Below are 54,750 nucleotides of genomic sequence, written 5' to 3' on the forward strand. Positions count from 1 at the left end.
AGGACGTCGTCGGCTGCGGGACGACCACCCGCATCCGGGACGGAGGGCGCAGGATCGGCGCGCGCGTCCGGCGCTGACGGGGCGTGACTCCGTGCGTGCCAAATCGATTCACCTGAGGCCACCCCCTCGGCGGTCGGTGGCGCTTTCTGCGCACTCTCCTGATCGTTTCCGTCCGCGTCCCCGGGTTCCTCCGGCGGAGCCGCGTCCGGCCCGGCAGCGCGACGGTTCTCGCTCAGGGCCTCCTCGACGGCGTCGCCAACCATGGCCCAGAGTTCGGCGAAGGCGTCGGGCCGGCCGGGCGATCCGGCCTCCCCGCCGGACGAACCCTCCGCGGCCCCGTCGCCGCCCGCGGGCCGGTCGGCGCCCGCGTCCTCCGCCTCGGCCTCGGCCTCCGCAGGCTCGCCATCCGTGAGCGCCTCGTCCGGCACGGTCGTCGTGGGAGGAGCGTCCGGGCCCTGGTCGGCGGTCGGCTCGGCGGGCGGCTCGGCGGTCGGTCCTGCGGTCGGCTCGGCGGGGGGTGCGGGGGCCGGCGCGTCCGCGAGCGCCTCGCCCGCGCGGGCCCACAGTTCGGCGAAGGTCGCGGACCCGGCAGCCGCGCCGGGGACGGCGGCGGGCTCGGGCGCGGTGGCCGGTGCCGTGTCGGCGGCGGCGGGCAGCGGGAGGTGCAGGGGGGCGATGTCTGCGGGGGTGGTGGGTCGCGGGGTCATCGGGGGTGCTCTCCGGTGAGCAGGGACGGGGCCAGGCGGGTCGGGGACCAGGACTCGGCGGGACTGGTGAAGGGCCGCGGCGCGCCGGCCGCGGACCACAGCGGTTCGCGCGGCACCGGGTGGTGGGCGACCACGTCGAGGTAGCTCTCGCGGAACGCGTCCACACACGTGGTGACCGTGAACAGGGCCAGTGCCCGCTCGCGCGCCGCCGCGCCGAGCCGCGCCGCCCGTTCGGGGCCGCGCAGCAGCGCCAGCGTCGCCTCGGCGAGCGCCTTGGGGTTGCGCGGCGCGACGACCAGGCCGGTGCCGCCGATGACCTCGCGGACCGCGCCCACGTCCGTGGAGACGGTGGGCCGGCCGCAGAGCATCGCCTCGACGAGGCTCAGCGGAAAGCCCTCCGAGCTGCTGGACAGCACGACGACGTCGCCCGCCGCGTAGGCGTCGGCGAGTTCGGGTGCCCCCGGCGAGCCGATCTCCTCGAAGCTGACCGGGCTCTCGCCGACCGCGTGCGCGTGTGCCGCCTCGTCGGGGAACAGCTGGGCCGCCAGGGTGCGGCAGTGCTCCAGGTAGGCGGCCGCGGCCTCGGTGGCGCTGCGGAGGTGGAAGACCCGCAGCCGTGCCTGCGGCTCCTCCTCGCGTATCGCGTGGAACGCGTGCAGCAGCGCGATCAGGTCCTTGGCGGGTTCGGCCCGGCCGACCCAGGCGACGGTGGGGTCGGCGTGCGCGGCGGGCGCCGCGGCCTCCGCCTCCGCCGCCTCGCCGGCCCGGGCGAACCGGGTGGCGTCGATCCCGGGGTGGACGGTGCGCATCCGCTCGCGCGGCGCGCCGCAGCGCTCCTGCCAGCGCCGCACGTGCGTGGAGCCGGGGGTGACGAGGGCGGCGGTGCGGTAGCCCTCGCCGGCCAGCAGGCGGTGGTAGGTGCCGAGCAGCGCGCGGACCGCGGGGGTGAACGCCGCCGCGCGGTGGGCCAGCAGGGCCTCGCGCAGCCGCACGGTGTACTCGGTGACCATCAGCGGGGTTCCGCAGAACCGTTTGGCCAGCAGGCCCGGCAGCATCGCGGGGCCGCCCGACACGGCGTGGCACACGTCCGCGGAGCCGAGGTGCTCCGGGCCGTACCAGGGCAGCGACAGGGGCCGCAGCTGCCGTTCCAGCAACGCGGTGGCGGTGAGGAGTTCGGAGACGGTGATGTCGCCGAGCAGCGGCCGCACGCCCGGAGCGCGGCACGCCGTCTCCAGGGTCAGCAGCGCGTCGTGGCCGGTCAGCAGCCGCGGCAGTCCGCCGTGTTCGGCGGCGGCCTCGGCCAGTCCGTAGAGTCCGGCGGCGAACCGTTCGGCGCGTTCCTCGGCCGGTGCGGCGTCCCGGCCGCCGGCGAGGGCGGCGGTGAACTCGCCGTAGTGCCACCGGAAGGCCGCGTCGCGGGCCCGGCGCGCGGCCCGGGAGCGGTCGCCCGCGTCGTCGGGCGGCGGGTCGCCCCACAGCCGTTCGGTGAGCACCCGCCGCACCTGCTCGGGCGGTGCGACCTGCCCGCCCGCTTCGGTGCGGGGCGAGCGGCTGAGCGCGTAGACGTCGAAGTCGTGGTGCGGCAGCCCGCGCACGAGCCGGTCGCACCACGCTCCCCCCTCACCACGCGCATACGGGTACCCACCCTCGGTGAGCAGTGCGATCCGCACGGGTACGCCTCCTTTCGCGCCGAGTGCCCGGTGTTGAGGTCATCTGCCGGGCGTTGCCCGGCGCGACGACGGTATGCCGGTACGGCAGTGGCGCGGCGGACGGTTGTCCGCCGCGCCACCAAAAGGGGTGAAGAGACGTAACTTCTCTCAGCCGAGCGCGTTCGCGTGACTTAAGGTGCGGTCACCATCACGCTCCGCAGTTCCCGCCGGTTCTCCCGGCGCTCGGCGGCCTCCGCCGGATCGAGCACCGGCACGGCCGCCAGCAGGCCCTTGGTGTACGGGTCGCGGGGGGCGTCGTACACCTGGTCCACGGTCCCGGACTCCACGATCCGGCCGCCGCGCATCACCGCGACCCGGTCGCTGACCTGCCGCACCACGGCCAGGTCGTGGGCGATGAAGACCAGCGCCAGTCCGAGGTCGCGCTGCAACTCGCCGAGCAGTGCGACGACTTGCGCCTGCGTGGTGACGTCGAGCGCGGACACCGGCTCGTCGCACACGATCAGCTTGGGCTCGGGGGCCAACGCCCTTGCGATGCCCACGCGTTGCCGCTGGCCGCCGCTGAACTCGTGCGGGTAGCGGTGGTACCAGTCCGGGTCGAGACCAACCCGCTCCAGCAGGTCCTTGACCCGGCTGACCACGGCCGCGTCGCTCAGCCTCCCCTCGGCGCGCAGCGGGTCGGCGATCGACTCGCCGATGCTGCGCCGGGGGTTGAGGGACGAGACCGGGTCCTGGAAGACCATCTGCAGCTCGCGCCGCAACGGCCGCAGTGCCCGGTCGCCGAGGGGGGCGATGTCGCGACCGCCGTAGTGGATGCGGCCCCGGGTCGGATCCAGCAGCCGGACGAGCATCCGGCCGAGGGTCGTCTTGCCGGAGCCCGACTCCCCCACCACGCCCAGGGTTTCGCCCGCGCGCACGGTGAGCGAGACGTCGTCGACCGCCGTGAACGCGTGCCGGCCGCGCTTGAACTCCCGCCGCAGGCCCTCCGCGACGAGCAGCGCGCCGTCCTCGGCGACCGGTCCGCCCTTGAGCAGCGCGGGAGTCGGCGTCGGCACCGGCCCGACCGCGAGGCCCGCCGCGTCCGCCGCGGGCTCCGCCGCGTCCACCGGCTTCGCCTGCGCGGGGACGTCCGCGCCCGCCGGGCCCTCGGGGCCCGCGGGCCCGTCGAGCCGCGGGACGGCGGCCAGCAGGGCACGGGTGTAGGCGGCGGACGGTGCGGACAGCACCGTGCCGACGGGGCCGCCCTCGACCGCGCGGCCGTCGCGCATGACCAGGATCCGGTCGACGCTGCCGGCGACCACGCCGAGGTCGTGGGTGACCAGGAGCAGTCCCATGCCCGTCTCGGCGCGCAACTCGTGGAGCAGGTCGAGGATCTGGGCCTGCACGGTGACGTCCAGCGCCGTCGTCGGCTCGTCCGCGATGAGCAGCCTCGGCTCGCACGCCAGCGCCATCGCGATCAGCGCGCGCTGCCGCATGCCGCCGCTGAACTCGTGCGGGCGGGAGCGGGAGCGGCGGGCCGCGTCGGCGATGCCGACCCGGTCCAGCACCTCGACGGCGCGGGCGCGGGCCGCGGACTTCGACACCCGGTGGTGCACCCGGTACACCTCGGCGATCTGGTCGCCGATCGCGAAGTACGGGTCGAGCGCCGACAGCGGGTCCTGGAAGACCATGGCGGCCGCACCGCCGCGCAGCCGCCGCAGTTCCGCGTCGGTGGCGGTCAGGACGTCGGTGCCGTCGACGCGCACGGTGCCGGAGACCCGCGCGCCGGTTCCCCGGTGCAGGCCGAGCAGCGCGTACGCGGTGGCGCTCTTGCCGGACCCCGACTCGCCCACGAGGCCGAGCGCCTGGCCGGCGCCGAGGCTGAAGTCCAGGCCGTCGACGGCGCGTACGGCGCCGCCGTCGGTCGGGAACTCGATGCGCAGGTCCGCGACCTCGACGAGGGCCGCGGTCGCGGCGCGGGATGCCGCCGTCATGCCAGTACCACCCTTCGGTCGGCGAACGCGTAGAGGACGTCGGCCACCGCGTTGGCCACGACGACGGCCAGGCCCATCACCAGGACGATCCCGACGACCACCGGCAGGTCCTTCATCTGCACGGACTGCACGAGCTGCTGGCCGAGGCCGGGGATGCCGAACAGGGTCTCGGTGAGCAGCGCGCCGCCGAACATGGTGCCGAGGTCCAGCGCGGACAGCGCGATCACCGGGGTGAGCGCGCCGCGCAGGGCGTGCCGCCGCACGACGGCGCCCTCGCCGACGCCGTAGGCGCGGAAGGTCCTGATGTGGTCCTCGGCGAGTGTCTCCAGCATCGAGGAGCGGGTCAGCCGCGCGTACTTGGCGGCCTCGACGAGTGCGAGGGCGAGCCACGGCAGCAGCAGGTTCCACGCCCACTGCTGCGGGTCGTCGGTGATCGGCACGTACGTGGGGTAGGGCAGCCACTGCAGCCAGGAGCAGAAGACGAGCAGCAGCAGGATGCCGGTGATGAACACCGGGGTGGCCACGCCGACCAGGGTGAACCCGGTGAGCAGCCGTTCGGTGATCCCGCCGCGCCGCAGCGCCGACACCAGGCCGGTGCCCACGCCGATGACCAGCCACAGCACCATCGCGCCCAGCGCGAGGGACGCGGTCGCCGGCAGCTTCTCCCCGATCAGGTGGGTGACCAGCTCGCCGGTCCGGTACGACTGGCCGAGGCACGGCGCGGGGCAGTGCAGCGAGCCGGTGCCGGTGCTGTAGGTGTGGCCGGTCACGATGCCCTGCAGGAAGTGCCAGAACTGCAGGTAGACGGGGTCGCCGAGACCCATCTGCCCGCGGATCTGGGCGACCTGGGCGGGCGAGCACTTGGGGCCGCAGGCGAGCCGGGCGGCGTCGCCGGGCGCGAGGTAGAACACCGCGTAGAGCACGGCGGCCAGCACCAGCAGCACCAGCACGGCCTGCAGGACGCGGCGGACGAGGAAGGCGGGCAGCCCGTTCACGCGGTGCCACCTCCGTTCGGGGTTCCGGTGGTGCGGGCGCTTCCGGCGGGTCCGTCCGCGGCGGGGGCCGTGGCGGGCTCGGCGGCCACCTCGCCGCCGCGGCGCCCGGCGCGGGTGCCGACCCGCAGCCGGCTGGCGGCGCGCGGGTCGAGCGCGGCGCGGACGCCCTCGGCGAAGACGGTGAACGCGAGCACGGTGACGAACAGCAGCGCCGCCGGCAGCAGCACGTACGCCGAGTCGGCCTGGTACCAGGTGGTCGCGCTGGACAGCATCTGGCCCCAGGACGGGGTGGGCGGGGTGACGCCGATGCCGAGGAAGGACAGGCCCGCCTCGGACACGATGTTGGTGGGCAGGGTGACCGCCGCGTAGGAGAGGACGGGCGCCACCAGCGCGGGCAGCAGCTCGCGCCGGGCGGTGCGCCAGGGCGAGGACCCGGCGAGCCGTGAGGCGGCCACGTAGTCCAGCGACTTCTGGGCCAGCACCTGGGCCCGGACGATCTTGGCGAAGCCGCCCCAGGCGAGCAGGCCGAGCACCAGCGTCAGCAGCACCGGGCGCGGGAACCCGCCGGGCACCACCGCGAGCAGCGCGATGGCCAGGATCAGGGCGGGCATCACGACGAAGATGTCGGTGATGCGGCTGAGCAGCCCGTCGACCCAGCGGTTGCCGAGGCCGGCGGCGAGCCCGAGGGTCACGCCGATCAGCACCTGGAGCACGCTGGCGCCGAACGCGACGCCCAGCGAGACCCGGGCGCCGTAGGCGAGCCGGGCGAACAGGTCGCGGCCGGTACCGGGTTCGACGCCGAGCCAGTGGGATCCGCTGACGCCGCCGAAGTGGCCCAGCGGCACGCCGCCGGACGCGGAGTCCACCAGGCCGGCGTGGTACGAGGTGGTGTCCTGGCCTTCGAGCGCGGCGAGCAGCGGGGCGCCCACCGCGACCAGGACCAGCAGCACGATGACCGCGCCGCCGGCCAGGGCCGCGGGCCGTCCGCGCAGCCGCCGCCAGACCTGCCGCGCCCCCGAGGGGGGAGCCGGCACGAGTGCGCCCGCTCCCCCCTCGAAGGACTGTGTCGCGATGTCCTCGACCGTCACGGCGTCACTTCACCGCGACCTGGGAGACGTCCAGCACACCGGTCCAGTCGCTGATGACGACGTTCTTGATGTCCTTGCCGTACAGCCGCTTGTAGACCGGGTGGTAGAGCGGCACGGTCAGCGCCTGCTCGCCGATCTTCTTGTCCAGCGCGCCCCAGCGGACTGCGGCGGCCTTGAGGTCGGTGATCTTGTTGATCGCGTCGATCTCGTTGTTGACCGAAGGGTCGTTCAGCTGGGCGTTGTTGAAGTTGTCGCCGCCGGTGACGATCTGCCGGCCGTCGAAGATCGGGCCGAGGAACGGGCCGCCGGACGGCCAGTCCGCGCCCCAGCCGGCCAGGAAGAAGCCGGGCTCGGACGACACGTTGTGGATCTTGTCGCTGTAGGCGTTGTGCTCCTGGCCGTCGAGCTTGACGGTGATGCCGGCGACCTTGAGCGCCTCCTGCAGCGCGGTGGCGACCTCGGGGCCCTGCTCGTCGCCCTTGGTGACGTCGTGCGTGAGGGTGACGGTCAGCCCGTTCGGGTAACCGGCCTCCGTCAGCAGCTCCTTGGCCTTCGCCGGGTTGCCGGTGGCGCCGGCCGGGAACGGGTCGTACGGCGTGTAGCCGAACGCCGCCTGCTGCGGCAGGAAGGTGGTGGCCGCCTCGTTGAGCGAGGAGCCGCCCTGCGCGTTGACGACCGTGGTGCGGTTGACCGCGTAGGCGATGGCCTCGCGCACCTTCGGGTTGTCGAACGGCTTCACCTTCGGGTTGAAGGCGATGTAGTCGGTGTAGCCGAAGTGGCCGGTGCCGACGCGGGAGGCCAGGGACTTGTCGCCGGTGACCTTGGCGAGCTCGGCCGGGCCGAGGTTGGTGTCGGTGGTGACCGCGTCCGCGTCCTTGCCGACGCCGGCGGACAGCCGCTGGTCGATCACGGCCTGGTCGATGCCGGACTGGACGTCGATGGTGTCCGGGAACGCCTTGCGCTGGTCGTCGGTGGCCGCCGACCAGTTGGGGTTGCGCTTGAGCACGATGTGCTCGCCGTTGTTCTCGTTGCTCACCACGCTGTACGGGCCGGAGGACACCGGGTGCTCGGCGTACTTGGTGCCGGTGTCCTTGGACTTGGGCACCGGGGCGAACGACGTCTGGGTGGCCAGCAGCGGGAACTCGCCCTCGGGCTTGTTCAGGTGGAAGACGATGGTCTTCGCGTCGGGCGTCTCGATCGCGGACAGGCCCTTGGGGTCCTTGTACGGGCCCTGGTAGGAGGCCGCGCCGACCAGCCAGTCGCGCAGGTACGGGGCGCCGCCGGACAGTTCGGGGGCGAACGACCGCTCGATGTCGTACTTGATGTCGGCGGTGGTGATCGGCGACCCGTCCTCGTACTTCAGGCCGTCCTTGAGGTGGTACGTCCACACCGTCGCGTCCTTGCTCGGCTGGCCGTTGTCGGTGGCCAGGTCCGGGACGACCTTGGTGCCCGCGGCGCCGTCGGCGCGGTTGCGGGTGGTCAGGGTGCGGTACACGAGCGAGGGGATGTTGCCGCCGCCGGAGGTGTACAGGCGGGCGGGGTCGAAGTCCTCCTGCGCCTGGTTGTTCAGCACGTACAGCGTGCCGCCCTTGTGTGGCTGGGCGTCGGCACCGGACTTCGCGTCGCTGCCGCTCTTCGGGCCGCAGGCGACGGCCCCTCCCGCAAGGGCCAGACCAATGGCTATCACGCCGATTCGGCGGGACGTGAGGGGCAGTTGACGCATCGTGGGACCTTTCACAGGCAGAGCGGAAGGAAGGAGGGGAGCGAGAGGGGGCGTCCGCGCGGCGGCAGCCCCTCCGCGGCACGGCACGGCACGGGGCCGCGCGGGCGCGAAGGGGAAGGGCGGAACGGTTCGCCGGGAGCGGCCTGGCGGCGGAGGCGGGCGGTGCGCTCCTCTACGCGGCGGGGCCGGGAATGATCACCGACAGTGCACGTCGGCGACGCAGTGCGCGGCCACGCCGATGAGCGCCAGCTCGATGCCGGCGTGGCGGGACGACAGTGCGTGGCGGAACGACATGGTCAGAAGGGTGCAGGGAAGCACCCCCGAATGTCAAAGTGACATCAAGAGAAGCGATAAGGATCACTTATGGACGCGGCCGCCGGACCCGCGCGCGGCGCTCCGGGGTGCCGTCCGGGCTAGGGGAACGGCCAGGCGTTGGGCTTGCAGGTGGGGCCGCCGTCGAGGGACAGGAACTTGGTCTGCTGCATCATCACGGGGGCGAGCGCGCCCTCCTTGGGGCAGCCCACGTGGCTGTGCCCGAGGCGGTGCCCGACCTCGTGGTTGATCAGCATCTGCCGGTACTCGTGCATCCGCGAAGGGCCGTACGTGGCGGCGCCCTGCGCCCACCGGTAGGCGTTGATCATCGTGCGCGGGGTCGACGCCGCGTCACAGGACACGTTCTCGACCGAGGTGTCCAGACCGGACTTCGCGCACCACCGCGCGGTGGTGCCCGGGCTCGCCAGCGTCACCACGATGTCCGCGTGGCCGGTCGACACCCGCTCGAAGGTCATCGACCCGCCGTGGCCCCAACTGCGCGGATCGTTCAGGGTCGTGAAGACCGTGTCGGAGAACAGCCGCGGGTCCAGCGGCAGCCCCTTCTCGACGTCCACCCGGAACGTCATGACCTTGCCCTTGCCAGGCGCGGCCTGGTGCCCGGGCACCGTCGAGAACGCGCCGGTCAGGCTCAGCTTCGGGTCCAGCGGGTACTGGCGGTCCATCAGCTGGTCGTACGTGGGCGCGGCGGTGACCGTCGCGCTCGGGGTGGCGGTGCGCACCGGCGCGCGGGACGCGTCGTCCGCGGTGGACCGCCCGGCATCGTCCTGACCCGAGCCGCTCCCGGTGTGGTGCTTGCCGGCCGCGGCCTGGCCGCCGACCACCACGGCGAGGACGGTGACCACCGCCGCGGCCGCGGCGCCGCCGAGGGCGCGGCCCTTGCCGCCGCTCCGGCCGCCGTCGGTCCTGCCGTCCGACGGGTCGTCCGGCCCGTCACCGGCGTCGTGCTGGAAGCCGCCGGGCCCCTGGGGCGGGGCGGCGACGCGCGGAGGCGCGGCCACGCCGCCGCGCGGGGGCGCGGGGGCGCGGTCCTCGGAAGCATCGAAGGCATCGAAGGCATCGAAGGCGTCGACGAACTCCTGCCGGGGGCGCGGCACCAGCCGGCCCGGGCCGGGCGTGTGCGGCGCGAGCCGGCCCGCGGCACCGGCCGGGGGTGCCGGCGGGTTCATCGCCGCGGCGGTGTCGTAGGGCGCCCAGTCCGCCGCCCACTCCTCGACGGGGTCGGGCAGCAGGTCGCGGCGGCGGCCACGGCCCGCGCCGGGCGCGGGCCAGTCGCCGGAGGAACCCCAGGCGGCGTGCTCGCGGTGCTCGGGGTGGGCCTGGGGCGGACCGCCGGCCTCGCGGGGCCTGACCACCGCGAACCCGCCGGTGTCACCGAGCGCGTCCCCGCGGCGGCGCCGGCCCGTGCCGGGCGCGCCGAACGCCGACGGCGGCCGGTACCCGCCGGGCCGCGGCACGCCGCCGCCCCCCGGGCCGCCGATGCCGCCGATGTCCTCGCTGCCCTCGCTGCCCTCGCTCGCGCTGTGCTTGCCCACGCCCTCGATCAGCTCCCGGTCGCCGCAGTGCTCGTCGGACTGTACTGCCGTCCGGCCTCGTCGCGGGCCGCGCGGTGGTCGATCTCGTGGAGCAGGTCGCGGAAGGCCCTGGCCACCAGGTCCGGGTGCTCCATCATCGCGACGTGGCCGCTCTCCGGAATGGTCAGCAGCCGGGAGTCGCGGAAGGTGCGGGCCGCGCGGCGCGCGGTCTTCACCGACACCAGCTGGTCCCGGCCGCCGTACACCAGCAGCGTCGGCGCGAGCACCCGCTCGGCCTGGCGCCACAGCGCGTACTGCCCGCCGAGGGTGTAGGCGTTCACGATGCCGCGGGTCGAGCGGATCATCACGTCCCAGAAGTACGGCAGGTCGAGCCGCCGCTGGTACTCCACGGCCGCCGCCTCGCGGGCGCGGGCGTCGACCACGCCCGGGTCGCCGTAGCAGAGGGAGAGCAGCGCCGCGGTGCGGCGCTCTATCGGCCAGTCGCGGGTGGCCCGCATGTACAGCTGCGGGAGGCCCGGGACCGAGGCGAGGCCGGTCGGCCACGCGGTGCGCTGCGGCGGCAGCTCGGGCAGGGCCGGCGAGACGAGCGTCAGCGTGCGCACCAGGTCGGGCCGGGCGGCGGCGACCTTCACGGCCACCGCGCCGCCCATCGAGTTGCCGAACAGGTGCACCGGGCCGCGCCGCTCGTGGTCCAGCAACCGCACCACGGCCCTGGCATGCCCGGCGATCGAGTAGTCGCCGTCGTCCGGCGGCGGGGAGTGCCCGAAGCCCGGCAGGTCCAGCGCCTCGGCCGCGACGGTTCCGCCGAGCCCGGCCATCAGCGCCGACCAGTTCTGCGAGGAGCCGCCCAGGCCGTGCACGCACAGGGCCGGCTCCAGGTCCGTTCCCCCGGGCCCGGAGCGGACCGTCAGTCCCAGGCCGGGCAGCGCGACCGTGCGGGCCGACTCCCCTGCGGCGAGCACCGGTCCCGCGGGCGGAGCGGTCGCCGGTGCGACGGCCGCGCGGGGGGAATCGGTCGTTGGCATGGGCCAATGTTACGAGACGATCACGTGGGGGGCCGTGTGTTCGGTGCCACAAGTGGTGAGAAGACAGAAGGGGCGCACCCTGGGATCAGGGGGAAGGAACGGAGACGCCATGTCCGACGGGATCGAGCACATCCGTGACGGCAGGGCCGGCGGGGCCGGCCGAGGCAGCGCGCTCGACGGCGCCGAGGGCGGCGGCGACTCGCGGGTCCCCGACCGGGAGGCCGGTGACCCCGACCGCCTCGACGACGACACCGCCCGGCAGGAGTCCGACGAGGTCCTGGGCCTGGAGGCACCGGAGGCCGACACCGCGGAGCAGCGCACCGAGGTGCAGCAGCGCCGCGACGATCCGGCCACCGCGCGGTCCTCCGACCGGGACGGCGAGGCCGACCCGGCCGACACCGCGGAACAGCGCCGGGTCGTCGTCGAGGACGAGGACGACTACCGGTGACCGGTGACCGGTTTCAGGGAGTGAGAATGTCCGGCCACACGGCGCACAGGATCGTTACCGAAAAGTACGATGGCCATCGCAGTGTCCCTGTGGTTCAGTCCATCGTTCACTTCTTTCACCACGTGCACTTCTTTCACCGGAACTGGGAGGCGGCGTGACAGCCATCGAGCAGACACAGGCGCGGCCGCGCGGCACCCGCCTGCCCCGCAGGGCGCGGCGTGAGCAGCTGCTGGGGGCGGCCCAGGAGGTCTTCGTCGCGCAGGGCTACCACGCTGCCGCGATGGACGACATCGCCGAGCGGGCGGGGGTCAGCAAGCCGGTCCTCTACCAGCACTTCCCGGGCAAACTCGAGCTGTACCTGGCGCTGCTCGACCAGCACTGCGAGGCGCTGCTGACCTCGGTGCGCGGGGCGCTGGCGTCCACCACGGACAACAAGAAGCGCGTCGAGGCGACCATGGACGCGTACTTCGCGTACGTCGAGGACGAGGGCGGCGCGTTCCGGCTCGTGTTCGAGTCCGACCTGACGAACGAGCCGGCGGTCCGCGAACGCGTGGACCGGGTGTCGCTGCAGTGCGCCGAGGCGATCAGCGAGGTCATCGCCGAGGACACCGGGCTGGCCCGCGAGCAGTCCATGCTGCTGGCGGTGGGCCTGGGCGGCGTCTCCCAGGTCGTGGCCCGCTACTGGCTGGCCAGCGAGAGCCAGGTCCCGCGCGACACCGCGGTGCAGCTGCTCACCTCCCTGGCCTGGCGCGGCATCGCCGGCTTCCCGCTCCACGGCTCGGAAGGCCACCACTAGACCGCCGCCGGGCCGCCGCCGGGCCGATGCCGGGCCGGGGCAGGCCCGCCGACGGCGACGGACGGCCCGTTCCCGCCGGGTCTGTTCGCTCACGGCGTTCCCGGGCGCCGATTTCCGCCGCCCGGGCGGGGCTAGTCTTTGCTGCGTACGGCGCGATCGACCGCGCACACCGCCCGACCATCGGAGGTACCCAGCCGTGGAGGTCAAGATCGGCGTGCAGCACGCGCCGCGCGAGATCAGCATCGAGAGCGCCCAGACCGCGGAAGAGGTGGAGAAGGCCGTCGCCGACGCCCTCTCCGGCACCGCGGCGCTGCTGACCCTGGAGGACGAGCACGGCCGCAAGGTGATCATCCCCGCGGACCGTCTCGCGTACATCGAGATCGGCGAGCCCGCCACCCGCCGGGTCGGCTTCGGCGCCGCGCTCTGAGGCGCTCCTGACATGACGGAGGGGCGGCAACCGGTGGTCACCGGTTGCCGCCCCTCCGTTTTGTTTCCTGGTCCGAGGGGGTAGGACCCGTGGTGAGCACGCCGGCCCGAACCGACCGGAGGGGATCACCATGTGGTGGGAAGCCGCGTTCTACGCCGTGATCGGACTGGCCGCCGCGCTCGCGGCGAGCCACCTGCTGCCCAGGCGGCTCCCCCGGTCCCCGCTCGTGCTGGCCACCGGCCCCGGCGGCGGGCTCGCCGGCGGCCTGGTCGCCCACACGATCTTCGGCGGCGGCCACCTGGAGGCCACCTTCCCGGCGGCCCTCGCGGTCGCCGCGGCCGTCCTCAGCCTGCTCGCCCGCCCCGACACCCGGACCGGCTGGGGCCTGGTCGAGGACTGACGCCCGCCCCCGGCCCGTCCGCACGGTTCCGGCAGGGGCCGGCCCGCGCGCACGCGGGCGGCACCCCGGAGGCCACCGCTTCGGTGGCGTTCGGGTGCGGCACGTCGCCCTCCCCGATGACGTGGATCGCCGAGGGCGGCGGGACGGGCCCGCCCGGCCACTGCCCCGGGTGCGCCACCACGCCGTCGGGCTCCCCCGAAGGGGTGGCCGGACCGGCCCTCCCCGCACGCGCGCGCCACGCGCCCCCCGCGCGGACCGCGGCGCCGAGGGTCAGGCGGCCAGACCGAGCGCCGCCATGCGCTTGGTGTGGGCCTCGGTGATGCGGGAGAACATGCGGCCGACCTCGGCGAGGTCGAACCCGTCGGCGACACCGCCGACCAGCATCGTGGAGAGCGCGTCGCGGTCGGCGACCACGCGCTGCGCCTGCGACAGCGCCTCGCCCATCAGACGGCGGGCCCACAGCGCGAGCCGGCCGCCGACCCGCGGCTCGGCCTCGATGGCCGCCCGCACCTTCTCGATCGCGAATCCGGCGTGCCCGGTGTCGTCGAGGACCGCCAGGACCAGCGTGCGGGTGTCGGAGTCGAGGCGGACGGCCACCTCGCGGTAGAAGTCGGACGCGATCGAGTCGCCGACGTACGCCTTGACCAGGCCCTCCAGCCAGTCCGAGGGAGCGGTCTGGCGGTGGAACTCGTCCAGTGCCGCGCCGAACGGCAGCATCGCCTGGTTCGCCGCCTCGCCGATCTCGGTGAGCCGGTCCCTGAGGCGCTCGAAGTGGTGGAACTCCGCCGCCGCCATGGCCGCCAGCTCCGCCTTGTCCTCCAGGGTCGGGGCGAGCTTGGCGTCCTCGGCGAGCCGCTCGAACGCGGCCAGCTCGCCGTAGGCCAGCGCACCGAGCAGGTCGACGACGGCGGCCCGGTAGTGCGGGTCCGCGGACGCGGCGGCCCAGTCCTGGGCGGCGATCCCGGTGGGGGCGGGGGCGGGGGTCCGGTCGGGCGTGTCAGGCGTCTCCATGCTGCGCACAATAGCCAAGTCCGGGCCCGGCGTAACCGCCCCCCGGCACCGCGGCGCCGCCGCGCCGCAGCAGGCCGTGCGCCGTTCCGGTGCGCCGGGCGGCGCCCGCGGCGGGGTGTCGCCGGGCGGTCACCGGGGCGTCATCGGCCCGGTGAAGTCCCGAACGAAACATTTGATCGGGTGCAGCTACGAGTTTCCGGGGTAGAGTGGTAATGCACCCGTCGGTATCGGCGCGTTTCCGATCACCCGGCGGGCGACGTGTGCAACACCTGGATGCCCGGTCGGTGGCCCGATCGGCTCCGAACCGACCGCCTTCCCGACATCGGGAGGGGCCCACTCGCGGCATGAGCGAGGGCAGCGGTCCCGCGCCTCGCAGCCACCTACGGCTGCACGACACCACCCCTGCGCGGTCAGTGCCCGTCGCCGTAGTCCTTACGGCGATCCGGTGCTCGACCCCCCTTGCCGCACAGTGCCGTCTCACAGAAGAGGCAACATCCTGACCACCACGACGTTCCGCAGCCTGGGAATCCTTCCCGAAACCGCCGAGGCCCTGGAGGCCGTCGGCATCATCACTCCCTTCCCGATCCAGGAGATGACGCTCCCGGTCGCCCTCGCGGGCAACGACGTCATCGGCCAGGCCAAGACCGGCACGGGCAAGACCCTCGGTTTCGGCCTGCCGCTCCTGGAGCGGGTCACCGTCACCGCCGACGTCGAGGCCGGCCGCGCGACGCCCGAGCAGCTCACGGACACGCCGCAGGCGCTCGTCGTCGTCCCCACCCGCGAGCTGTGCCAGCAGGTCACCAACGACCTGCTCACCGCGGGCAAGGTCCGTGACGTCCGGGTCCTCGCGATCTACGGCGGCCGCGCCTACGAGCCGCAGGTCGAGCAGCTGAAGAAGGGCGTCGACGTGGTCGTCGGCACCCCCGGCCGCCTGCTGGACCTCGCCGGCCAGAAGAAGCTCAGCCTCCGCCACGTGCGCAGCCTGGTGCTGGACGAGGCCGACGAGATGCTCGACCTCGGCTTCCTGCCGGACGTCGAGAAGATCATGAGCATGCTGCCGGTGAAGCGGCAGACCATGCTGTTCTCGGCGACCATGCCGGGCGCGGTCATCAGCCTGGCCCGCCGCTACATGTCGCAGCCCACGCACATCCGCGCGACCGCGCCGGACGACGAGGGCGCGACCGTCGCCAACATCACCCAGCACGTCTTCCGCGCCCACTCGATGGACAAGGCGGAGCTGGTCTCCCGCGTGCTGCAGGCCGACGGCCGCGGCCTGGCGATGATCTTCTGCCGCACCAAGCGGACCGCGGCCGACGTCGCCGAGCAGCTGGAGCGGCGCGGCTTCGCCTCCGGCGCCGTGCACGGCGACCTCGGGCAGGGCGCCCGTGAGCAGGCGCTGCGCGCGTTCCGCAACGGCAAGGTCGACGTGCTGGTCTGCACCGACGTCGCCGCCCGCGGCATCGACGTCGAGGGCGTCACGCACGTGATCAACTACCAGACGCCCGAGGACGAGAAGACGTACCTGCACCGGATCGGCCGCACCGGCCGCGCCGGCGCCTCGGGTACCGCGCTCACCCTCGTGGACTGGGACGACATCCCGCGCTGGCAGCTGATCAACAAGGCGCTGGACCTCCCGTTCAACGACCCGGAGGAGACGTACTCCACGTCCCCGCACCTGTATGAGCTGCTGGGCATCCCCGAGGGCACGAAGGGCATACTGCCGCGGGCCGAGCGGACCCGGGCCGGGCTGGACGCGGAGGAGGTCGAGGACCTCGGCGAGACCGGCGCCCGCGGGCCGCGCGGCCGCCGCGGCGGCCGTGGCCCGGCCGAGGCCGAGGAGCGCCCCGCGCGCACCCGCACCCCGCGCCAGCGGCGACGCACCCGTGGCGGTGCGGACGCCGCGGACACCGAGGGCACGCCGGCGACCGCCGAGGCGACCGCCGTCTCCAGCGACGAGGAGCAGGGGGCGCGGACCCCGCGCCGGCGCCGCAGGACCCGCTCCGGCGGGCAGAACGCGCCGGGCGCCCAGGCTCCGGCCGCCGAGTCCCAGGCCGCGCCGGTCACCCCGGTCGCCGACCCGGAGCCGGCCGCCGGTCAGGACGCCCCGAAGGCGCCCCGCCGCCGCAGCCGCAAGCGCACCGCCGAGGGCGACGCCGCGACCGGCGCCGTGAGCGTGGTGGACACCGTCGAGGCCGTCATCCCGGCGCCGGCGACCACTCCCGAGGCACCGGCCGAGGACGCCCCGAAGGCGCCGCGCCGCCGCACCCGCAAGGCCGCGGAGGCCCCCGCGGAGGCCCCCGTCGAGGCGCCCGTGACCCCGGTCGCCGAGCCGGCCGCGGAGGACGCGCCGAAGGCGCCGCGCCGCCGCACCCGCAAGACGGCGGAGGCGCCGGCCGAGGCGGTCGCCGCCGTGGAGACCGTGGCCCCGGCCGCGGACGTGCCGGCCGACGAGGCTCCCAAGGCCCCGCGCCGCCGCACCGCCCGCACGGCGGCCGCGACCGAGGTGCCGGCCCCGGCCACCGCCCCTGAGGCGGCTGCCGAGGACGCGCCGAAGGCCCCGCGCCGCCGCACCCGCAAGACGGCCGCCGCCGAGGTCCCGGCTCCGGCCGCCGCCGCCGAGGCTCCGGCCGAGGAGGCGCCGAAGGCGCCGCGCCGCCGCGCCGCCCGCAAGACGGCCGCGGCCCCGGTCGAGGCGGGCTGACCCCCTCCAGGACGCGCACGGCACCGGCAGCCCGGCCCTTCGGGGCCGGGCTGCCGCCGTTGCGGCGGGTCCCCCGGCGACCCGCGGGGCCGGAACCGCCGCGCCCGCGCCCGGCCACCGCCCGCCCGCCGAGCGGAAACCCGCTCGGAACGCCGCGCTCCGCCGCGGCCGCGACGTGCGACCCGATCACGCCCATAGGCAACCTCACGGACATACACGACGCGTAATCTCCCCTCATGAGCCGTCCTAGCGCCCTGGAACTGCCCGCCAACGTGATCGCCCGCCGGCTGGAGACCACCCGGGGGTCCTTCGCCGTGCTGGACGCCGCGCCCGACCCGCAGACGCCGTACCGCGGCGCCGCACTGCTGGTGCCCGGCTACACCGGCAGCAAGGAGGACTTCCTCGACCTGCTGCCGCCGCTGACGGCGGCCGGGTTCCGGGTGGTCGCGGTGGACGGCCGCGGCCAGCACGAGTCCGGCGGCCCGCGCGACGAAGCCGCCTACGCGCAGGCCGAGTTGGCGGCGGACGTCACCGCGCAGGGCGCCGCGGTCGCCGAGGCGCACGACACCGGCCGGCTGCACCTGCTGGGCCACTCGCTGGGCGGCCACCTGGTGCGCGCGTCGGTGCTGGCGGACGGCCCCGGGCCGTGGGCGTCGCTGACGCTGATGAGTTCGGGCCCGGCGGCCATCGCGCCGGACCAGCAGGTGCGCACGCAGATGGCGGTCGACTTCCTGCCGACCACCGACATGGAGACCGCCTGGCAGGCGCTGCGGGCGATGGACGCCGAGAACGCCCCCGAGGGCCCGGCGGACTCCGGTGCCACGGCCGGCACGCCCGGCGCCGAGGGCACGCCGGCCTGGCTCGACGAGTTCCTGCACCGCCGCTGGGTGAGCACGATCCCCGAGCAACTGATCGCCACCGGACGGCAGTTGATGACCGAACCCGACCGGGTCGGCGAACTCGCCTCCGTACCGCTGCCGAAGCTCGTACTCTCCGGCGAGGTGGACTACGCGTGGCCGCTGCCGTGGATGGACGAGATGGCCGTGCGGCTGGCGGCACGGCGCGTGGTCGTCAAGGGCGCCGAGCACTCCCCCAACGCCGAACGCCCGGCCGAGACCGCCGCCGCGCTGGTCGCCTTCTGGACGGACGCGGCCGGCGTTACCGACGAGTAGTCAGCCGGTCAAGGTTTTTCGTTAGCCAAGGGAATAGTTAGAAGGGGGTGTTCGTTGTCCGTACATGTAACGCGCGACGAAGGGAGAAGCTCCATGCGCTTCGAGATCATGCGCCTCGACGACGTGAACGGCAACGCCGTTGACAGCACCGTCGTGGACGCCTCCGCCGTCAACGAGGTCGTACAGCAGGCCGCAGCTCTGGGCCAGCGCATCTATATCCGCCCGGCGGACTGACACGACGCAGGCTTGACGCAACGGCGCCCCGTACCGATGGAGTACGGGGCGCTTTCGCGTGTCCGGGCGGGGCCGGACACCGGCGGGACCGGTGTGCGGTGCGGCGGCTCAGCCCTGGCCGTGGATGAAGCCGAAGACGCCGTTGGCCACCGACTGCACCGCGATCGCGGACAGCAGCATGCCGGACAGCCGGGTGACCAGCACGACGCCGCCCTCCTTGATCAGCCGGATGATTGCCAGCGAGTAGCGCATGGTCAGCCACAGCACGACGTGCATGGCGATGATGGCCAGCCACACCGAGGTCTGCTGCTCGAAGCCGTCGGCGTGCTGCACGGCGAGGATGACGGTGACGATCGCGCCCGGTCCGGCCAGCAGCGGCATGCCCAGCGGGACCAGCGCGACGTTGACGTCCTTGGTCTGCGTCGGCTCGTCGGCCTTGCCGGTGAGCAGGTCGAGCGCGATGAGCAGGAGCAGCAGCCCGCCGGCGACGCGCAGCGCCGGGACGGAGACGTGCAGGTAGTCCAGGATCTGCTGGCCGCAGATGCCGAAGACGGTGATGACGCCGAGCGCCACGGACGCCGCCTGCCAGGCCATCCGCCGCTGCACCTTGGTGGCGCGGCCGGAGGTCAGGGCCAGGAAGATCGGGGTGATCCCGGGTGGGTCCATGATCACGAACAGGGTGACGAAGACCGACCCGAACAGGGTGAAGTCGAACATGCCAGGGCTTTCGGGGTCGTACGCGGGCAGGCGGGCGGGCGAGCGGGCGCGGACGTCGTGGCGGGCACGACGCGGAGGCCCGGTCGGGTGGGCGGTGCGGAACGGGGTGCGGGGGGCTGAGCTTCGGGAGGGCCGGGGCGGGGGCCGGCGTCGGTGCCGACGCGGCTAGACGGCGCTGATGGGCTGGGCGCCGGTCGCCCTGCGGGCGATCTCCCGGTAGACCTCGGGGTCGGTGGTGCACGCGCCCAGGCGGACCGCCTTGCGGTCGCCGTGGTAGTCGCTGGAGCCGGTGACGAGCACGCCGAGGTCGGCGGCCAGGGCGCGCAGCCGGGCGCGGGTGGGGGCGTCGTGGTCGGTGTGGTCGACCTCCAGGCCGTCCAGGCCCGCCGCGGCCAGCTCGGCGATCACGGGGTCGGGGACCGTCTCGCCGCGCTTGTGGGCGCCGGGGTGGGCGAAGACGGTGACGCCGCCGGCGGCCTTCACCAGCCGGATCGCGTCGAAGGGGTCGAGTTCGTGCTTGGCGACGTACGCCCGGCCGTCGTTGGCCAGCCACTCGGCGGTGAAGGCGTCGGAGACGCTGTCCACCACGCCTGCCTCGACCATCGCGGCGGCGACGTGGGGCCGGCCGACCGAGACGCCGGGGGCGCCCGCCGCCGGGTCGGCACCCGCGTCCGCCGGTATCCCGGCGATCCGGGCCACCTGCTCCCAGGTGACCGGCACGCCCAGTTCCTGGAGCCTGGCGACCATGCCGCGGGCGCGCGGCACGCGGTCGTCGCGGACGAGCTCGCGCTCGCGGTGCAGCTCGGGCTCCGCGGGGTCGAACAGGTAGGCCAGCATGTGCATGCTGATGCCCTGGACCCGGCAGGACAGCTCGGCGCCGGTGACCAGCGTCAGACCGGCCTCCCGCACCTCCCCCGCCTCGGGGCCGGACAGCGCGCGGACGGCCTCGGCGTGGCCGGCCACGGTGTCGTGGTCGGTGAGCGCGACGACGTCCAGGCCCGCGGCGGCGGCGTTGCGCACCAGCTCGGCGGGGGTGTCCGTGCCGTCGGAGGCCGTGGAGTGGGTGTGCAGGTCGACGCGCACGGCACATGCTCCAGGGGGACGGGCGGACGGGGGCGAACACAAGGATAGCGCTCGCGCACACCTGCGATTCCCAGGGCACAGCCCGGCCCCGCGCTCACGATCCGCGGTGGTTCCGGAGAGGTCGGCCGGCTCAGGCCAGCAGGCGCGGCGAGAGCGCGCCGCACGGCAGCAGGTCCACCTCGGCGCCGGCGTCCCGCAGGTCGGTCAGCACCAGCTCGTCGTACATCAGCAGCCCGGTCTCCTCGGGCCAGACGATCGCCCACAGCCACAGCCCGCGGGCCTCGCCCGCGAAGACCACCCGGTCCTCGGGGGTGCCCTCGACGTGCCACAGCGGGGTGGGCCGGCCGGCGGCCAGCACCTTGGCGTGCGGCGGCTTGTCGACGCACATGTCGGGGCCGGGGTCGGGGCCCTTGATGCCGGCGTAGCGGGCGCCGAGCCCGACGCCCAGTTCCTCGGCGATCAGCATGAGCTCTCCCGGACCCCCGAGCGGCCCGGGACCCGAGCAGGCCACCGCGGTGGCGCGGCCTCCGCTGCGGTCGTCACCGGCCGCGGCGATGCCGGAGAACAGCCAGCCGACCGGCAGCGGCCAGGGCATCCACACCGGGACCTGGGAGCGGTGGACCACCACACCGAGCGCTTCGACACTGGGCGGCACGACGGGCTGCAGCGGGTGCACGGTCCCGTGTACGTCGCACTGCCAGGAATCGGCGAAGAGCCCGGGCGCACGGACCCTGCCACCGCACTTCGGGCAACTGGGTTCGCCCCTCATAACGCCCCACGGTCCTCCCGGTACGTGCCCGCGTCAAGGACGATCACCCGTCCGGGCCCAGGTGCCGCGGCACGAAGGGATCGATGCTGCTTGCATTAGTTGCTATAGCCAACCTATTGTGTGTATGACACAACTACTTCGTCGCCCGTCCCCACAGGCGAGAAGGGAATCCCCATGGAACACGCGGATCCCGCCACCCCCGCGGGTGACAAGGCGAGCCTCCTCCGCCAGCCCACCGCGGTGTGGGCCACCGCCGGCGCGGCGGTCGTCGCCTTCATGGGCATCGGGCTCGTCGACCCGATCCTGCCCTCCATCGCCAAGGGCCTGCAGGCCTCGCCGAGCCAGGTCTCGCTGCTGTTCACCAGCTACTTCCTGATCACCGCGGTGGCCATGCTGGTCACCGGCTTCGTCTCCAGCCGGATCGGCGGCAAGAAGACGCTGCTGGCCGGCCTGGCGCTGGTCGTCGTCTTCGCCGGGCTCGCCGGCACCTCGAACTCCGTCGGCGAGCTGGTCGGTTTCCGGGCCGGCTGGGGCCTGGGCAACGCCCTGTTCGTGTCGACCTCGCTGGCCGTCATCGTCGGCGCCGCCAGCGGCGGCGCGGCCGCGGCGATCCTGCTCTACGAGTCGGCGCTCGGCCTCGGCATGGCCTGCGGGCCGCTGCTGGGCGCGGTGCTCGGCGACATGAAGTGGCGCTACCCGTTCTTCGGCACGGCCGTGCTGATGCTGATCGGCTTCATCGCGATCTCGCTGTTCCTCAAGGAGCAGCCCAAGCCGGCGGCCCGCACCTCACTGCTCGACCCGATCAAGGCGCTCGGCCACGGCGGCCTCGCCTCCGCGGCCGCGTCCGCGTTCTTCTACAACTACGCGTTCTTCACGGTCCTGGCGTTCACGCCCTTCGTGCTGAACATGTCGCCCTACCGCTCCGGCGCCGTCTTCTTCGCCTGGGGCGTGCTGCTCGCGGTCTTCTCGGTGCTCGTCGCCCCGCGCCTGCAGTCCCGGTTCGGATCACTGAAGGTGCTCGGCGGCTCCCTGGTGCTGCTCGCCGCGGACCTCGCCGTGCTCGGCTACGGCAGCCACACCACCGCGATCGTCTGCACGATCCTGTCCGGCGCCCTGATCGGCGTGAACAACACCGTCTACACCGAGCTGGCGCTCGGCGTCTCGGACGCCCCGCGCCCGGTGGCCAGCGCCGGCTACAACTTCGTCCGCTGGTTCGCGGCCGCGGCGGCCCCGTACCTGGCGCCGAAGATCGAGGAGTGGACCGACATCCACATCCCGTTCGTGGTCGCGGCCCTGGCCGCCCTCGCCGGCGCGGGAGTCATCGCGGTGCGCCGCCGCCACCTGACCGTGGTGCACGCGGAGGACGTCGTCGCGCAGTCCCCGCACGCGCCCCACGCTCCGGCCGGCGCGGTCCGCTAGGGGCGCGCCGGAGATCCGGACGCCGGACCCTAGTCGAGGCGGGCGGGGGCGCGGCGGGGGTCGCGCAGGTCGGTGCCCTGCGCGAGCCAGCGCTCCTGGAGGGCGGACGCGCCGTGCACCCGCTTCCAGGCGGCCTCGTTGGCCGTCATCGGCAGCAGCGGCAGGAAGCGGACCGGGTCCATCGGCTCGTCGATGTCGAGATCCTCGACGAGCCCGCCGTTCTCGGCGACCAGCACCGCGGAGAACGGGGCGCCGGGCCACAGCGGCTCGCCGACGTCCATGGAGTTCCCCGGCGCCACCACCACGCCCTCGACCTGCGGGGACGCCGCCAGCACCGCCAGCGGCCGCAGCACCTTGTCGGTGTCGGCGAGCCCGGCCCGCACGGTCAGGACCAGTTCGGCGCGCGGCCCGCGCACCGGGTCGGTCACCGCGGCCACGGGGTCGTTCATCGGCTGGGCGGACATGCCCAGGGTGGCGTACCGCACCAGGTCGCCGTCACTGAAACGGAGCACCTCGACCCGCTCGGTTCCCAGGAACGTCACCGCCGCCCGGGCGTCGGGTTCTCCCAGTGCGGAACGCAGCCGCGCCTCCACGAGCACCGTTACGTCAGCCATGACCGGGAGCATACTCAGGCCAAGGACTGGCAAAGCGAGGCGTTGCCACCCTCGGAGCTTGATAAAGTGGAGCGTTCACGTACGTGGTCCCCCAGCGGGGAACGGCCGGAGGAGGTGGGACTGACATGGATCGAAGTCGACCGTGCAGTACCGGCAGCTCTTCCCCGCATCGCCGTTCCGCAGCCTGAACCCTCGCGTTCCATACCCGGCTGCAGCACCTCGAAACGCGTGACCTCATCGGCTCGCCCGCGGTTGCCCGTGCGGCGGAAGAGCGCCCTGAACTGCCAGTGATCAACCTGTCCTGATCAGCATTTCAGAGCGGCGTGAAGCCGTCGGCCAGTCCGTGAAGGAGCTTGCCATGTCGATGATCCGTGATCTGCGCGCTGTCGTCCGTCCCACCCTGCGCAAGTCCTCGGCGTCCTACGACTACGGCCCGGCCCACGACCCCGCCGCCACCAGCGCTGTCGTCGACTGCGCGGTGTACCGCGACGGCGTGCGCTGCAGCGACAGCATCAGCCTGCGCGACGCCCTGGACACCGTGCGCGAGGGACGTCCGGTGGAGAGCTGCGACGGCACCAACGGCTTCGTCTGGATCGGCCTCCACGAGCCCACCGAGCAGGAGTTCGCCGGCATCGCCGAGGAGTTCGGCCTGCACCCGCTGGCCGTCGAGGACGCCGTGCACGCCCACCAGCGGCCCAAGCTGGAGCGGTACGACGACTCGCTGTTCACCGTCTTCAAGACCATCCGCTACGTCGAGCACGCCGAGCTCACCGCGACCAGCGAGGTCGTGGAGAGCGGCGAGTTGATGGTCTTCACCGGCCGGTACTTCGTCATCACCGTGCGGCACGGCGGCCACGGCTCCCTGCGCGCCCTGCGCCACCGCCTCGAGGACGACCCCGAGCTGCTGGCCAAGGGCCCCTCCGCGGTGCTGCACGCGATCGCCGACCAGGTGGTCGACGACTACCTGGCGGTCACTGAGGCGGTGCAGGACGACATCGACGAGGTGGAGATCGACGTCTTCTCGGCCGGCAACGGCAAGGCCTCGCGCGGCGGCGACGCCGGGCGGATCTACCAGCTCAAGCGCGAGGTGCTGGAGTTCAAGCGCGCGGTGTCCCCGCTGCTGCGGCCGATGCAGATGCTCGGCGAGCGGCCCATGCGGCTGATCGACCCCGAGATCCAGAAGTACTTCCGCGACGTCGCGGACCACGTGGCCCGGGTCCACGAGCAGGTCACCGGCTTCGACGACCTGCTCAACTCGATCCTGCAGGCCAACCTGGCGCAGGCCACCGTGGTGCAGAACGAGGACATGCGCAAGATCACCGCGTGGGCGGCCATCCTGGCCGTGCCGACGATGATCACCGGCGTGTACGGGATGAACTTCGACACGATGCCGGAGCTGCGCTGGAAGTTCGGCTACCCCGCGGTGATCGTCGCGATCCTGGCCATCTGCTTCGCCATCCACCGCGGCTTCCGCCGCAACGGCTGGCTGTAGGCGCGGCCGCGGCCTCCGCCCGGCGGTCCGGCCTCAGCCCGCGTCCGGCGGGACGGCGGCGGGCTGTTCGGCGGCCGCCGCCTGCCGCGCCCGGCCCGGCTCGGCCCTGCGGTCCGCGAGGATCACCAGGGCCAGGCCCGCCAGGATGACGGCGAGCGCCGGGTAGGCGGCGGCCGGCGGCGTCTGCCCCAGCCACACCGCGGCGATCAGCGCCGCGCCGGGCGTCTCCAGCAGGATCGCGGTCGACACGGTGGACGGGCCGAGCCCGCGCACCACCCGGTTGAACAGCGAGTGGCCCAGCAGCTGGGCGACGACGGTGAGCGCGGCGATCTTCAGCCACGTCTCGCCGTCGTACCCGCCCAGCGAGGAACCGGCGACCAGGCAGGCGCCGAGCAGCGCCACGGCCGTCGTCGAGTAGCAGACGAAGGTGTACGCGGTGGTGCTGGCGGTGCGCCGCACCTCGGAGCCGAGCAGCATGTAGCCGGCCGCGGCCATGCCCGCGGCGAGCGCCAGCGCGTCGCCGGCCAGCGCACGGGTGTCGGTCGACAGGTCGATGCCGGTCAGGATGAGCACGCCGACGACCGCCAGTGAGGTGCCCGCCCACACCAGGCCCGGCGGGCGGTGGCCGCGCAGCCGCAGGATCACCGTCGTCCACATCGGGGTGGTGGTGACCAGCGCGGTCGAGGTGGCCACCGACGTCATGCCCAGGCTGGGCAGCCACAGGCCGAAGTGCAGGGCCAGCACCACGCCCGCCGCCACCGACAGCAGCAGGGCCCGGCGGCCCATCCCGCGCAGCTCGGCACGGTGCCGCCACAGGGCGACCGGGCTGAGCACGCCGACCGCCATGGCGTTCCGCCAGAACGCGATGGCCAGCGCGGGTGCGGCGGTCGCGGCGATGAGCGGCGCGGACATCGAGACGCCGGCGATGGCGACCGCGAGCAGCGTGAAGTCCAGGGTCCTGCCGGGGGCGGCGGGGGCCGGAGCGGGCGGGGCCACGGCCGCGGTGGGGCGGGCGGCGGCGCTGCGCGGGGCGGTCACGGTGCTCCTCGTCGTCGGGACCCGCGGACGCGGGCCGGCGTCACCAGGGTAAGGCGCATGAGGGCCCCGAGCGCCTGTCGTCCCAGGGTCCGGACGGGACGTTCTACGCTGGGCGCCATGAGTGACGAGCTGACCGCCCTCGTCGAGGAGGCGACCAAGAAGTCCGGCCTGGTCTGGGTGAACGGGCAGGCACTGTGGCACGCCTGGGTGGACGGGGCGATGGTGGTCGTCGGCGGCCCCGGGGAGCAGCCGCTGCCGGGCCTGCGGGACGGCGGGGCGGCCGAGGTGACGGTGCGCAGCAAGGACAAGGGCGGCCGCCTGGTGTCCTGGCCGGCCCGCGCCGGCCTGCTGGAGCCGGGCGGAGAGCCTTGGCGCGTGGCCGTCGCCGAGCTCAAGGGCAAGCGGCTCAACTCCCCCGACGGCGAGGCGATCACCGACCGCTGGGCGCGCGAGTGCACGGTGTTCCGGCTGGTGCCCGACGGCCCGCCCGGCGAGCACCCGGGCGCGATGCCGGACGGGTCCGGCGCGGCCACGCCGCCGCCGAGCGCCGCGGTCACCCGCCGCCCGGTCCCCGCGGGGCTGCCGCGGCTGCTGGCCCGCCGGGGCCGCCGCTGATCCGCGGGCTGGCCCCGGGCCGCTTGCTCCGGCCGCTTGCTCCGGCCGCCCGTCGGTCCCGGCCGCCGGGCGTCAACCACCCGACCGTGAGGGCTACTTCGACGGCTTGGGGGTGGCCGTGGCGCCCACCGCCGAGCCGTAGTCCACGACCGCGTCCTTCGCGGGGGCGGCCAGGGTGAAGTCCTGGCCCCAGTCGGACAGCGTCAGCGTGCCCGCGTTGCCGACGCGCTGGTACCGCAGCGGGTAGGGCGTGCCGCTCAGCGAGACGTCCAGGGCACCGCCCTTGGAGCCGTTGAGGGTGACCGTCTTCACGTCGCCGACCTTGCCGTGGCTGCCGACCGAGACCGATCCGTCGAGCAGGAACAGGTCGCCGAGCAGCAGCTTCTTGTCGGTCAGGCCGCTGAACTGCCGGTAGGCGGGGTCGCCGGTGGGCACCTTGACGAACTTGCCGTCGAGCTTGGCGGCCGCGCTCTGGCTGTCCTTGTCGCTGCCGCCGTAGAAGGAGCTGCCGGCCTTGAGGTAGAGGTCCTGACCGACCCTCAGCAGCTCGAAGGTGCTGCCCTTGGTGGTGACCTCGCCGATGCCGCCGCTGTCGCTGAGCCGCATGTCCAGCCGGTAGGTCTGGCCGACGCTGACCACCGTGCCGGACAGCCGCACGGTGTGCGCGGAGGTGGCGGCCGCCTTGGCGCGCGCCTCGATGGTCTGGGCGGGCAGCTTGCCGACGCCGTTGGTCCCCGCGTCCGGGTCGCCGCCACCGAGCCCCAGACAGCCGCTGAGCAGGGCGCCGGTGACCGGCACGGCGAGGGCGGCGGCGAGGGTCCTGCGGCCGGGTGTCACGGGGTGTCGTCCTCCTGCGGGGGCGGGTCGGGCCCTGGGAAGCTACCGCAGGCTACCCCGGCTGAGCACCCCGCGGGGCGGGCAAGATCGGCCCGGAGTAGCCTGGCCCACGGATGCGGAGTGGACCGGAGCAGCCCTCCGCGGACCCGGAGGAGGCACTCAGATGGCCGCAGGCGCCCCCCGGGTCTTCGTCTCGCACCTGTCCGGCATCGCCGTCTTCGATCCCAACGGCGACCAGGTGGGCCGGGTCCGCGACGTCGTGGTGATGCTCCGGGTCGGCGGGCGCCCGCCGCGCGTGCTGGGCATGGTCGTCGAGGTCGTCGGCCGGCGCCGGATCTTCCTGCCGATGACGCGGGTGACCGGCGTGGAGTCCGGCCAGGTGATCACCACCGGAGTCCTCAACATGCGGCGCTTCGAGCAGCGCCCGACCGAGACCCTCGTGCTGGGCGAGCTGCTGGACCGCCGGGTGCGGCTGGTGGACCCCGACGCGCAGGCCCGCCCCCCGGCGGACGCGAAGAACGGCGGGAGCGGCACGGGCGGCACCGACGGCACGCAGGGCGACCGGACCGGCGACGGCGAGCCCGAGGGCGAGGAGGTCACCGTCCTCGACGTGGCGATGGTGCAGCTTCCGGCCCGCCGGGACTGGGAGATCGACAAGGTCTTCGTGCGCCGCGGCAAGGCCGGCGCGCTGCGCCGCAAGGGCGAGACGCTGACCGTGGACTGGTCGGCGGTGACCGGGTTCCGGCTGGCCGAGGAGGGCCAGGGCGCGGAGAACCTGGTGGCCACGTTCGAGCAGCTGCGCGCCGCCGACCTGGCCAACGTGCTGCACCACCTGTCCCCCAAGCGCCGCGGCGAGGTCGCGGCAGCGCTGGACGACGACCGGCTCGCCGACGTGCTGGAGGAGCTGCCGGACGACGACCAGGTGGAGATCCTCAGCAAGCTCAAGGAGGAGCGGGCCGCGGACGTCCTGGAGGCGATGGACCCCGACGACGCGGCCGACCTGCTCGCCGAACTCCCGCAGGACGAACAGGAGCGGCTGCTCGCCCTGATGCAGCCGCAGGACGCCGCCGGCGTGCGGCGGCTGCTGTCGTACGAGGAGCGCACGGCCGGCGGCCTGATGACGACCGAGCCGATCGTGCTGCGCCCGGACGCGACGGTCGCCGACGCGCTGGCCAGGATCCGCAACCCGGACCTGTCGCCGGCGCTGGCCGCGCAGGTGTACGTGACGCGGCCGCCGGAGGAGACGCCGACCGGCAAGTACCTGGGCCTGGTGCACTTCCAGCGGCTGCTGCGCGACCCGCCGTTCACCCTGCTCGGCTCGATCGTGGACACCGATCTGCAACCTCTGACGCCCGAGACGGCTCTTCCTTCCGTGACGAGCTTTCTTGCCACGTACAACATGATCTCGGCGCCCGTCGTGGACGCGAGCGGCTCCCTGCTGGGCGCGGTCACCGTCGACGACGTGCTCGACCACCTGCTGCCCGAGGACTGGCGGGAGACGGACCTGCACGGCGCGATGGGCGGCCAGGGAGCCGAGTCGGCGGAGGACCGGGAGGACCGGGACGGCCGGGACGACGGGGACGACGGGGACGGCCGGGACGACGACGAGGCGGCCCGGGGCCCGATGGAGGCCGCAGATGGCAGCTGAGGAGCGCGACCGCGCCCGGCACCCCGCCGGGGCGACCGCCACGGAACGCCCGCGGACGCGGCTCGACCAGCCGCGGTCGCCGCGCCGCAGCCTGCTGCCCACGTACGACCCGGAGGCGTTCGGGAAGTTCTCCGAGCGCATCGCGCGGTTCCTGGGCACCGGGCGGTTCATCGTCTGGATGACCGCGGTCATCGTGGTGTGGGTGCTGTGGAACATCTTCGCGCCGCGCGCCGCGCGGTTCGACGAGTACCCGTTCATCTTCCTGACGCTGATGCTGTCGCTGCAGGCGTCGTACGCGGCGCCGCTGATCCTGCTCGCGCAGAACCGGCAGGACGACCGGGACCGGGTCAACCTCGAACAGGACCGCAAGCAGAACGAGCGCAGCATCGCCGACACCGAGTACCTCACGCGCGAGGTGGCCGCCCTGCGCGTCAACCTCGGCGAGGTCGCCACCCGCGACTGGATCCGCTCCGAACTGCAGGATCTGCTCAAGGAGATCGACGGGCGCGTCGACGGCCGGGCCGACGGCAAGAGCGGTGGCCACTACGCGGCACGCAGTGACGAAGGAGACGGACGGGGCCGCTGATCGGCCCCCCGGCACCGCCGTACCATCAACGTATGGCTACCTCCACGCCCGCAGGGCCCGCACGGGACGTGCCCCCGGGCAGCACCCCGACCGACGAGGCGGTGCGTGCCGCGCTCGCCACCGTGAACGACCCGGAGATCCACAAGCCGATCACCGATCTCGGCATGGTGAAGTCCGTGGACATCGCGGCGGACGGCACGGTCGCGGTGACCGTCTACCTCACGGTCTCCGGCTGTCCGATGCGGGACGAGATCACCGGCCGGGTCAGCACCGCGGTGGAGCAGGTCCCCGGTGTCACCGGCGTGACGGTCACGCTCGACGTGATGAGCGACGAGCAGCGGCGCGAGCTGACGTCCTCGCTGCGCGGCGGGCAGGCCGAGCGCGAGATCCCGTTCGCCCAGCCGGGCTCGCTGACCCGGGTGTACGCCGTCGCGTCCGGCAAGGGCGGCGTCGGCAAGTCCTCGGTGACCGTCAACCTGGCGGCCGCGATGGCCGCCGACGGGCTGAAGGTCGGCGTGGTCGACGCGGACATCTACGGCCACAGCGTGCCGCGGATGCTCGGTGTGGACGGCCGGCCCACCCAGGTCGAGAACATGATCATGCCGCCCGCGGCGAACGGCGTGAAGGTCATCTCCATCGGCATGTTCACGCCGGGCAACGAGCCCGTGGTGTGGCGCGGCCCGATGCTGCACCGCGCGCTGCAGCAGTTCCTGGCCGACGTGTACTGGGGCGACCTGGACGTGCTGCTGCTGGACCTGCCGCCCGGCACCGGCGACATCGCGATCTCGGTGGCGCAGCTGGTCCCGAACGCGGAGATCCTCGTGGTCACCACCCCGCAGCAGGCCGCCGCGGAGGTCGCCGAGCGCGCCGGTTCGATCGCGGTGCAGACGCACCAGAAGATCGTCGGCGTCGTGGAGAACATGTCGGGCATGCCCTGCCCGCACTGCGACGAGATCGTGGACGTCTTCGGCACCGGCGGCGGCGACCGGGTCGCCGAGGGCCTGACCCGCACGACCGGCGCGACGGTGCCGGTGCTCGGCCGCATCCCGATCGACGTACGGCTGCGCGAGGGCGGCGACGACGGCCGCCCGGTGGCGCTCTCGCACCCCGACTCCCCCGCCGGCGCCGCGCTGCGCACCATCGCGGGCAAGCTCGGAGGCCGCGCTCGCGGCCTCGCGGGCATGTCCCTGGGTATCACCCCCCGCAACAAGTTCTGAGCCGCCACAGGCGCGACAGTGCCCCCGCTCCCTCAGGGAGCGGGGGCACTGTGCTGTCACCGCGCGGTCCGTGCGCGTCCCGGCGCTGTCTCCGCCGGGGCCGTCCGGAGCGTCAGGCCGCGTACGAGGTCAGGTCGCGCACCACGCTCAGCGCGAGCCCGTACGCCGACATGCCGCGGCCGTACGCGCCGAGGTTGACGCCGCGGGCCGCGCCGGCCATCACCCAGCCGTACTCGGACTCGCGGTAGTGGAACGGCGTGGGCACGCCGTCCACGGGCAGGGTGAGCGTCGACCAGCCGGAGCCGCCGAGGTCGTCGGCGAGGTCCCAGGCGGTGGCGGTCTGCTGGTCCATCCAGTCCTGCCGCAGCGCCCGTTCCATGTGCGTGGGCCACGTGCACGACAGCAGCCCCGAGCCCGCCAGCCAGGCGGCCGTGGTGACCGAGGTCGCCTCCAGCACGCCGGTGCCGTCGGCGCTGCGCCGGCCGGGCCGCTGGGCGACGGTGACGACCACGGCGAACCGCTGCCCCTCCGGGTCCGCGGCCTCCACCTTGAGCGACGGCTCGTCCCCATGCCCTATCGAGCCGTGTTCGACGGTGCCGTCGGCGCTCACGCCCACCGCGCCGAGCCAGCGGCGTCCGGTGAACGCACCGTCCAGTCCGTACCACGGGAAGTCGGCCATCAAGTAGCCGTCGACCGCCCCCGGTGCAGCGTCGGTCCTCGTCTCCATACGGGTCGCGCCTCCTCCATGCCCTTCTGGGCGACTCGCCATCTTGCCCGACCCTGGGTGGGTTCGGGGGACGAAACGGCGTGGGGTGACGGCGAACACACGCCCATAGCTCACCCTATGGGGTGAAAAGAGGCCAACCGGTTGACGTCAGGTCGCGTCGGAGTCGAAGGGCGGAGCCTCGCCCGGGTCCAGCTTCTCGCGCTTGGTCAGCCGGTCCGGCGTGCCGGACGCGGGCGCCGCGGCGCCCGGCTCCACGCCGTTGACCGCGTCCGTGACCTCGGCCATCTCCTTGCGCATGTCGAAGGTGTTGCGGAGGTCCTTCAGCTCCTTGAGCCCGTACTCGTCCTCGTCGCTCATCAGGTTCTTCCTGATGAACGTCTTGGGGTTGAGGTCCTCGAACTCGAAGTCCTTGAACTCCGGGCCCAGTTCCCGGCGGATGTCCTCCTTGGCGCTGTCGGAGAACGCCCGCACCTTTCGGATGAAGGCCATGGTGTCCTGGATGACCTTCGGCAGCTTGTCCGGGCCGAAGACGAGGACGGCAAGGACCACGAGCGCGACCAGCTCCAGCGGGCCTATGTCGAAGAACACCTTGCACTCCTTGGTCGTCCGCAGCCGGTGGGGCAGGGTCCGGCGGACTTTACGGTACCTGCCCCCACGGGCGACGCGGGAGTGGGTGAGGCCAATCGTATGCCGACGAGTATGCAATGCCCGGGTTAAGACCAGGCGGCGACGTCCTCAGTGCAGGACGAGGGAGGAGTGCGAGGTCAGCGGCACCGAGGTGGCCGACGCCGCCGACACGTCCGCCGCTCGCGCCGCGTCGGAGGGTGCCGAGGCGGGCAGCACCGGGGCGTGCCGCCGTGGCGCGTCCCGCGCGTCCAGGACGCCGCGCGGGTTGACCCCGCGGGTGTCGCCGGCCGTGCTGGTGTCGGCGCTCAGCGGGCTGACCGCCGGTCCGTCGTCCGGACGGGCACCACCGTCGACGGCCGCCTCCATGGGGAGGGCGGTGCCGATGGCGATGGCCGCCAGCGAGAACGCGCCGGCCGCCGCGAAGGCGAACCTGCGTCCGCGGGATGCCGCCGCCGTACCCGAGCCGGACGGGGCAACACGCGCGTCCGGGTCCGGGACGACGGGGGCGACGGCCCTGGCCGGCTGGTGGATGCGGAAGCCGCGCGACCGTGAGCCGGGGGGCGCGGCCAGGTCGCGGCCGGGGCCGAGATAGGGGTACCCGCCGCGCCGCCCGGAGCCGAACACACCGGACCCCAGCAGACCGCCGTCGAACGGGCCGCGGCGCTCATGGCTGGAAGCCGAGGGCATGTCCTGGTCACCGGGCAGGCCACGTGGGCCGTCGCCGTCGCCCGGGCCGTCGCCACCCATGCCGGGAAGGCCCTGAAGACGGGCCATCAACCCGGCCGAGATGGCAGGCAGCTCCGATGCCGCGACGACGTTCTTGAGACGCCGCTGTTCGTCGGCGGCCGTCTTGCACTGCGGGCACGTCGCCAGGTGGGCGAGTACCCGGTCCCGGCTGTCATCGGTCAGTTCGCCGTCGACGAACGCCGACAGCCGGTCACCTAGGTGCTGCTCGGCGGGCGCGGAACGCTGGACGCGTTGGGGACGCTGCTCGCCGAAACCGCTGCTGGTCACGCTCTCCCGCCCTCCAGGCCAGGTTTGGGTGCGGTGGCAGCGAGCGCGGGGGCCTGCTGAGCGGCAGCGGGGGCCCGGTGCTCCAGAGCTTTGCGCAGGTGCGAGCGGCCGCGGTGGATGCGGCTGCGCACCGTGCCCAGCTTCACGCCGAGGGTCGCGGCGATCTCCTCGTACGACAGCCCCTCGATGTCGCAGAGCACCACGGCGGCACGGAACTCCGGCGCGAGGGTGTCCAGCGCCTGCTGGACGTCCGCGTCGAAATGCGTGTCGTTGAAGTGCTGCGCGGGGGACGGCTCGCGGCTGGGCAGCCGCTCCGCCGCGTCGTCGCCGAGGGCGTCGAACCGGATGCGCTGACGGCGCCGCACCATGTCCAGGAACAGGTTGGTGGTGATGCGGTGCAGCCAGCCCTCGAACGTGCCGGGCGTGTACGTGGACAGGGAGCGGAAGACCCGCACGAAGACCTCCTGGGTGAGGTCCTCCGCGTCGTGCTGGTTGCCGGTCAGCCGGTAGGCCAGCCGGTACACCCGGGCACTGTGCGTACTGACGATCTCCTCCCAGGAGGGAGGTGTCCACGTCGGGGCGTCCCCGTCGGCGAAGGTCGCGGTGGCGGGGTTCGCCTCGGGGTCGGTGTCGCGTGAACGTGCGTCATCAGCAGTGTTGGTCACGGATTCCGGCTGTCCGGCGGACCTGCGGAAGCGTGAGAACACTCCCCGGTCACCGGCCGCAGCCGCACCTCCCCTGTCGGCTCTGGTGGTGTCCAGTAGAGCCCCTACCATATCCACCTCGCCCGTTAGCTCCGGATAAATGCTCTGTTGCCTTGGGGGCGGGACCTGGCTCATGACCCGCCCTTGTGCCTACACCGTCACTAACGCACAGTCCCATCAGCGGGTTCCCCACCCCAACGGATACAGTCGCCCGGGCGGAGCACGACAGCGCCTGGACCCCGGACCTACCGGGGCGGCGCCCGGGTGACGGGGAGAGGGCCATTAGCGGGAACCGGCAGGCGGACTGGGCGTTCGCCGACGCGTTCGTCGCCGAGGACGATGCCCTCGTACGCGCCCGCGCCCGCTCGCACGTCGCGGGCCTGCGGCCGGTCTCCCCCGGCACCGGCGCCGCGCTGCGGCTGCTGGCCGCGGCCGGCGGCGCGAAGGCCGCGGTGGAGATCGGCACCGGCACCGGCGTCTCCGGCATCCACCTGCTGCGCGGGATGCGCCAGGACGGGCTGCTGACCACCGTGGACTCCGAGCCGGACCGCCAGCAGCTGGCCCGCGAGGCCTACCGCGAGGCCGGTTTCGCCGCCAACCGCTCCCGCTTCATATGCGGCCGCGCCCTGGACGTCCTGCCCCGCCTCACCGACGGCGGCTACGACCTGGTGTTCTGCGACGCGGACCGCCGGGAGTACCTGGACTACCTGGACGAGGCGCTGCGGCTGCTGCGGCCCGGCGGCGTGGTCTGCTTCGAGGGGGCCTTCGGGCGGGGCCGGGCTCTGGACGCCGCGCACCACGACGACGAGGCGCTGCGGCTGCGGGAGCTGATGCGCGTGGTCCGCGACAGCCCGGGGCTGGCGCCCGTCCTGCTCCCCACCGACGACGGCCTGCTGTGCGCCGTGCGCGCCTGACGGGGAACCCGGAAACAGAAAAACCGGAAAACCGGAAAACGCCGCGGCCACGCATCTCGGGGGTGCGTGGCCGCGGCAGGGTCTGGGACAGCTGGTCTCAGGCGATGGCCTTCTTCAGCGCATCGCCGAGGGCATCCGCCTCGTCCGGGGTCAGCTCGACGACAAGCCGCCCGCCGCCCTCCAGCGGAACGCGCATGATGATGCTCCGCCCCTCCTTGGTCACCTCGAGCGGGCCGTCACCCGTCCGCGGCTTCATGGCCGCCATGCTCGTTCCCCTTCCTGAAACCAGCTCGGACTCGAACACATTGGTTCTCGGCCATTATCCCGCATGTCCCGACCCGATGACCAATAGCGATGTGAGGACGTTCCTCTCCGTGCCTGCGCATATCCGGCCAATTCGCTGGGCGGACAAGGAACGCAGGTCGGCGGCCGGTGCCGGGTCTGCCCGGAATGTTTGACGTACGTCACATGTCCGCCCCCGGTGATGTCCGGCATTCTGTGCACGACCGCGACCGCGACGAAGGGGTATCCGCGATGGCCGACAGCGTGCTGTACGAGGTGGACGGCGGGCTCGCCACCGTCACGTTCAACCGTCCCGAGGCGATGAACGCGCTCGACACGGCGACCAAGGAGGCGCTGCGCGACGCCTTGCGGGAGGCGGGCGGCGACCCGGCCGTGCGCGCCGTGCTGCTCACCGGCACCGGCCGGGCGTTCTGCGTGGGACAGGACCTCAAGGAGCACGTCGAGGTGCTGGAGGCGGGCGGCGGCATGACCACGGTCGCCGATCACTACAACCCGATCGCCACCGCGATCGCGACCATGCCCAAGCCCGTCGTGGCGGGCGTGAACGGGGTCGCGGCCGGCGCCGGCGCGGGGTTCGCGTTCGCCGCGGACTACCGGGTGGCCGCCGACACGGCGTCCTTCACGACGGCTTTCACCGGCGTGGCATTGTCCGCCGACTCGGGCATGTCGTGGACGCTGCAGCGTCTGGTCGGCTACGGCCGCGCCGCCGACCTGCTGCTCTTCCCCCGCCCGGTACGGGCCGAGGAGGCGCTGGGGATGGGTCTGGTGCACCGGGTGGTGCCGGCCGCCGAGCTGGCGGCGGAGGCGCTGGCGGTGGCCCGGCGGCTGGCCGAGGGCCCGACGGTGGCCTACGCGGGCATCAAGGAGGCGCTGGCCTTCGGCTCCGGCCACGGGCTGGTCGAGACCCTGGCCCGCGAGGACGTGCTGCAGACCCGCTCGGGCGCGTCGGCCGACCACCGGACCGCGGTCGACGCGTTCCTGCGCAAGGAGACCCCGGTCTTCGAGGGCCGCTGAGCCGGCTACTCGCGCCCCGGAACACCCGATCGGGCCCGGGCGCGCCGCACGCGCGCGACGCGCCGGGCCCGGGCTCAGCGGGCCGAGCAGCCCACCAGGTGGTCGTTGACCAGGCCGCACGCCTGCATCAGCGCGTACGCCGTGGTGGGGCCGACGAAGCGGAAGCCGCGCTTCTTCAGGTCCTTGGCCAGTGCCGTGGACTCCGGCGACGTCGCCGGCACGTCCGCGGTGCTGCGCGGGGCGGGGCGGCTCGCGGGGTCCGGCGCGTAGGACCACAGCAGCGCGTCCAGACCGCCGTCGTACGTCTTGCGCACCTCCTGCGCGGCCGCCGCGTTCGTGATGGCGGCGTCGATCTTGGCGCGGTTCCTGATGATGCCCGGGTCGCCCAGCAGCCGCTCCCGGTCCGCGTCGGTGAACGCGGCGACCTCGTCGATCACGAAGCCGCCGAACGCGGCGCGGAAGCCCTCGCGGCGCCGCAGGATGGTGATCCAGGACAGACCGGACTGGAACGCCTCCAGGCAGATCCGCTCGAACAGCGCGTCGTCGCCGTGCACCGTGCGGCCCCACTCCGTGTCGTGGTAGGCCACGTAGTCCGGGGTGGACAGGCCCCACGGGCAGCGGGCGAGGCCGTCCTCGCCGACGACCGGGCCGGTGCCGGCGGGCTCACTCATCGGCGGAACCCTCCGCGGCGGGCGGCAGCCGGCCGTCGTCGGTCTTGAGCAGCGTGGCGCCGTGCGCGGCCTGCGCCCCGGCGAGCGACGCCTCCAGCTCCGCGATGCGCGCGTCGCGCTCGGCCAGTTCGGCGCCGAGGCGGTCCAGCACCTCGTCGACGTCCAGCATCCGGTAGCCGCGGACGGCGACGGGCAGCCGCACCGCGTCGATGTCGGTGCGCAGCAGGGCGCGGTCCGGGGGCAGCCGGTCGTCGATGCGGTCGGGTTCGGCTTCCTTCAGCGCACCACCGTCACCGAGGACGGCCATGGCCACGGCGGCGACCACTGCGACCAGCGCGATGAGCATGAACCACAACAAGTCGATCTCCCGGGTTCCGGCCGGCGACGGCAGGTCCAACATGTCAGGCACGATCGTGCCACGATCGCATGAGTCTGAGATGAGGAGCGGCAGTGGCACTTCGGCTGGGCACCCGGGAATTCGCCGATCGGGAGCCGGTGATCATGGCGATCGTCAACCGCACCCCCGACTCGTTCTACGACCAGGGCGCCACCTTCGGTGACGAACCTGCGCTGGAGCGGGTCGCGCGGGCGGTCGGCGAGGGCGCCGCCGTCATCGACGTCGGCGGGGTGAAGGCCGGTCCCGGCGAGGAGGTCTCGGCGCGCGAGGAGATCCGCCGCACCGTCGCGTTCGTCGCCGAGGTGCGGCGCCGCCACCCGGACGTGGTGATCAGCGTGGACACCTGGCGGCACGAGGTCGGGGAGGCGGCCTGCGAGGCCGGCGCCGACCTGCTCAACGACGCGTGGGGCGGTGTCGACCCGCGGCTCGCGGAGGTCGCCGCCCGGTACGGCGCGGGCCTGGTGTGCACGCACGCCGGCGGCGCGCAGCCGCGGACCCGGCCGCACCGGGTCGGGTACGACGACGTGATGGCGGACATCCTCGACGTCACCGTGGGACTGGCCGAGCGGGCGCTCGCACTGGGCGTGCGGCGGGACGGGATCCTCATCGACCCGGGCCACGACTTCGGCAAGAACACCCGGCACTCGCTGGAGGCGACGCGGCGGCTGCCGGAGATGACGGCCACCGGGTGGCCGGTGCTGGTGTCCCTGTCCAACAAGGACTTCGTCGGCGAGACGCTGGACCGCCCGGTCAAGGAGCGGCTGATCGGCACGCTCGCGGCGACCGCGGTGTCCGCGTGGCTGGGCGCACAGGTCTACCGCGTCCACGAGGTCGCGGAGACCCGGCAGGTGCTGGACATGGTCGCGTCCATCGCCGGCCACCGGCCGCCCGCCGTGGCCCGCCGCGGCCTGGCCTGACGGGCCAGACGGGCCTCACGGAGGGGTGCGGACGCGAGGGCCCGGGGGCCGGAGGCCGGCCCGCGGCCCCGGCCGGCCTAGGCGGATTCCTTGGTGACGCGGTCGACGGCCTCGTCCACGTCGTCGGTGACGTAGAAGAGCTCCAGGTCGGCGGCCGACGCCTTGCCCTCGGCGACGAGGGTGCGGCGGATCCAGGTGGCGAGGCCGCCCCAGTACTCGCTGCCGAACAGGACGATCGGGAACCGGGTGACCTTCTTGGTCTGGACGAGGGTGAGCGCCTCGAAGAGCTCGTCGAGGGTGCCGAACCCGCCGGGCAGCACCACGAAGCCGCGCGCGTACTTCACGAACATCGTCTTGCGGACGAAGAAGTAGCGGAAGTTCACGCCGATGTCGACGTAGGGGTTGAGGCCCTGCTCGAAGGGCAGCTCGATGCCGAGCCCGACGGAGACGCCGCCGGCCTCCAGCGCGCCCTTGTTGGCCGCCTCCATGGCGCCGGGGCCGCCGCCGGTGATCACGGCCAGGCCCGCCTCGGCCAGGGCGCGGCCGATGCGCACGCCCGACTCGTACTCGCGGGAGTCCACCGGCGTGCGGGCCGAGCCGAAGACGCTGACCGCGGGGCCCAGTTCGGCCAGCGCGCCGAAGCCCTCGACGAACTCCGACTGGATCCGCAGCACCCGCCACGGGTCGCTGTGCACCCAGTCCGTCTCGCCCCGGCTGTCGAGCAGCCGCTGGTCGGTGGTGCCGGGCTGGACCTGGCCGCGGCGCCTGATCACGGGGCCGGTGTGCCGCTCGGGCCAGCCCTTCCCCTCGGGCATCGTCTCGGCCGCGGCGTAGGCGGCGGCCGCCGCCTCCTGCCAGTCGGCAACCTCGCCGACCAGGGCGTCCGTGCCCGCGGCACCGCCGGTGCCGTCGGTGCCGTCGGTGCCGTCAGTGCTGTCGGTGGTGTCAGTGCCGTCACGGCCCGTCGCATCAGTCATACCGGCAGCGTACGCATCACGGTGCCGCGGACGGGGCCAAGGGGACGGCGCGCGGCGCCTCGATCCGGCCGCTGACCCAGGTGAACGCGTCGGGGAACATCCGCCCCCAGGTCTTCCAGTTGTGCCCCCCGTCCGCGATCCGCATCGTCGTGACCGTGGCCGGCGGCTGCACCGCGGCGGTGATCCAGTCCGCGAACTTCGGCGGGCTCTCGGGGTCCTGGAGGCTGGACTCGACCAGCAGCTGCACGTCGGGCCGGGTGTTGTGGGCCAGCCACAGCGGGCTGCGGACGCCGTCCGCGGGGTTGTCGGGGGCCAGCGCGGCACCGGCGGCGAACGTGTCGGGGTGTTCGAGGGCGAGGCGTGCCGCGCAGTAGCCGCCGGTCGATATGCCCATCACCGCCCAGCCCCGCGGCGCGGGCAGGGTACGGAAGTTGCGGTTGACCGTCCGGACGACGTCCTTGGTGAGCCAGGTGGCGACCCTGCTCTTGCCGGGCACGTCGGCGCAGCCGGTGTTCACCCGGTCCGGGGTGATGGTGGGCAGCACGAGGATCGCGGGCTCCGCGCGGCCGGCGCTGATCTGGTCCTCCAGGATCTGGCCCAGCCGCATGCCGCGCAGGAAGCTGTGCGGGGTCCCGGGTATGCCGTGCAGCACCTCGATGACCGGGAAGCGGGTGTGGGCGAACTCCTTCTTGGTGTACTGCGGCGGCAGCCACACGATCACGTCGCCCTTGGTGCCGGAGGCCCAGCCGCGGACGGTGGCCCCCTCGAAACCCTGCGAGTAGGGCGTGAACTTCACCACGTAGTCGGGGACGGCAGGGGTGGGACTGGCCGTCGGGGTGGCGGTGGGCCGGCCGCCGGAGTTGGCGTCACCCAGCAGGTCGTCCCACGAGGCGTAGAAGCCGTACTGGTTGTTGATGGCCACCATCACCACGACGACGGCGGTGACCTGGCAGAGCACGATCATGCCGATACGGCTGGCGACCCGGAGAGCGCGCGGGCCCCTGACCCGCGACCACAGCGCCACAGCCGCCGCCACCGCGCCCACGGTGACGACGATCAGGACGACCGCGAACCATATGCTCGTCAGACCCACGACGCGCCTTCTTCCCCCCTGCCGACCGAATGTGCCCGATCACACCATGCCGGGAAGAAAGACCGTTGCGCACCCCAGTTCGGTTGCTCGGCCCGCTCAACGCCTCACGCCGTGAGCCAGCTCCGCAGGGCGCGCTCCGCCTCCTCCACGGCCGCCACCGCGACGTTCTCCTCACGGGTGTGGGCGAGCGTCGGATCGCCCGGTCCGTAGTTCACCGCGGGCACGCCGAGCGCGGAGAAGCGCGCCACGTCCGTCCAGGACTCCTTGGCCGCGGGGGGAGTTCCGATCGCCTCGACGAACGCGGCGGCGGCCGGATGGGAGAGGCCCGGCAGGGCGCCGGGCGCGCTGTCGGTGAGGACGACCTCGAACCCGTCGAAGATCTCCTCGACCCGGGCGAGTGCCTCCGCTTCCGTCTGGTCCGGCGAGAAGCGGTAGTTCACGGTGACCGCGCACGTGTCCGGAATCACATTCCCGGCGTGGCCGCCCTCGATCATCACCGCGTTGAGGCCCTCCGGGTACACCAGCCCGTCGATCTCCACCTGGCGCGGCGCGTAGCCGGCGAGGCGGGCGAGGATCGGCGCGGCCTTGTGGATGGCGTTGTCGCCGAGCCAGCTGCGCGCGGAGTGCGCACGGCGGCCGCTGGTCTGCACCCGGACCCGCAGCGTGCCCTGGCAGCCCCCGTCGACGCGGCCGCCGGTGGGTTCGAGCAGCACCGCGAAGTCACCGGCCAGCCACTCCGGGTGGTGGGCCACCAGGCGGCCCAGGCCGTTGAACTCGGCGGCGATCTCCTCCGCGTCGTAGAACACGAACGTCAGGTCGCGGTTGGGCTCGGCGAGTTCCGCGGCGAGCTTGAGCTGCACCGCGACGCCCGCCTTCATGTCGGAGGTGCCGCACCCCCACAGCAGCCCGTCGCCGTCCAGCCGGGACGGCAGGTTGTCGGCGACCGGCACGGTGTCCAGGTGGCCGGCGAGGACGACGCGCTCCGCGCGGCCGAGGTCCGTCCTGGCCACGATCGCGTCGCCGTCGCGGTCCACCCGCAGATGGGGCACCGGGCGCAGCGCGGCCTCCACGAGGTCCGCGAGGACCTTCTCGTCCCGGCTCACCGAGGGCACGTCGACGAGGGCGGCCGTCAGGGCGGCGACGCCCATCCCCAGATCCAGTTCCATACCGGCACCCTAGTCCGGCTGCGGCCGCTCCCCGGCCGGGACGCGGGGCCCCCGCGGCCCTCGCGCCAGTACCGCGCGCCACCGGTGCGCCACACGCCCGGGCCGCCTCCGGAAGGTGGTTGCGCCCCTCGGGTCAACCCGCGTCCCAGGGGGACGGCGCCCCCGCCCGGAGAGGATGACGCCGGGACGGAACAGGCTCCGGATGTCGGTAGGGTTCGCCCGTGCCCCGCTCATCCAGCCCACCCGCCAAGGGAAAGACCGGCTGCGGACTGAAGTTCGTCGTCGGCGTCATCGTCCTGCTCGGCGTCGGCATCTTCCTGGCCCAGTACTACAGCCGCAAGGGCCCCGAGGCGGCCGGCTGCACGGTGCGGACCGACAGCGACGTGCTCTCGCTGACGCCCGAGCAGGCGTCCAACGCCGCCACCATCGCGGCGGTCGCCACCTCGCGCGGCCTGCCCGAGCGGGCGCTGGCGATAGCGCTGGCGACCTCCCTGCAGGAGTCGCGGCTGGAGAACATCGACCACGGCGACCGGGACTCGCTCGGCCTGTTCCAGCAGCGCCCGTCGCAAGGCTGGGGCACCGCCCGCCAGATCCTCGACCCCGTGTACGCCTCCAACTCCTTCTTCAGCAGGCTGGTGAAGATCGACGGCTACACCAAGCTGCCGCTGACCGTCGCGGCCCAGCGGGTGCAGAAGAGCGGCTACCCGGAGGCCTACGCCCAGCACGAGGCGGACGCGACGAACCTGTCCGGCGCGCTGTTCGGGCGCGACGGGGACGCGCTGAGCTGCACGACGGGCGGCACGGGTCCGGCCAGCGCCGGCGGCCCCCTGGGTCAGACGGCGAAGGTGACGGCGCTGCTGGCCCGGGAGTTCGGCACCCAGGTGCGGGCGCGGCAGGACGCGCTGGCGCGGACCGTCGCGGTCTCCGTCAAGCAGGCCGGCGGTGCCGCGGAGGGCGCGGTGGACGGCAGGGGCTGGCAGCTCGCGCAGTGGGCGGTCGCACAGGCGCACCAACTGAAGGTCGAGCAGGTCGCGTTCGGCACGATGCGCTGGCAGGCGGCCCACTCGGACCAGGGCTGGCAGAAGCAGAAGCCGGTCAGCGCCGCGGACTCCAAGGGCGACGCGTCGGCAGGTACCCCGGCCGACGGCCTGGTGCGGATCACCGTCGCGCGCTGAACGCCGCGCTCCCGTGCTCCCCCGGTAACACCGCGCCGCGGATTCACCCGGAAGAGCCCCATTCCCTGCCCGTCACTCGAACGGCCGCAACCTTCCGGCGAGTTGAGCGGTAGTCACGGCGACCCCGCGGGGGTCCCCCTGCATCACCTTCCGTTCACCCGCACAAGGAGCATCATGTCCCTCCCCCTTCCGCGCCGGATCGCCCAGGCCGCCCTGCTGCTCGGCGCCGCGGCCGCACCCCTCGTGGGCGCGGGCGCCGCGCACGCCGCCGCGCTGCCGCAGCCGGACCTGGGCGGGTTGAGCAACCTGGACAGCCCCGCCGTCGGCGACACCGTCGCGACCGCCACGCACGAGACCGCCGTGCTCGGCGCGCAGGCCGGGACGGACGCGATGAAGGCGACGCTGCCCACCGCCGACCACGTCGTCGGCACCACCGCGCAGACCGCCGTGCCGACCGCGCAACTGGCCGCGGGCAACGCGACGGACGCGGCCGGGCGGATCGTCGGGGCGTCCGCGGAGTCCGCGGGCGGCGTCGTGCCGCACACCGAGCTGCTGCCGGCCACCCCGCTGGGCGCGCTCGGCGCGATGCTGCCGAACACCGGCACGCTGCCGACCACCGACCACCTGCCCCTCAAGGGCCTGCCGGTCGTCTGACCGGGACGCACGTCCCGGCTGATCGGCCGGGGCCCGCCCCCGGCCGATCAGCCGGAAGCCGAGCCGGCCGGCGGCCCGGCGGGTCGGCCCGGGTCGGTTCGGCCCGGCCGGCCCGGCCGGTCAGGTCAGCCCGACGGGCCGGTCCAGTCGGCTCTGTCGGCTCGCCCCGGACGCCGACGCGACCGGACGGCCCGGCCCGGCCACGCCCGGCCGCTCGGCCCGCCCGGCTCGACTCGGCCCGTCAGCTCAGCCGTCGTACCGCGGCGTCGACCCGTTCGTCGGTCGCGGTGAACGCGATACGGACGAACCGGCTGCCCGCGGGCCCGTAGAACTCGCCGGGGGCCACCAGGATGCCCTGCTTGGACAGGTCGCCGACGGTCTCCCAGCAGTCCTCGTCGCGGGTCGCCCACAGATAGAGGCTGGCCTCGCTGTGCTCGATGCGGAACCCGGCGCCCTCGAACGCGGTGCGCAGCGCGCCGCGGCGCCGGGCGTACCGCTCCTTCTGCTCCACGGCGTGCGCCCGGTCGCCGAGCGCGGCGACCATCGCGGCCTGCACGGGCTGCGGCACGATCATGCCGGCGTGCTTGCGGATGCCGAGCAGTTCGGCGACCACCGCGGGGTCGCCGGCAAGGAACGCACCGCGGTAGCCGGCGAAGTTCGAGCGCTTGGACAGCGAGTGGACCGCGATCAGCCCGTCGTGACGGTCCCCGCACACGTCGGGGTGCAGCACCGAGACGGGCTCCGCGCCCTCCCAGCCCAGCTCGATGTAGCACTCGTCGGAGACGACGAGGATGCCGTGCGCCCGGGCCCACTCCACCACGCGCCGCAGCTCCGCGGCGGACAGCACCCGGCCGGTCGGGTTGGACGGGCTGTTCAGCCACAGCATCCGGGTGCGCGCCGGGTCGAGGTCCGTCACCGGGTCGCCGTAGGCGACGGGCTCCGCGCGGGCGATCAGCGCGCCGATCTCGTACGTCGGGTAGGCCAGGTCCGGGTAGCCGACCTGGTCGCCCTCGCGCAGGTCCAGCAGCGTCGGCAGCCACCCCACCAGTTCCTTGGACCCGATCAGCGGCAGCACGTGCCGGGGGTCCGCTCCACTCACCCCGTGCCAGCGGCTGAGGTAGCCGGCGGCCGCCTCGCGCAGCGCGGCCGTGCCGTACGTCAGCGGGTAGCCGGGGCTGTCCGACGCGGCGGCCAGCGCCTCGCGCACCACGTCGGGCACCGGGTCCACCGGGGTGCCGACGGACAGGTCGACGATGCCGTCGCCGTGCCCGGCGGCGGTGGCCTTGTACGGCTCCAGGCGGTCCCAGGGGAACACCGGAAGGCGGGCGGAGATGCTCAACGTGCTCACTCTCGCTTCGGAACGCCAGGGGGGAAGGACGCCGGGCCCCGTACGGCGGTGCGCCGTACGGGGCCCGGTGGAGTCAGCCGACGCAGGACGTCACTGGTTCTGCGGAGGCAACTCGGCGATGAAGGGGTGGTCGCGCTCGATGAGGCCGAGCTTGGAGGCGCCACCGGGCGAACCGAGCTCGTCGAAGAACTCGACGTTCGCCTTGTAGTAGTCCTTCCACTCCTCCGGGGTGTCGTCCTCGTAGAAGATGGCCTCGACCGGGCACACCGGCTCACAGGCGCCGCAGTCGACGCATTCGTCCGGGTGGATGTACAAGGACCGGGAGCCCTCGTAGATGCAGTCGACCGGGCACTCTTCGATGCACGCCTTGTCCTTGACGTCGACACAAGGCTGCGCGATGACGTAGGTCACGCTGTCGTTCCTCCTCGATTGGGCTCATCTCGCGCGGGAGCGCGGCGTCGTCGATGCCCGCACCTAGTATCTCCGTTCCTGAGCACGATCCGAACAGGAGGGGCACGCATGCCAGGGGATTTCTCGTCCGGAGCCAGGCTCGAAATCCGGATTACCCCCGCTGACGTGGGAAAACGCGTGTCGGTACGGCAACTGGTCGAGATCGCCGACGGGCATCCTACGTTCACCGACACGGTGGGTGTTCTCGTATCGTGGGACGGGGGCGTGGTGTGCGTCACGCGCCGGACAGGGGAGACGATCGCGATCGCGGAGACCTCCCTGGTGGCGGGGAAGGTGGTGCCACCTGCCCCGAAGCGGCGAACGAGGGGTGTGCCCGAGGTGACGGCCGATGAGCTGGAACGGGTCGCGTCACGCGCCTGGCCGTCATCCGAGACGGAACGTCTCGGGGACTGGACACTGCGCGCGTCCGGCGGGTTCACCCGGCGGGCGAACTCCGTCCTGACCGGCGGAGATCCGGGCGTGGCGCTGGACGAGGCGCTGGACCGGATCGCCGCGTGGTACGCCGAGCGCGGCCTCCCTCCGCTGGTCCAGCTGCCCGACTCCTCCCCGTACGCCGGGGAACTGGCCGGGCGCGGCTGGACGCGCGAGGGCGACACCCTGGTGCGTACCGCGCCACTGGCCCCGCTGACGCTGCTGCCGCCCGCCGCGCCGGGCGAGGACGTAACCCTGTCCCGCACGCCGGACGCGGCCTGGCTGGCCGCCTACCACCGCACCGGCGAACTCGCCGAAGCCGCCGTGAAGGTGGTGTCCGGCGGTCCCTCGGTGTGGTTCGCGACGATGCCCGGCGCGATCGGGAGGGCCGTGGTCGACGGGCGCTGGGCGCTGTTCGGCGCGGTCGAGGTCATACCGGAGCGGCGGCGCCGCGGGCTGGCCACCGCGGTGATGGGCGCGCTCGCCCGGCAGGCCGCGGCGGAGGGCGCCACCGCGGCCTGTCTGCAGGTCGAGGCGGACAACGCCGGGGCGCGGGCGCTGTACGACCGGATGGGCTTCACCGACCACCACGGCTACCACTACCGGCGCCGGTCGGCATGAGCGACATGACGGGGCCCTCGGTACGCGAACGCTTCGCCGCGGCGGCCCGCGAGGAACGCCCCGACCTGGCGGAGCTGTGCCTGCTGGTCGGGGCGGCCGCCGACCCCGCGCTGGACGGCGAGCCGTCGGACCTCGCGCAGATCGAACTGGACCGGCTGGCGGGGCTGCTGCCGTTCGGCCTGACCACGCCGCGGCAGTGGGCGGCGGCGCTCCACCGCCTGCTGGCCGCCGGCCACGGCTTCCAGGGCTCGGCCGCGGACTACCATCGGCTGGAGTCCTCGCTGCTGCAGGAGGTGCTGCGCCGCCGCAGGGGCCTGCCGATCCTGCTGTCCGTGGTGTGGATGGAGGTCGCCCGCCGGGCCGGCGCCCCCGTCTACGGCGTGGGGCTGCCGGGCCACTTCGTGGTCGGCCTCGGCGAGCCGGACGGCGACCACGTGCTCGTCGACCCGTTCGAGGGCGGCCGCGTGCTGTCCGAGGAGGACACCGGCCTGCTGGTCGCCGGCACCGCGGGCACCGCCCTCACCCCGTCGATGCTCGCACCGGCCGACCCGCTGGACATCGTGCGTCGCATCCTCAACAACATCAGGGCCTGGGCCTCCCCGCGGCCCGAGCGCCGCCCCGTGCAGTTGTGGACCCTGGACCTCACCCTGCTGCTCCCCCGCCACCCGGCGAAGCTCCGCTGCGAACGGGCCCGGCTCCTGGTGGCGATGGGCGACTTCCTCGGCGGCGCGCTGGAGCTGGAGGAGTACGCGCAGGTCATCGGCGCGTTCGACCCGGAATCGGCGGCCGGCCTCCGCGCCGAGGCCCGCGCGGCCCGCGCCATGCTCAACTGACCGCACGGCGGCCCGGCGAGAGCGGCCGCGACGGGCCGGGGACGACTGCCGCGGGCCTCCGCGGCCCGTCGCGGTCAGGCGCCGACCGCCCCGGTCAGGTGCGGGCCGCCGGTGTCAGGGAGTCGGCGCCGAGGGGTTCGGTGAGAAGGGTGACACCGGGGAGGGCGTGCCCGGCGGATCGACGTTCGGGCGGCCGGACACGGCCGTCCCCGGCTCCGGATGCGTACCGGGACCGGTGGCCTGGCCGGTGGGGCGCGGGCCGGGGTCCTCGCGGAGGCCGTCCTCGGCCGTGGGGGCGTGCCGGTGGGACACGGCGGGCGTGGGCGTCCGGCGCGGACGGACGGTGCCAGGTGCGGACGTGCGCGGGGCGGCCGTGTGCGGGCTCGGAGACCCTGACGGCGAGGCGGGCGAGGCGGCCGAGGGCGAGGCGGTGCCCGCCGTCGTGGGCGCCGGGGCCGCCGAGCGGGCGGCGGCCGGTCGCGGGCCGTGCGCCGGGGCGGAGCAGCCGCTCAGAGTGAGCACGGCCAGGGCGGCGGCGCCCCCGCCCGACAGCACGACCGTCCGCAGCACCCGCATGGCCCCTCGCTTCCCCCCTGGCGTGCACCGTGCCCGCGCGACGGATGCTCGCACATCGCCAACTGCCGTGCGCCGGCGGGTCGGTGAGATCGGCGCGGGGTCAGAGCCAGCCCTTCTCCCGGGCGATGCGGACGGCTTCCGCGCGGTTGCGGGCGCCGGTCTTCTGGATGGCGGTGGAGAGGTAGTTGCGGACGGTGCCCTCGGACAGGAGGAGGCGGCGGGCGATCTCGGCGTTGACGGCGCCGTCGGCGGCGGCGTGGAGCACGTCGCGCTCGCGGGCGGTCAGCGGGTCGGGGCCCTCGGCGAGCGCGGCCGCCGCGAGCGTGGGGTCGATGACCCGCCGGCCCGCCAGCACCTGCCGTACGGCCTCGGCGAGTTCGGCCGCCGGCGCGTCCTTGACCAGGAACGCCTCCGCGCCCGACTCCATCGCGCGGCGCAGGTACCCCGGCCGGCCGAAGGTCGTCACGATGACGACCTTGACGCGCGGGGTCTCGCGGCGCAGCGCGGCCGCGGCCTCGATCCCGGTCATGCCCGGCATCTCGATGTCCAGCAGCGCCACGTCGGGGGCGTGCGCGCGGGCCGCCGCGACCACCTCGTCGCCGCGTGCCACCTGCGCGACCACCTCGATGTCGTCCTCGAGCCCGAGCAGGGTCGCCAGCGCCTCCCTGACCATGGACTGGTCGTCGGCGAGCAGCACCCGGATGATCCCCGTCATTCCGGCAGGCTACCGGTGCAGGTGGGCCCCCGTCCCGCTCCAGGTCGCGGTGGGCGGCCCCCGCCAGCCGTCGATCTGCAGGTGCGCGACCAGGCCGTCCTCGACGGTGAAGGCGAGCGTCGCGTCGTGCGGGGCCACGTCGCGCGCCGGCGGCAGCACGCGCGCGCCGACCAGGGTCGTGTCCGCCTCCGTGCGGTCGCCCACGAGCCGCATCTTCACGTGCGGCCCGGCGCACTCCCCCGCGCACCAGTCACGCAGCTCCTCGCGGCCGTGCAGGGCCGGGCCCTCGCCGTCGTCGAGGATCGCGTCGCCGGTGACGGCAGCGGCGAAGTCCTCCGGGTGCCAGGCGTCCATCGCCTCCAGCGCGGCAGCCACGGCGACCGGCATCGAGTCGCGCCGGACGCTGTACTGCCCGCGCCCGTGCGCGGTCGCCGGCCCCTGCGCCTTGCGCCGCGGCAGGTGCGCGACGACGGCCGGGGAGACGTGGATGTGGACGGGCAGGTGGGCCGGGAGGTTCTGCATGCTCGTCCACTCCAGGTATCCGTGGAGCACGCCCCTCACCTCCCGCGGCCGCGGCGGTCCCACCGTCCGCTTTCCAGTGTCGCGCGGGCGGCGCGTCCCCGCCGGTCCGGCGGCCGCCGGACCTCCCGGCGGCCGGTCAGCCTCCGGCCGGCCGGTCGGCGGCGACCGCGGGGAAGACGGTCCAGCCGTCGACCTCGGTGACACCGTCGCCCACGATGAGGTCGCCGCGGGAGGTGACGGCGTCCAGCAGGGCGCGGACCGTGCCGGGCTCGTGGAGGTTCAGGCAGCGGCCGTCGGTGGTGCCGACCGTGCCGGAGGGGGTGTAGCCGTCGGGGACGAGGTGTCCGGGGCAGCTCGCGAAGACGACGCGGAAGCGGCCCAGCGCCCCCGGCCGGCGGACGGTGAGGACCTCGCAGCAGTCCTCGTAGTGCCCGGGCTCCCCATGGTGCTCATGCCGCACCGACCAGAGAAACGTGTCGCCGCCGATGACCAGCTGCCGCGGCGTTCTGCTGCTGCGCGTCATCTGTCGATGCTAGGGCCGCCGGCATCCACAGGCACCGCACAGAACCGGCCACGACGGAAACCCGCCACGCGCCGCCCCGCCGTACCCCCTCACGCCCCGCTTCGGACCCGCCCGGCCCGGTCGGACCCGTGCGCTGCGGGTGCCGGGCGGTGTGAGGTGGGGTACACGACGGGGTGGGCGGATTCCTGGCCGCGGGGACGGGTGGGCGGGGAGAATGGTCGCGTCGGGGTGGGCGGCGAGCCCGCCGCCGGCACGCTGTCCGGGTGGGAACGCCGCGACCGGAGGTCGATGTCGAATGGACGCACAGGCCTGGCGGGCGCACCCGCAACCGGGGCCGCGGATCGCGGCGGAGTGGCGCTGGCCGGGTGACGCGGCCGCGCTGTGGGCAGTGGTGACGGGCGTCGGCGTGCTGGTGCTGGCCGCCGTGCTGCCGATCGAGACCGTCGACAACGGGCACGCCGGGGTGCAGCCCCGGCACAGCCTGCTGCGGGTGCACGGCGCCGCGGTGCTGCTGCCGGCCGCCGTGCCGCTGCTCGTCGCGCTGCTGGTGGCCGCCCTGCTGTACGCGGGACGGCACGGCGGCCGCCGCTGGGCGCACGCGGCGGCCTGGGCCCTGTCGACGGCACTGCTGGCCGCGGCCCTCGTCGGCTTCGTGACGTTCCTGATCGGCGTGTTCGTGCTGCCGACCGGTGTGCTGCTGGTCGCGGCCACCGTCATGGCGCACTCCGCCCGCCGGGCCGCGGGCGCGCGTTAGGGCGGGTCTCCGCGGCCCGGATCAGGCGCGCCGCACCAGGAGTTCGGTGTTGCGGTCGGTGGCGGTGCCGGCCGACGACGTGCGCACGCCGCCCGACATGGCCTCCGGCAACCCGGGCGCGTTGTAGGACAACTCCCGGTAGAGGGAGGCGAGTCCGGTCTGGGAGAGGTCCGCGAGGTCGGTGCGGTAGGGCGCGCCGGACTCGATGAGGGTGGTGAACAGCGACAGCGTGCCGTCGTGGTTGTCGACCAGCTCGATGACGCGCGCGTGGTGCGGATAGTCCACGTGGGACGCGGTGTTGACCTCCCAGAAGGAGCGGGCCGCGGCGGCGTGGCGGTGCGGTGTGATCTTGTTGACGTGGCTGTGGCCGTTGATCCAGGCGACGACGTTGGGGAAGCGGCTCAGCAGGTCGATGACGTCCTGGCCGTCGTGCCGGTCCTCCTCCGGCCGCCCGGCGTCGCGGCGGCGCGTCATGCTCGGGCTGTGGTGGTGGCTGAACACGAGGACCAGCGCGTCGTCGGCGGCCGCGTTGCGCACCACGTGCCCGTCGGCGTCGTAGGACAGCGCGCTGTACGACGCGAGGGTCCGCTCCAGCCAGTCCATCTGCGCGCTGCCCACCGAGCCCTGGAAGTGGCCGCTGCGGTAGGTGGTGTCGAGGCTGATGCCGACGACCCCGTCGGCGATCGGGAACGTGTAGTAGAGCAGGTCGTCGTTGAGGTTGTCCTGGGTGTAGCCGTGGCCGGCCGGGCCGGCGCCCGCGTGCGCCGGGTCCAGGTGGGCGGTCAGGTACTCGTGCGGGGTGAACAGCGCGCGGTCCGGGTCCGGCGTGATGGTGCGGGCCTTGGCCGCGTTGCGGGTCAGGATGTCCTTGAAGACCGTGCTCTTGGGGTCGTCACCGGTGTTCAGCACCTTGGCGTAGGCGGCGGCGTCCGCGTCGGAGACGGTCAGCAGCTTGAGGCCGCCGACGGCCACGTCCCGCAACTGCGGGTCCTCGGGCGCCAGGCAGCCGCCGGGCAGCGCGTCGTGGTTGCCGGGCGTGGAGAACCACGGGACGGCGAGGCCCGGGCTGGTCACCGGGCGGATCGCCGCCTCCAGGTAGCCGGGGATGTACGGCATGCCGCGCAGCTTGTCGACGTCCCGCAGCGCGCTCTCGGCCTGCCAGAACAGCCGGAGGCCCGAGTCCTGGGTGCCCTCGTAGTGCGCCGGGTCACCGGTGTTGGGGGTGATCCGGCCGCCGCTCATCACGGTCAGGAACCACTGCAGCTCGATCGTCAGGTTGCTGTCGACGTTGTCGCCGGTCGACATCGCGAAGGCCATCGGCCGCCCCGTGTGCGGGCCGTTCTTCAGCGCGTTGACCTGCTCGATGAGCGCCACGGCCCCGGGCACGGTCAGCGCCTCCTGCAGCCGCCACGAGCCGAGCGAGCGGGTCCGCAGGAACTCGGTGCGCAACGGGCTCTGCACGTCGGCCAGATGGAGGTCGGTGAGCTGGGCGAAGCAGGCCAGCGGGGTGCGCCGGGTGTCCCGGCCGGAGCCCGCCGGGGCCAGGTCGGTGCGCACCGCCAGCGGCCAGCCCGGACCCTGCACGATCCGGCGGTAGCCGTGGCTGCCGCTGATCCTGGCGGTCGTGTCGAGGGTGGTCAGCCCGAACGGCGCGGGCCGGCGCACGGCGGCCCTGGGGGCCTCGTGCAGTGCCTGCGCCGGCACGGCGGCCCGGACGGGGTCGGGTGCGGCCCGCGAGGGCCGCACGAGGGCGGGGCCGGTGCGGCCCTCCAGCGCGGCCAGCGGCCAGCCGGCGCCGACCGCCGCGACGGCGGCACCGGAACTGAGAAGGAAATGACGGCGGTTGACGGCGGATCGGGTCCCGGTCATGAGGGGTCCTCCGGTGCGGTGCGCCGCGTCGGCACACGGTCACTGAGCCGAATGTCTCCTCATGAATCTCACCGGCAACGATGGCGCCGGTGTGAACATCCCAGGAACGCGGTTCGTCGGAAAACCCCAGTTCAGGCGCCTGGACCGGGAATTCATCCGCTGGATGCCGGCGCGTGTCCGCGACGTCGCGTCCGGCCGGCGTCGCCGGGCCCGCGCGGGCACGCACACGCGCACGCAGGCGCGCGCGCCGCCTCGTCGGGCTCGTCCGGGTGGACCCCTACGAGGACGACTCTCCGCGGCGCTCGCGCACGCACCGGCCGCCGCCGGACCCGCCCGCCGGACGGACGGCGCGACGAACGGGGCTCGCCCTCAGAGCCAGCCCCGTTCGTCGGCCACCCGCAACGCCTCGATCCGGTTGCGGGTCGCGGTCTTGGCGATCGCGGCGGACAGGTAGTTGCGGACGGTGCCCTCCGACAGGTACAGCCGGGCGGCGATGTCGGCCACGCCGGCGCCCGAACGGGTCGCGTTGAGGACGTCGCGCTCGCGGCCGGTGAGCGGGGAGTCCCCGGCGGCGAGCGTCGCCGCGGCCAGGGCCGGGTCGACCACCCGCTCGCCCGCCACGACCCGCCGGATCGCGTCCGCGAGCGTCTCGGGCGGCGCGTCCTTGACGACGAAGCCGACGGCACCGGCCTCCATCGCCCGGCGCAGGTAGCCGGCCCGGCCGAAGGTCGTCAGGATCACCACGCGGCACGCGGGCACACGGGCGGCCAGCACCGCGGCCGCGGCCAGCCCGTCGAGGCCCGGCATCTCGATGTCGAGCAGTGCCACGTCCGGCCGGTGGGCCGCGGCGGCGTCGGCGACCTCGTCGCCGCGTCCGACGGAGGCCACGACCTCGAAGTCGTCCTCCAGGTCGAGCAGCGCGGACAGCGCGCCGCGGATGAGGTCCTGGTCGTCGGCGAGCAGCAGGCGGATCGTCACGAAGGTGTTCTCCCCACTTTTTCCCCGCCGAACGTCACGCGCAGGCGCCAGCCGCGCGGCACGAGCGGCCCGGCGTCGACCCGCCCGCCGGCGGCCGCGACGCGTTCCCTGAGCCCGGTGAGCCCGTTCCCCTCGGCGGGCGGCCGCGGGCCGGCGACGGGGCCCGCGGTCTCGAACGTGACGGCGTCGGCATCAGCGGGGCCGTCGGCGTGGGCGTGGGCCTCGGCATCAGCGGGGCCGTCGGCGTCGGCGGGAGTCAATTGCCCTACGGGCATGGCGTTTTCGGGCTGGTGCGGGACGCCGGGGGCGGCGGGCCGCCCGGCGCCGTCGTCGCGGATCTCGACCAGCCCGGCGGCCAGCCGGACCGTGCAGCGGGTGGCGCGGGAGTGCCGGACGACGTTGGTCAGACCCTCGCGGACCACCCAGCCGAACAGCTCGCGGTGCTCGGCGGCGACCACGTCGACGGCGGTCGGCAGGTCGGCGACGATCCCGGCCGCCCGCAGCATCTCGCGGCCGCGGGCGAGTTCGCCGGCCAGGCTCACCTCGCGGTAGCCCGTCACCGCCGCCCGCACGTCGGCCAGGGCCTGCCGGGTCAGCTGCTCGACCTCGGTGACCTCGGCGAGCACGCGCGGCGACCCGGCCTCGGCGAGGCGCCGGGCGAGGGCGCTCTTGACCGTGATGACGGTCAGCGAGTGGCCCAGCAGGTCGTGCAGGTCGCGGGCGATACGGTTGCGCTCGGCCTCCGACGCCAGCCGCGCCACCTCGGCCCGCGCCTCCACCAGCGCGCGGTTGGTCGCGGCGATGCCCGCGAACGCGTGGACGGTGGCCGCGGTGAAGACCAGCGCGACGGCCTCGAACCAGCCGGGCCCGCTGTGCCACGGCCGGACGGCCACGGGCACGGCGAGGGCGGCGAGTGCCCCGGCGGCCGTGACGGGCACCGCGTACTGCCGCAGGAAGACGGCCACGAACGAGACGACGACCGCGCACAGGAAGAACGCGTACGCGCGGGCGAACGGCAGCTCGGCGGCGAACAGGGCGGTCATCACGCCGAGCAGCACGTACAGCCGCCCCCACGACCGCAGGGCGGCGCTGACGGCGGCCAGCGCGTAGCAGCAGCAGAACGCGGCCACGATCAGGTAGCCGGCGAGCGCGCGGCCGCCCGAGGCGTACTGCCCCAGGTTGGCGGCGGTCACGCACGGATAGGCGAGCATCCCGGCGGCCAGCAGCGTGCGGCGGCGGCCCTGCGCCCAGCCCTGCGGTTCGGCGTCGGACGACGACGTGCTCCCCGGCCCCTGGTCGGGGTCGGGGAGCGGGTCGCGCAGGGGTTCGCGGGGCGGTTCGCCGAGGGGCTCCCCGCCAGGGAGGGTCGACGTCACGAGCGCACCGGGGCGGGCTCGGTGACGGCGGCCGGGCAGCTGAACCGGTCGCGGACCGCGCGGCTGTTGGCGAGGGCCACCACGGCCACCAGCACCAGGCCGCAGGCGGACTGCTCGGCCTTCATCCACAGCGGGAAGGTGCCCGGCAGGCTGACGACGCCGACGACCGCGGCGACCGTGACGGCCGACAGGACGCGCAGCCTGCGGTACGCGCCGCGGGAGCCGCGGGCCGCCCGCACGGCGCACAGGTACATCACCAGGGCGCCGGCGGCCACGATGGTCCCGCGGATCCAGACGGCACTGTTGACGGCGGAGCTGTCGCCGCTGAGCGCCGCCGCGGCGCCCAGGGTCAGGACGCAGGCGGCCAGGTGGACGCGCAGCAGCAGCGTGATCCGGCGGAACGCCCGCGCGCTGTGCGGGGTGGGGCTGCCGGTGGAGATCGGGGCCGGGAGGCTGATCACGGCCGGGGGGAGGGTGAGGTCGGGGACGGGCCGGGTGGCGGTCGCGGTCTTCGCGTCGTGTGCGTTCATGTCTTCAGAGTGGCCGCCAAGGCCCCTGCCCCGGCAGTGAGTTCACCCATCACTCGGCCATGACATTTGTCAGCGGGGCCCGCCGGGCGGGTGGAACGGCCGGCCACGGGCACCGCGGTCCGGCGGGCCCGCCGGCCGCAGGCAGGGCGGTCCGGCGGGCGGGCGGATGGGCCGCCAAGCCAGGCGGAAGGGTCTGGCGGACGCGCCGAGCGTGGGCAGGGCAGGCGGACAGGCCGAGCGGTCCGGCGGGCGCGCCAGGCGCGGGCAGGGCATCCGGCACGCAGGGCGGGCGCGGCGGGGTGACCCGTGGGTCAGAAGCGCTGCCACCAGTGGCGTTTGCGCGGCGGGGTGACCGCGTGGACGGCCGGGCGCAGCAGGTCGAAGGTGACGACGGTCGCGCTCGCCGAGGGCGTGCTCGTGGCGGGCGCGCCGTCGGGCGCCTGTGCGGTCTCGGCGGCGGGCCTGGCCGCGGGCAGCACCAGCCCGAGGCAGACCAGCTTGACCTGGTCGTCGTCCATCGGCAGGGCGGCGAAGACCGGCGCGCCCGCGAAGCCCTCGGGCAGCGGCGTGGTCCAGCGGACCGGCGCCGTCGGGTCGTCGGAG

Annotated in this window: 57 protein-coding genes (2 of these 57 running past the window's edge); 21 read left to right on the forward strand and 36 right to left on the reverse strand. The window is 74.2% G+C overall.

Translation table 11 applies throughout. The features are described 5' to 3' along the window. The 9 genes from BMW99_RS39970 to BMW99_RS07895 form a co-directional block, all read right to left on the reverse strand. Nucleotides 1-707, reverse strand: the start of a protein-coding gene (locus BMW99_RS39970) for a hypothetical protein (RefSeq protein WP_107485343.1). Its footprint begins 1,084 nt before the window's first position; the window shows 707 of its 1,791 coding nt (coding positions 1-707); the start codon lies at nucleotides 705-707; its stop codon lies off the left edge, out of view. Next, nucleotides 704-2,377: a DUF3492 domain-containing protein gene (locus BMW99_RS07865; RefSeq protein WP_075016491.1), complete on the reverse strand. Its 1,674-nt coding sequence runs from the start codon at nucleotides 2,375-2,377 to the stop codon at nucleotides 704-706. Before BMW99_RS07865 ends, BMW99_RS39970 begins: the two co-directional genes overlap by 4 nt. Before the next feature lie 170 nt (nucleotides 2,378-2,547). Further along, nucleotides 2,548-4,347 (reverse strand): ABC transporter ATP-binding protein, encoded by a 1,800-nt coding sequence (locus BMW99_RS07870; protein WP_075016492.1) that lies wholly within the window; start codon nucleotides 4,345-4,347, stop codon nucleotides 2,548-2,550. After that, nucleotides 4,344-5,333 (reverse strand): ABC transporter permease, encoded by a 990-nt coding sequence (locus tag BMW99_RS07875; RefSeq protein ID WP_069463306.1) that lies wholly within the window; start codon nucleotides 5,331-5,333, stop codon nucleotides 4,344-4,346. Before BMW99_RS07875 ends, BMW99_RS07870 begins: the two co-directional genes overlap by 4 nt. 5 nt (nucleotides 5,334-5,338) lie before the next feature. Continuing rightward, the gene (locus BMW99_RS07880) at nucleotides 5,339-6,430 is read right to left on the reverse strand and encodes an ABC transporter permease (protein ID WP_407640270.1); all 1,092 of its coding nucleotides are present in this window, start codon (nucleotides 6,428-6,430) and stop codon (nucleotides 5,339-5,341) included. A gap of 4 nt (nucleotides 6,431-6,434) precedes the next feature. Then, nucleotides 6,435-8,153: an ABC transporter substrate-binding protein gene (locus tag BMW99_RS07885; RefSeq protein ID WP_069463305.1), complete on the reverse strand. Its 1,719-nt coding sequence runs from the start codon at nucleotides 8,151-8,153 to the stop codon at nucleotides 6,435-6,437. Between the two features lie 195 nt (nucleotides 8,154-8,348). Beyond that, nucleotides 8,349-8,447, reverse strand: a complete 99-nt coding sequence (locus tag BMW99_RS42880) for an Ms4533A family Cys-rich leader peptide (protein ID WP_322899636.1) — start codon at nucleotides 8,445-8,447, stop codon at nucleotides 8,349-8,351. A 119-nt stretch (nucleotides 8,448-8,566) separates the two neighbouring features. Beyond that, complete coding sequence (locus tag BMW99_RS07890; protein ID WP_245791284.1) at nucleotides 8,567-10,018, reverse strand: DUF3152 domain-containing protein; 1,452 nt, start codon at nucleotides 10,016-10,018, stop codon at nucleotides 8,567-8,569. A gap of 8 nt (nucleotides 10,019-10,026) precedes the next feature. Beyond that, nucleotides 10,027-11,043: an alpha/beta fold hydrolase gene (locus BMW99_RS07895; protein ID WP_069462100.1), complete on the reverse strand. Its 1,017-nt coding sequence runs from the start codon at nucleotides 11,041-11,043 to the stop codon at nucleotides 10,027-10,029. Between the two features lie 109 nt (nucleotides 11,044-11,152). Here BMW99_RS07895 and BMW99_RS07900 point away from each other — a divergent pair, with 109 nt between their 5' ends. The 4 genes from BMW99_RS07900 (at nucleotide 11,153) to BMW99_RS07915 (ending at nucleotide 13,114) form a co-directional block, all read left to right on the forward strand. Then, nucleotides 11,153-11,491 (forward strand): hypothetical protein, encoded by a 339-nt coding sequence (locus BMW99_RS07900; RefSeq protein ID WP_069462099.1) that lies wholly within the window; start codon nucleotides 11,153-11,155, stop codon nucleotides 11,489-11,491. 154 nt (nucleotides 11,492-11,645) lie between these two features. Next, on the forward strand, nucleotides 11,646-12,287 hold the full coding sequence (locus BMW99_RS07905) for a TetR/AcrR family transcriptional regulator (protein ID WP_069462098.1): 642 nt from the start codon (nucleotides 11,646-11,648) through the stop codon (nucleotides 12,285-12,287). 196 nt (nucleotides 12,288-12,483) lie between these two features. Then, nucleotides 12,484-12,714, forward strand: coding sequence for a DUF3107 domain-containing protein (locus BMW99_RS07910; protein ID WP_069462097.1), 231 nt, complete (start codon nucleotides 12,484-12,486; stop codon nucleotides 12,712-12,714). A gap of 130 nt (nucleotides 12,715-12,844) precedes the next feature. Beyond that, complete coding sequence (locus tag BMW99_RS07915) at nucleotides 12,845-13,114, forward strand: hypothetical protein (RefSeq protein ID WP_075016493.1); 270 nt, start codon at nucleotides 12,845-12,847, stop codon at nucleotides 13,112-13,114. A 270-nt stretch (nucleotides 13,115-13,384) separates the two neighbouring features. Here the strand turns inward: BMW99_RS07915 and BMW99_RS07920 are convergent, their stop codons facing one another. Further along, nucleotides 13,385-14,125: a ferritin-like fold-containing protein gene (locus BMW99_RS07920; RefSeq protein WP_107451645.1), complete on the reverse strand. Its 741-nt coding sequence runs from the start codon at nucleotides 14,123-14,125 to the stop codon at nucleotides 13,385-13,387. A gap of 469 nt (nucleotides 14,126-14,594) precedes the next feature. Between BMW99_RS07920 and BMW99_RS07925 the strand changes: the two genes are divergently transcribed. The 3 genes from BMW99_RS07925 (at nucleotide 14,595) to BMW99_RS41235 (ending at nucleotide 18,232) form a co-directional block, all read left to right on the forward strand. Further along, nucleotides 14,595-16,826 (forward strand): DEAD/DEAH box helicase, encoded by a 2,232-nt coding sequence (locus tag BMW99_RS07925; RefSeq protein WP_407640271.1) that lies wholly within the window; start codon nucleotides 14,595-14,597, stop codon nucleotides 16,824-16,826. A 236-nt stretch (nucleotides 16,827-17,062) separates the two neighbouring features. Next, nucleotides 17,063-17,998, forward strand: a complete 936-nt coding sequence (locus BMW99_RS07930; protein WP_069467425.1) for an alpha/beta fold hydrolase — start codon at nucleotides 17,063-17,065, stop codon at nucleotides 17,996-17,998. Nucleotides 17,999-18,091: 93 nt separating this feature from the next. Further along, a complete protein-coding gene (locus tag BMW99_RS41235; RefSeq protein ID WP_176735758.1) occupies nucleotides 18,092-18,232 on the forward strand; it encodes a hypothetical protein in 141 nt (46 codons plus the stop codon). Nucleotides 18,233-18,340: 108 nt separating this feature from the next. Here the strand turns inward: BMW99_RS41235 and BMW99_RS07935 are convergent, their stop codons facing one another. The 3 genes from BMW99_RS07935 to BMW99_RS07945 all read right to left on the reverse strand — a co-directional run bounded on the left by BMW99_RS07935 (nucleotide 18,341) and on the right by BMW99_RS07945 (nucleotide 20,801). Next, the gene (locus BMW99_RS07935) at nucleotides 18,341-18,949 is read right to left on the reverse strand and encodes a MarC family protein (RefSeq protein WP_075016494.1); all 609 of its coding nucleotides are present in this window, start codon (nucleotides 18,947-18,949) and stop codon (nucleotides 18,341-18,343) included. A gap of 165 nt (nucleotides 18,950-19,114) precedes the next feature. Further along, entirely contained in the window at nucleotides 19,115-20,032 is a 918-nt protein-coding gene (locus BMW99_RS07940; RefSeq protein WP_075016495.1) for a PHP domain-containing protein, read from the reverse strand. Between the two features lie 130 nt (nucleotides 20,033-20,162). Beyond that, entirely contained in the window at nucleotides 20,163-20,801 is a 639-nt protein-coding gene (locus BMW99_RS07945; protein WP_069467092.1) for a DUF6758 family protein, read from the reverse strand. Nucleotides 20,802-20,975: 174 nt separating this feature from the next. Between BMW99_RS07945 and BMW99_RS07950 the strand changes: the two genes are divergently transcribed. Then, nucleotides 20,976-22,220: an MFS transporter gene (locus tag BMW99_RS07950; RefSeq protein WP_069467093.1), complete on the forward strand. Its 1,245-nt coding sequence runs from the start codon at nucleotides 20,976-20,978 to the stop codon at nucleotides 22,218-22,220. Between the two features lie 29 nt (nucleotides 22,221-22,249). Here the strand turns inward: BMW99_RS07950 and BMW99_RS07955 are convergent, their stop codons facing one another. After that, a complete protein-coding gene (locus BMW99_RS07955; RefSeq protein WP_069467095.1) occupies nucleotides 22,250-22,834 on the reverse strand; it encodes a suppressor of fused domain protein in 585 nt (194 codons plus the stop codon). A gap of 358 nt (nucleotides 22,835-23,192) precedes the next feature. On the opposite strand from BMW99_RS07955, the gene BMW99_RS07960 reads away from it, so the two are divergent. Then, nucleotides 23,193-24,326, forward strand: a complete 1,134-nt coding sequence (locus BMW99_RS07960; protein ID WP_069467094.1) for a magnesium and cobalt transport protein CorA — start codon at nucleotides 23,193-23,195, stop codon at nucleotides 24,324-24,326. A 33-nt stretch (nucleotides 24,327-24,359) separates the two neighbouring features. Here BMW99_RS07960 and BMW99_RS07965 read toward each other — a convergent pair whose 3' ends face one another. Next, the gene (locus BMW99_RS07965) at nucleotides 24,360-25,364 is read right to left on the reverse strand and encodes a DMT family transporter (RefSeq protein ID WP_407640272.1); all 1,005 of its coding nucleotides are present in this window, start codon (nucleotides 25,362-25,364) and stop codon (nucleotides 24,360-24,362) included. A gap of 117 nt (nucleotides 25,365-25,481) precedes the next feature. On the opposite strand from BMW99_RS07965, the gene BMW99_RS07970 reads away from it, so the two are divergent. Continuing rightward, the gene (locus tag BMW99_RS07970; protein WP_075016496.1) at nucleotides 25,482-25,979 is read left to right on the forward strand and encodes a hypothetical protein; all 498 of its coding nucleotides are present in this window, start codon (nucleotides 25,482-25,484) and stop codon (nucleotides 25,977-25,979) included. A gap of 93 nt (nucleotides 25,980-26,072) precedes the next feature. On the opposite strand, the gene BMW99_RS07975 is transcribed toward BMW99_RS07970, so the two are convergent. Continuing rightward, nucleotides 26,073-26,816, reverse strand: coding sequence for a hypothetical protein (locus BMW99_RS07975; protein WP_245791285.1), 744 nt, complete (start codon nucleotides 26,814-26,816; stop codon nucleotides 26,073-26,075). Between the two features lie 163 nt (nucleotides 26,817-26,979). On the opposite strand from BMW99_RS07975, the gene BMW99_RS07980 reads away from it, so the two are divergent. From BMW99_RS07980 to BMW99_RS07990, 3 genes are read left to right on the forward strand one after another with little or no spacing between them, the layout of a single operon-like run. Then, complete coding sequence (locus BMW99_RS07980; protein WP_075016497.1) at nucleotides 26,980-28,464, forward strand: magnesium transporter MgtE N-terminal domain-containing protein; 1,485 nt, start codon at nucleotides 26,980-26,982, stop codon at nucleotides 28,462-28,464. After that, nucleotides 28,454-29,050: a DUF1003 domain-containing protein gene (locus BMW99_RS07985; RefSeq protein WP_069464756.1), complete on the forward strand. Its 597-nt coding sequence runs from the start codon at nucleotides 28,454-28,456 to the stop codon at nucleotides 29,048-29,050. Before BMW99_RS07980 ends, BMW99_RS07985 begins: the two co-directional genes overlap by 11 nt. 32 nt (nucleotides 29,051-29,082) lie before the next feature. Further along, a complete protein-coding gene (locus BMW99_RS07990) occupies nucleotides 29,083-30,267 on the forward strand; it encodes an Mrp/NBP35 family ATP-binding protein (protein WP_069464757.1) in 1,185 nt (394 codons plus the stop codon). 112 nt (nucleotides 30,268-30,379) lie between these two features. Here the strand turns inward: BMW99_RS07990 and BMW99_RS07995 are convergent, their stop codons facing one another. The 4 genes from BMW99_RS07995 to sigE all read right to left on the reverse strand — a co-directional run bounded on the left by BMW99_RS07995 (nucleotide 30,380) and on the right by sigE (nucleotide 33,411). Continuing rightward, complete coding sequence (locus BMW99_RS07995) at nucleotides 30,380-30,994, reverse strand: hypothetical protein (protein WP_069464758.1); 615 nt, start codon at nucleotides 30,992-30,994, stop codon at nucleotides 30,380-30,382. Nucleotides 30,995-31,141: 147 nt separating this feature from the next. Then, nucleotides 31,142-31,582, reverse strand: coding sequence for a sec-independent translocase (locus BMW99_RS08000; protein WP_069464759.1), 441 nt, complete (start codon nucleotides 31,580-31,582; stop codon nucleotides 31,142-31,144). A 147-nt stretch (nucleotides 31,583-31,729) separates the two neighbouring features. After that, nucleotides 31,730-32,635, reverse strand: a complete 906-nt coding sequence (locus tag BMW99_RS08005) for a zf-HC2 domain-containing protein (RefSeq protein WP_069464760.1) — start codon at nucleotides 32,633-32,635, stop codon at nucleotides 31,730-31,732. After that, complete coding sequence (sigE, locus tag BMW99_RS08010; protein WP_075016498.1) at nucleotides 32,632-33,411, reverse strand: RNA polymerase sigma factor SigE; 780 nt, start codon at nucleotides 33,409-33,411, stop codon at nucleotides 32,632-32,634. Before sigE ends, BMW99_RS08005 begins: the two co-directional genes overlap by 4 nt. A gap of 209 nt (nucleotides 33,412-33,620) precedes the next feature. On the opposite strand from sigE, the gene BMW99_RS08015 reads away from it, so the two are divergent. Further along, the gene (locus tag BMW99_RS08015; RefSeq protein WP_069464767.1) at nucleotides 33,621-34,253 is read left to right on the forward strand and encodes an O-methyltransferase; all 633 of its coding nucleotides are present in this window, start codon (nucleotides 33,621-33,623) and stop codon (nucleotides 34,251-34,253) included. 97 nt (nucleotides 34,254-34,350) lie between these two features. Here the strand turns inward: BMW99_RS08015 and BMW99_RS08020 are convergent, their stop codons facing one another. Then, nucleotides 34,351-34,518, reverse strand: a complete 168-nt coding sequence (locus BMW99_RS08020) for a DUF3117 domain-containing protein (RefSeq protein ID WP_069464762.1) — start codon at nucleotides 34,516-34,518, stop codon at nucleotides 34,351-34,353. Nucleotides 34,519-34,787: 269 nt separating this feature from the next. Here BMW99_RS08020 and BMW99_RS08025 point away from each other — a divergent pair, with 269 nt between their 5' ends. Further along, nucleotides 34,788-35,570 carry an enoyl-CoA hydratase-related protein gene (locus BMW99_RS08025; protein WP_069464763.1) on the forward strand — a complete coding sequence of 261 codons (783 nt, stop codon included), beginning with the start codon at nucleotides 34,788-34,790 and terminating at the stop codon, nucleotides 35,568-35,570. 74 nt (nucleotides 35,571-35,644) lie between these two features. Here BMW99_RS08025 and BMW99_RS08030 read toward each other — a convergent pair whose 3' ends face one another. Continuing rightward, nucleotides 35,645-36,241, reverse strand: a complete 597-nt coding sequence (locus BMW99_RS08030) for a DNA-3-methyladenine glycosylase I (protein WP_069464764.1) — start codon at nucleotides 36,239-36,241, stop codon at nucleotides 35,645-35,647. Further along, a complete protein-coding gene (locus BMW99_RS08035) occupies nucleotides 36,234-36,641 on the reverse strand; it encodes a DivIVA domain-containing protein (protein ID WP_407640273.1) in 408 nt (135 codons plus the stop codon). The genes BMW99_RS08030 and BMW99_RS08035 overlap by 8 nt, the downstream gene beginning before the upstream one ends. A 101-nt stretch (nucleotides 36,642-36,742) precedes the next feature. On the opposite strand from BMW99_RS08035, the gene folP reads away from it, so the two are divergent. Next, nucleotides 36,743-37,555, forward strand: coding sequence for a dihydropteroate synthase (folP, locus tag BMW99_RS08040; RefSeq protein ID WP_069464769.1), 813 nt, complete (start codon nucleotides 36,743-36,745; stop codon nucleotides 37,553-37,555). Nucleotides 37,556-37,632: 77 nt separating this feature from the next. Here the strand turns inward: folP and BMW99_RS08045 are convergent, their stop codons facing one another. From BMW99_RS08045 to dapE, 3 genes are all read right to left on the reverse strand, one after another. After that, on the reverse strand, nucleotides 37,633-38,370 hold the full coding sequence (locus tag BMW99_RS08045; protein WP_069464770.1) for an LOG family protein: 738 nt from the start codon (nucleotides 38,368-38,370) through the stop codon (nucleotides 37,633-37,635). Nucleotides 38,371-38,548: 178 nt separating this feature from the next. Next, entirely contained in the window at nucleotides 38,549-39,625 is a 1,077-nt protein-coding gene (locus tag BMW99_RS08050; RefSeq protein ID WP_069464765.1) for an alpha/beta hydrolase, read from the reverse strand. A gap of 104 nt (nucleotides 39,626-39,729) precedes the next feature. After that, complete coding sequence (gene dapE, locus BMW99_RS08055) at nucleotides 39,730-40,791, reverse strand: succinyl-diaminopimelate desuccinylase (RefSeq protein ID WP_075016499.1); 1,062 nt, start codon at nucleotides 40,789-40,791, stop codon at nucleotides 39,730-39,732. 221 nt (nucleotides 40,792-41,012) lie between these two features. Between dapE and BMW99_RS08060 the strand changes: the two genes are divergently transcribed. Both BMW99_RS08060 and BMW99_RS08065 read left to right on the forward strand, forming a co-directional pair. After that, a complete protein-coding gene (locus BMW99_RS08060; RefSeq protein ID WP_245791286.1) occupies nucleotides 41,013-41,966 on the forward strand; it encodes a heavy metal transporter in 954 nt (317 codons plus the stop codon). Between the two features lie 174 nt (nucleotides 41,967-42,140). Next, nucleotides 42,141-42,620, forward strand: coding sequence for a hypothetical protein (locus tag BMW99_RS08065; RefSeq protein ID WP_075016500.1), 480 nt, complete (start codon nucleotides 42,141-42,143; stop codon nucleotides 42,618-42,620). 241 nt (nucleotides 42,621-42,861) lie between these two features. Here the strand turns inward: BMW99_RS08065 and dapC are convergent, their stop codons facing one another. Both dapC and fdxA read right to left on the reverse strand, forming a co-directional pair. Then, nucleotides 42,862-43,968 (reverse strand): succinyldiaminopimelate transaminase, encoded by a 1,107-nt coding sequence (gene dapC, locus BMW99_RS08070; RefSeq protein ID WP_322900196.1) that lies wholly within the window; start codon nucleotides 43,966-43,968, stop codon nucleotides 42,862-42,864. Between the two features lie 90 nt (nucleotides 43,969-44,058). Then, nucleotides 44,059-44,379, reverse strand: a complete 321-nt coding sequence (gene fdxA / locus BMW99_RS08075) for a ferredoxin (protein ID WP_033319951.1) — start codon at nucleotides 44,377-44,379, stop codon at nucleotides 44,059-44,061. 108 nt (nucleotides 44,380-44,487) lie between these two features. Between fdxA and BMW99_RS08080 the strand changes: the two genes are divergently transcribed. Together BMW99_RS08080 and BMW99_RS08085 are read left to right on the forward strand one after the other, a co-directional pair. Continuing rightward, nucleotides 44,488-45,471 carry a GNAT family N-acetyltransferase gene (locus tag BMW99_RS08080; RefSeq protein WP_075016502.1) on the forward strand — a complete coding sequence of 328 codons (984 nt, stop codon included), beginning with the start codon at nucleotides 44,488-44,490 and terminating at the stop codon, nucleotides 45,469-45,471. Continuing rightward, nucleotides 45,468-46,304, forward strand: a complete 837-nt coding sequence (locus BMW99_RS08085) for a transglutaminase-like domain-containing protein (protein WP_069465358.1) — start codon at nucleotides 45,468-45,470, stop codon at nucleotides 46,302-46,304. Before BMW99_RS08080 ends, BMW99_RS08085 begins: the two co-directional genes overlap by 4 nt. A 676-nt stretch (nucleotides 46,305-46,980) precedes the next feature. Here the strand turns inward: BMW99_RS08085 and BMW99_RS08095 are convergent. From BMW99_RS08095 to BMW99_RS08105, 3 genes are all read right to left on the reverse strand, one after another. Next, complete coding sequence (locus BMW99_RS08095; RefSeq protein ID WP_075016503.1) at nucleotides 46,981-47,595, reverse strand: response regulator transcription factor; 615 nt, start codon at nucleotides 47,593-47,595, stop codon at nucleotides 46,981-46,983. 9 nt (nucleotides 47,596-47,604) lie between these two features. After that, on the reverse strand, nucleotides 47,605-48,147 hold the full coding sequence (locus tag BMW99_RS08100; protein ID WP_075016504.1) for a hypothetical protein: 543 nt from the start codon (nucleotides 48,145-48,147) through the stop codon (nucleotides 47,605-47,607). Between the two features lie 106 nt (nucleotides 48,148-48,253). Then, nucleotides 48,254-48,640 (reverse strand): hypothetical protein, encoded by a 387-nt coding sequence (locus BMW99_RS08105; protein WP_075016505.1) that lies wholly within the window; start codon nucleotides 48,638-48,640, stop codon nucleotides 48,254-48,256. A gap of 295 nt (nucleotides 48,641-48,935) precedes the next feature. Between BMW99_RS08105 and BMW99_RS08110 the strand changes: the two genes are divergently transcribed. Continuing rightward, complete coding sequence (locus tag BMW99_RS08110) at nucleotides 48,936-49,394, forward strand: hypothetical protein (protein ID WP_075016506.1); 459 nt, start codon at nucleotides 48,936-48,938, stop codon at nucleotides 49,392-49,394. Between the two features lie 21 nt (nucleotides 49,395-49,415). Here the strand turns inward: BMW99_RS08110 and BMW99_RS08115 are convergent, their stop codons facing one another. From BMW99_RS08115 to BMW99_RS08135, 5 genes are all read right to left on the reverse strand, one after another. Beyond that, a complete protein-coding gene (locus BMW99_RS08115; protein ID WP_075016507.1) occupies nucleotides 49,416-51,263 on the reverse strand; it encodes a TIGR03767 family metallophosphoesterase in 1,848 nt (615 codons plus the stop codon). Between the two features lie 369 nt (nucleotides 51,264-51,632). Next, nucleotides 51,633-52,241 carry a response regulator transcription factor gene (locus tag BMW99_RS08120; RefSeq protein ID WP_069464435.1) on the reverse strand — a complete coding sequence of 203 codons (609 nt, stop codon included), beginning with the start codon at nucleotides 52,239-52,241 and terminating at the stop codon, nucleotides 51,633-51,635. Further along, entirely contained in the window at nucleotides 52,238-53,617 is a 1,380-nt protein-coding gene (locus tag BMW99_RS08125; protein WP_075016508.1) for a sensor histidine kinase, read from the reverse strand. Before BMW99_RS08125 ends, BMW99_RS08120 begins: the two co-directional genes overlap by 4 nt. Beyond that, nucleotides 53,614-54,147 carry a hypothetical protein gene (locus BMW99_RS08130; protein ID WP_143080519.1) on the reverse strand — a complete coding sequence of 178 codons (534 nt, stop codon included), beginning with the start codon at nucleotides 54,145-54,147 and terminating at the stop codon, nucleotides 53,614-53,616. Before BMW99_RS08130 ends, BMW99_RS08125 begins: the two co-directional genes overlap by 4 nt. Before the next feature lie 311 nt (nucleotides 54,148-54,458). Then, nucleotides 54,459-54,750: the 3' end of a hypothetical protein gene (locus BMW99_RS08135; RefSeq protein WP_075016509.1), read on the reverse strand. Its footprint extends 701 nt past the window's final position; the window shows 292 of its 993 coding nt (coding positions 702-993); its start codon lies beyond the right edge, outside the window; it ends in the stop codon at nucleotides 54,459-54,461.

It is taken from the genome of Actinacidiphila rubida (genome assembly GCF_900110255.1).
In the GTDB taxonomy this organism is placed as follows: domain Bacteria; phylum Actinomycetota; class Actinomycetes; order Streptomycetales; family Streptomycetaceae; genus Actinacidiphila; species Actinacidiphila rubida.

What these genes read in the sequence shown, in the direction of transcription:
- BMW99_RS07870 (WP_075016492.1), bottom strand. Translation starts at nt 4,347, where the DNA reads ATGACGGCGGCATCCCGCGCCGCGACCGCGGCCCTCGTCGAGGTCGCG.
- BMW99_RS07885 (WP_069463305.1), bottom strand. Translation starts at nt 8,153, where the DNA reads ATGCGTCAACTGCCCCTCACGTCCCGCCGAATCGGCGTGATAGCCATT.
- BMW99_RS42880 (WP_322899636.1), bottom strand. Translation starts at nt 8,447, where the DNA reads ATGTCGTTCCGCCACGCACTGTCGTCCCGCCACGCCGGCATCGAGCTG.
- BMW99_RS07895 (WP_069462100.1), bottom strand. Translation starts at nt 11,043, where the DNA reads ATGCCAACGACCGATTCCCCCCGCGCGGCCGTCGCACCGGCGACCGCT.
- BMW99_RS07900 (WP_069462099.1), top strand. Translation starts at nt 11,153, where the DNA reads ATGTCCGACGGGATCGAGCACATCCGTGACGGCAGGGCCGGCGGGGCC.
- BMW99_RS07915 (WP_075016493.1), top strand. Translation starts at nt 12,845, where the DNA reads ATGTGGTGGGAAGCCGCGTTCTACGCCGTGATCGGACTGGCCGCCGCG.
- BMW99_RS07920 (WP_107451645.1), bottom strand. Translation starts at nt 14,125, where the DNA reads ATGGAGACGCCTGACACGCCCGACCGGACCCCCGCCCCCGCCCCCACC.
- BMW99_RS07930 (WP_069467425.1), top strand. Translation starts at nt 17,063, where the DNA reads ATGAGCCGTCCTAGCGCCCTGGAACTGCCCGCCAACGTGATCGCCCGC.
- BMW99_RS41235 (WP_176735758.1), top strand. Translation starts at nt 18,092, where the DNA reads ATGCGCTTCGAGATCATGCGCCTCGACGACGTGAACGGCAACGCCGTT.
- BMW99_RS07935 (WP_075016494.1), bottom strand. Translation starts at nt 18,949, where the DNA reads ATGTTCGACTTCACCCTGTTCGGGTCGGTCTTCGTCACCCTGTTCGTG.
- BMW99_RS07945 (WP_069467092.1), bottom strand. Translation starts at nt 20,801, where the DNA reads ATGAGGGGCGAACCCAGTTGCCCGAAGTGCGGTGGCAGGGTCCGTGCG.
- BMW99_RS07950 (WP_069467093.1), top strand. Translation starts at nt 20,976, where the DNA reads ATGGAACACGCGGATCCCGCCACCCCCGCGGGTGACAAGGCGAGCCTC.
- BMW99_RS07955 (WP_069467095.1), bottom strand. Translation starts at nt 22,834, where the DNA reads ATGGCTGACGTAACGGTGCTCGTGGAGGCGCGGCTGCGTTCCGCACTG.
- BMW99_RS07960 (WP_069467094.1), top strand. Translation starts at nt 23,193, where the DNA reads ATGTCGATGATCCGTGATCTGCGCGCTGTCGTCCGTCCCACCCTGCGC.
- BMW99_RS07970 (WP_075016496.1), top strand. Translation starts at nt 25,482, where the DNA reads ATGAGTGACGAGCTGACCGCCCTCGTCGAGGAGGCGACCAAGAAGTCC.
- BMW99_RS07980 (WP_075016497.1), top strand. Translation starts at nt 26,980, where the DNA reads ATGGCCGCAGGCGCCCCCCGGGTCTTCGTCTCGCACCTGTCCGGCATC.
- BMW99_RS07985 (WP_069464756.1), top strand. Translation starts at nt 28,454, where the DNA reads ATGGCAGCTGAGGAGCGCGACCGCGCCCGGCACCCCGCCGGGGCGACC.
- BMW99_RS07990 (WP_069464757.1), top strand. Translation starts at nt 29,083, where the DNA reads ATGGCTACCTCCACGCCCGCAGGGCCCGCACGGGACGTGCCCCCGGGC.
- BMW99_RS07995 (WP_069464758.1), bottom strand. Translation starts at nt 30,994, where the DNA reads ATGGAGACGAGGACCGACGCTGCACCGGGGGCGGTCGACGGCTACTTG.
- sigE (WP_075016498.1), bottom strand. Translation starts at nt 33,411, where the DNA reads ATGGTAGGGGCTCTACTGGACACCACCAGAGCCGACAGGGGAGGTGCG.
- BMW99_RS08020 (WP_069464762.1), bottom strand. Translation starts at nt 34,518, where the DNA reads ATGGCGGCCATGAAGCCGCGGACGGGTGACGGCCCGCTCGAGGTGACC.
- BMW99_RS08025 (WP_069464763.1), top strand. Translation starts at nt 34,788, where the DNA reads ATGGCCGACAGCGTGCTGTACGAGGTGGACGGCGGGCTCGCCACCGTC.
- BMW99_RS08030 (WP_069464764.1), bottom strand. Translation starts at nt 36,241, where the DNA reads ATGAGTGAGCCCGCCGGCACCGGCCCGGTCGTCGGCGAGGACGGCCTC.
- BMW99_RS08035 (WP_407640273.1), bottom strand. Translation starts at nt 36,641, where the DNA reads ATGTTGGACCTGCCGTCGCCGGCCGGAACCCGGGAGATCGACTTGTTG.
- folP (WP_069464769.1), top strand. Translation starts at nt 36,743, where the DNA reads ATGGCGATCGTCAACCGCACCCCCGACTCGTTCTACGACCAGGGCGCC.
- BMW99_RS08045 (WP_069464770.1), bottom strand. Translation starts at nt 38,370, where the DNA reads ATGCCCGAGGGGAAGGGCTGGCCCGAGCGGCACACCGGCCCCGTGATC.
- dapE (WP_075016499.1), bottom strand. Translation starts at nt 40,791, where the DNA reads ATGGAACTGGATCTGGGGATGGGCGTCGCCGCCCTGACGGCCGCCCTC.
- BMW99_RS08065 (WP_075016500.1), top strand. Translation starts at nt 42,141, where the DNA reads ATGTCCCTCCCCCTTCCGCGCCGGATCGCCCAGGCCGCCCTGCTGCTC.
- BMW99_RS08080 (WP_075016502.1), top strand. Translation starts at nt 44,488, where the DNA reads ATGCCAGGGGATTTCTCGTCCGGAGCCAGGCTCGAAATCCGGATTACC.
- BMW99_RS08085 (WP_069465358.1), top strand. Translation starts at nt 45,468, where the DNA reads ATGAGCGACATGACGGGGCCCTCGGTACGCGAACGCTTCGCCGCGGCG.
- BMW99_RS08095 (WP_075016503.1), bottom strand. Translation starts at nt 47,595, where the DNA reads ATGACGGGGATCATCCGGGTGCTGCTCGCCGACGACCAGTCCATGGTC.
- BMW99_RS08105 (WP_075016505.1), bottom strand. Translation starts at nt 48,640, where the DNA reads ATGACGCGCAGCAGCAGAACGCCGCGGCAGCTGGTCATCGGCGGCGAC.
- BMW99_RS08110 (WP_075016506.1), top strand. Translation starts at nt 48,936, where the DNA reads ATGGACGCACAGGCCTGGCGGGCGCACCCGCAACCGGGGCCGCGGATC.
- BMW99_RS08115 (WP_075016507.1), bottom strand. Translation starts at nt 51,263, where the DNA reads ATGACCGGGACCCGATCCGCCGTCAACCGCCGTCATTTCCTTCTCAGT.
- BMW99_RS08130 (WP_143080519.1), bottom strand. Translation starts at nt 54,147, where the DNA reads ATGAACGCACACGACGCGAAGACCGCGACCGCCACCCGGCCCGTCCCC.